We start from the raw sequence: 57,671 nt of genomic DNA, 5'->3' as shown, positions 1-57,671 counted from the left end.
AAACATGTACCCGAAATAGAGATTATAAGGGGTCATGGGCAAGCTAATGTTGATTTTGTACGTGTAGTAGTAGGAAAGGAAGTTCCGCATCCAAATACTGTAGAGCATCATATAGAATGGGTAGAACTTTACGGAGTTACAAAAAAAGGACAAACCATTAATTTTGGTAAAATGAGTTTTGAGCCGGTGCATACAGAACCTGTTGCTTCTTTCCATGTAAACAATATCGATGAATTTAAAGCATTCTGTGCACTAGAATATTGTAATATACACGGTCTGTGGCAGAACTGCATTGAAATGTAAATTTTATCAGGTTTGAACTACAGTATAAAGGTAAAATATAATTTAATAAATTTTTACTAGTAATTAAAATCTTTTTAGTAAATTAAATTTATTTTCATTTAATGTAGATTCAAACCTTTATATTTTGCATTAAATTTAGCCGATAAACCTCTTTTAATTGAATGAAACTATAAATTATCTATTAGTTTCTAATTTTCCCGTTTCCCAAATATAGCAGAGCCTATACGAACTATAGTAGCACCTTCTTCAATAGCTATTGGATAATCATTTGACATTCCCATTGATAGTTCTTTAAGTTCTATATTTCCCTGATTATTCACACTAAGATCATAATAAAGTTTTTTCATTTTACTAAAATATGGACGTGTTTTTTCGGGTGGAAGGTATGGTGGAATGCACATGAGGCCTTCTACAACAACACTGTTAAAAGATTTTATTTTAGGAAACAAGTTATTTATGCTACTTAACTTAAAACCATGTTTTTGGGGTTCGTCACCAATGTTTATCTGAAGATAAATTCGTTGGATTTTATCAATATCATAAGCCCTTTTATTAATCTTCCTTAAAACTTTCAATGAATCAACCGATTGAATGACATCAAATAATTGAACTGCTTTTTTCACTTTGTTACGTTGCAAATGTCCTATTAAATGCACTTCTTCGCATGGTAATATATTTTCCTTTTTTTCTTCGTATTCTTGTACTCTACTTTCACCAATAATACTAGCACCTGCTTGAATAGCTTCATTTATTCTTGGAGATTCAATGGTTTTAGTGACACATACAAGTTTAGTGTTTCCAATCTCATCTTGAACCCTAGTTAGATTCTTGGCAACTGACATGATTTACCTCAACTAATTATTAAAAAATCTAAATCCAATTTAGCATACATCTGATTCAATATTAAATAAATTCATGTTAGTAAAAATAATATGTGGTTAACATATAAGAATAAGTATAATGTTTATTGTCTTATTGCAAAAACTCCACAAATATTTTAAAATAATTAAAAGTAATTGTTTGATAACAATACTTTTTAAAAGTTTAAATATTGCTGACAAACAAACATTTTGAATAATAAAAAATATAAAAAATATAATTAAAAAGATATATGTGTCAGTATCAATTCAATTTAATTCAACTCAACTCTCTCCCCTGTAACCATGTAAACAACACTTTCACAAATGTTACATGCATGGTCACCGATACGCTCAAGGTACCTGATAACAAATAGAAGATTTGAAGCATTGGTTATAAGAGAATTATCTTTACATACAGAACTCATCATTTCAATTAATTCCATCCATACAGAATAAAATAATTTATCTATCTCCTCATCTTTTTTTGCGGTTTGTTTTGCTAATTCTATATCAGAAGTTTCAAACGCTATTATTGAATCCTTTAACATAGAGTAAGCGATATTGCCCATTTTTTCAGTATCTATCAATGGTTTGATATGTTCTTCATCAATACGTTCCGATAAAAGTGCGATATTTACAGCAAGGTCACTCATTCTCTCGAGATCAAGTGATATCTTAAGACAAGATGTAATTAATCTAAGGTCACCAGCCATTGGTTGTTGTAACGCGATCAGTCTTAAAACGGATGTCTCGACCTCCATCTCTTTATTATCAATAACATCATCCATAGCAACTGTAGATTTGGCTAGTTCATAATCTAGATCGATAAATGACCGCATGCCGTTCTGAATAACTTCATTTGACATGTCACCCATTTCGACAATTTTCTTCTTCAACTTTAAAAGTTCATTTTCATATCTCTCTCTTACCATTAAATCACCCAAATCTACCAGTAATATAATCTTCAGTACTTTTAACTCGTGGATTCTCAAAGATCTGTTCAGTATCCCCATACTCCATTATTTTACCATGAAGAAAGTAGGCTGTATAATCTGAGATTCTAGCAGCTTGCTGCATGTTATGTGTAACAATAACAATAGTATAGTCCTTTTTCAAATTCATTATCAATTCTTCGATCTTAGCAGTTGAAATTGGATCTAGAGCACTACAAGGTTCATCGAATAAAATGATTTCAGGATTGACAGCCAACGTTCGTGCAATACATAATCTTTGCTGTTGACCTCCACTTAAATCTAAAGCGGACTTATCTAATCTATCAGAAACTTCATCCCATAATGCTGAAGATTTAAGGGATTCTTCAACTATTCGGTTTAATTCATTCTTATTCTTAATACCATGGATTTTTGGACCATAAGTTATATTCTCTGCTATTGACATTGGAAATGGATTAGGTTTTTGAAAAACCATGCCAACTTTTTTCCTTAATTCAACAACATCAATATCAGGGTCATATATGTTTGTACCATCAACAACAACATCTCCCTCAACTCTACAACTTCTTATAAGATCATTCATCCTATTAAGACATCTAATAAATGTAGACTTACCACATCCTGAAGGACCGATCAAAGATGTGACCTGATTTTTTGGCACATCTATAGAAATTTGCTTAAGAGCGTGGTTAGTACTATACCAAAGATTCAGGTCACTGACTTTTATACCAATATCACGTCCCTGAAACAACCCATTCACCATTATATCATTACCTCTTCAATATTTTTTTAATAATCTCAATATCCTTTCCAAATTAAGTTCATCCTAGTCTCAGTTTTCTCCTGTAATGTCGTCTGATCAATATAGCTATAGTATTAACTCCCAGTACCACAAGCAAAAGAACTAATGCAGTACCATACTGAATATGTCTTGTTCCTTCTATATCAACACCGTCAGTTGCTAGTACATATAGATGATATGGAAGTGCCATAAACCTATCAAATATCGAACTTGGCAATTGAGGTATAAAATATGCGGCACCGGTGAATAAAATTGGAGCAGTTTCACCTGCAACTCTGCCAATACTCAAAATTGATCCAGTTACAATTCCCGGTAATGCAGTAGGTAACACAATTTTCCTTACAGTCTCCCAACGACTAACACCTAATGCAAGTGATGCATGCCGATATTCCATAGGAACTGAAAGTAAAGCTTCCTGACTCGCTCGAACGATTACAGGTAACACCAGTATACCTAATGTCAAAGATGCTGCAATTACTGAAGAGCCAAATCCAAAATATCTCACAAAAAGAGCTAGACCAAACAGACCAAAAACAACTGATGGAGTACCTGCAAGATTATTTATAGCCATTTCAATTGCCCACTTGAATCTACCAGGTTTTGAATATTCATTCAAATATATAGCAGCTAGGACACCCATTGGAAGTGAAGCTAACATTGAGAATACGATTAATAATACTGTACCTACGATAGCAGGGAAGATTCCACCTTCAGTCATCCTACTTCGTGGCATGCTTGTTAGAAATTCCCAGCTAAGTGCAGTATAGCCATTAGATATTATAAAGTATAATATTATCAACACTGAAGCTACTACTGTGAGCATCGAAAGACCGATGAAGGTAAATGCAAGTTTTTCATTGGTACGGGAAGACAAACTCATCAGGATCCCTCCAATTTGAATTTATACCTGTTTTTAATCCTATCTGCAATCAAATTAAGTATAAAAGTTGTTAAGAACAAGACGGAACCCACTGCAAACAGTGCATGGTAATGTTCGCTCCCCATAGACACTTCACCCATCTCAAGTGCAATGGTTGCTGTCATTGTCCTCACAGATTCGATTATACCTTCAGGCATTCCTGGTATTACCGCAGCATTCCCTGTAACCATCATAACTGTCATAGTTTCACCAATAGCGCGGCCAATACCTAGTATAACTGCTGCTGAAATGCCTGATAACGATGCTGGTAATACAACCTTATAGATAGTTTGCCAACGTGTAGCACCCATTGCTAATGATCCTTCCTTCAAAGAAGAAGGTATAGAACTAATTGCATCTTCTGCAATCGAGATAATTGTTGGGAGTGCCATAATAGATAACATTATAGAGCCTGTTAGCGCAACCTGGCCCGTTGGAAGATCCAACCATAATTGGATATATGGTGCAAGTACCACCAATCCAAAAAAACCATAAACTACAGAAGGTATACCTGCAAGTATCTCTACAAAAGGCTTGAGTACCTCAGAAACTCGCGGATCAGCTATCTCCGAGATATATATAGCTGAAGTTATCCCTAACGGAACTGAGATGCATATAGCACCAAAAGTTACTAATAGTGATCCAAGGAACAATGGCACTAATCCATATTGCGGATTATACGATGTCGGATGCCAAGCTTGACCCGTGATAAATGTAGAAAACGAATATGTATCAAAGAGACCTAATCCGTCTCTGAACAAGAACAAGAAAATCAAAATCAATATTAAAACTGTAGCAGTTGCTACAGCAAATAATGTTGATTCAATCATTTTTTCTTTGTGCCATCTTTTAAAAGACATTCTCATCAACCATTCCTTTAATTATTACATTTATATACTGACCTTTAATAGCAGCTAGGCTACTAGGTGCACAAATCCATTCTAACTTTAAAAAAATGAAAATTTGGGTAAAGTCAGTATCATCCAATACCTTATTATTTCAACGTGCTGGGAAATATCCAACATCCATGACAATATCTTGTCCTTCTGTACTAAGCACAAAGTCCAAGAACTCCTTAGTCAAACCTGTTGGTTCCCCATTTGTATAGAAATGTAATGGTCTTGCAAGTGAATAATCACCGGATTGTATGGATTCAGCAGTTGGAGGTACTGGCCCTTGACCTTCATCTAGTGACAAAGCCTTGGTACGATCATCAAGATATGCATATCCAACATATCCAATAGCTCCCCTGTTTTGAGATACTTCCTGTACTATACCACCAGTAGCTCCCATACTAAGTATATGTGATCCATAATCTTCTCCATCTAGAACAGCATCCCTTACGAAAGCATATGTTCCAGAACTACTATCACGTGAAACTGCACTGATAGTTCGATCCTCGCCACCAACTTCATTCCAGTTTCTTATAGTGCCTGTATATATTCCTTTCAATTCCTCAAATGTCAATTCAGAAACTGGATTATCTGGGTGTACTACGAAAGTTATCCCATCCCAAGCAATGGTATGTTCTATTGGTTCAACATTATTTCGACGAGCTGAATCAATCTCTTCTTGTCGCATGTCACGTGAAGATTGTGCAATATCAATCTCATTATCAATCATTGCAGCAATACCCACACCTGATCCACCACCTGAAACACTTACTCTGTGTTCAGGATACTTTACCATAAATTCTTCTGAAAGTGCTTGTGATGCAGGTAGCACTGTAGAAGAACCAGTAATTGTTAATTGTTCACCCGTATCACGGTCCAAGCATCCAACTCCCACCATTGTGATCATCATAACCACTATTGAGAGAAGGAACAATTTTTTCATTTTACTATCCATATACGATCTTATCTCCATTAATAGTCATTTTTCCTATCAATACGAATGTAAAAATGAAAAACTAGACTATATATTTTACCTATATAATATATATACTTCTATATATTATATATAGAATATATACATTAGGTTTTTATTAATAGATTCAAAATGAAATGCAATGTTTTAACTATCCATTTCAATAAATTTGAACAATGTTGACGATATTTTTATAGTTATAGATTTATTGGATCTAAAAATGAGGTATGAAAGATAATATGAGGTTCCAAATATGCAAATGTTGATAATTTCGGATATTCATGGGAATTTGGTTGCTTTAGATACAGTGCTTAGAAAGATTAAAGTTGATAAGATTATCTGTTTAGGAGATCTTGTAGATTATGGACCTATGCCACGTGAATGTATTGAATTGATAAAAGATATGAAAATACCTACAGTTCGAGGAAACCACGATAATGCCGTTGCTAATCGAATTGATTGCGGATGTGGATATGAATATAAGCACTTATCACAGGTTACAAGGGAATTCACATTTCAAGAACTTCAACAACAACACATTAGCTTTTTAAAGAAATTGCCATTATCGTTAACAGAAACAATTGATGGGCATAAATACTATTTTACCCATGGGAGTCCTAATTCAATATACGAGTATATTAGGCCCGAAACTTCTAGTGATAAAATTAAAAACATGCTTGAAGATGTAGAAGCAGATTTTGTATTTATAGGTCATTCACATGTACCTTTCAGAAGAAATATAGATTCTAAGACTATCATTAACGCAGGTTCTGTAGGCCAACCACGGGATGGAGATAGCAGAACTTGTTGTATTCTGTTTGATACTGTTTCATTAAATTTTGAGATAATTAGAATAGAATATGATGTTGAAACTGTTTTCAATCAGATAAGAAACAAAAAAATACCTAATTCAGATGAACTTGTCAGTATTTTAAGAAGAGGGTATTGAAAAATAATAATTCAGTTAATTTCATTTTAACAACGTCAACTTATAGGTATATACCATTGACAGTTGCTCATAAAAGCTTATTTAGAAGAGTTTTATGCCATGGAAATCGATATTACTCCAAATAACAGCTTCCACCACAATGTAAATAGGGCAAACAACACAATAATAGATACATATTCAAAAGGCATTAAAAGTACATCAACAAAACTAAGTGCTATTACTACCACAACTGTAAGTAGCCACAATATTGATATAGATGCTTTTATTGCCCATAAAGAAATCATAAGCTCTCTTAAATACATCGATAGGTTCAAGTTCATCTACAAAAAGTGTATAATATGTTACTACTAAAGCAACACTCACTATAATACCGTAAATTATCATAACAAGAATCCTGTAAATATTAGACCTAAATTCTGCATGATAGCATCAAAGTTCATCATATCACTTATTTGTAAAAGACCAGATATAACTCATATAATGCCTGGCAGATTTATGATGCATACCAATAACATCAAAGTGAAATAATTAAAGCATTTTTCTTCCTTGAATTAATCATTTCCTCATAACTTGCATATCCATTCAATGCAATATCCTTTGCGATTCCAATAACATCATCAACTGCCACAACTTCTGCAAATAAAGTAGACATTAAAATTACTGTGGAAAAGTTAACATGAGAAAAAAACCACCCACAGAATACTTCGGTCTAGAGCTAAATTACACTCAATTTTGACTTCCATATTACTCCATTCAAGCAAAATTTTTCTTTCTAATCAAAAAATAAAGTTTTATAAAGAATTTATTGTATATTGAAAGTTTTATAAAGTTTTAAAATTGGTTTTATTTTTTCTAAGGTTTGTTAAAAAAAAGTATTGTTAAATTTAACCCGTACATTATAGCATTTGTAAACAAATTATTACAAAATAAAGTACAGTAAAAAATTGAGGAATCATATGAGAAAAACAGTTATTATTTCGATACTAATGATAGCTCTATTAATAGCTTTAGTATCTACTACCATTGCTGAACCTGAGAGTGCAATTAACGAAAAGTTATTAAATGAAAGTAATTTAACCTATGTGAATTGTGAGTTAAATGAGCACCGTCAATCATTTTCTCATGAAAATGGCTTTGTAAATAATAAGGGCATAAATATGTTTAAGAACTTCGCTTTTGAGAAAAGAGTAGAAGGGAATAATCTCATTGAGTGTCCATTCGATAATATTAAACAAAATAACTCAGCCATAAATATGAACTTAACTCAAAAGAACGTGGAAAGAAACCGTAGCATAATTGCTTCTAACATGTCTAAGTTGAATGAGGATGGAATTAAGGATTTTGTTAATAATAGAACTAATATGAGTGAAATTGGTTCAAATCAAAGGGGACCACATAAAGAATTTAATGAAACTGGGATGCCTGAAAATGTTAGAAATAGGATTAAGCATTTCTTTGAACATAGAGGTTCTTTCAGAACATAAAATAAAGTATCTGGAATTTTATTCAGTATAGAGGTTTTTTATTAATGAGGCATAACATAAAAACTATAATTTTAGTACTAACTTTTTTTATTATTTTGTTGGTTACCATAGGTTCTGTAAATTCACCACATAGCAATCTAGTTACATTAAATGGTTCAAATGATAATAGTACATATACACAAAGAAATAATATAAACATCGATAAACCTGCTGAAAAAATTTCATCTGAAGCTAAAATCATAACTACCAGAAACTCTAGAATGCAATTTGATAAAATGGATAATATGAGTGAGAGACAGGTATCACACCGAGACGATCAACTTGAAAACATGAGCTTCATACGAGATGATATGAGGAGCAAAATGCAAACTTTCCGAGAAACACCACCTGGACATGAACGGAGAAATATGGCCATCCAGTTTAGAATGAGTTATGAGGAATCAAATTTAGCTTTCCATGAAATGAATGAGATGGTTAAGAGTAAGCAAGTATCTCCACATTCAGATATCTTTATTGAATCATCAAGAGCGCATTTGAACAGCACAATAGATTACATGATAATTCAACTTGAAGATGCTAAGCATAATGCATATGAGATGGAGAACATGGAAGCTTATATTGAAGTGATAGATCACTATATTGACCTACTAGAGTCTCAAAGAAATAGAGTAGGGAATATAGATAATATTAATCAGTTGATAAATTCTTCTCAAGATGTTCGAAACATATGGCATGATGCTAATGAACAAGCTATACATATCTCACTCAAGCTCTCAAGTCAGCGTATAGAACAATATTTAAATCGTAGCAACAAAAATGTAAACGTAATAGAGAAGAAAATTCATCACTTCTCAGATGATGGAAAGGATGTTCATGAATTAGAACTTTTATATGATGATTACCTGGAAATCTTAGAAATAATTGAAACTGAACATCAATTTGCACTTGAAAAAATAGATCATACAAATAACGATTCTAATTCATTAAAGGAAGCTAACAAATATTTCCAGAGTACGAAAGACCATCTTGCCATGTCAAACTCCATTTTAAAAGAGATATCCATATTACTTGCAGAAATGAGAAGAGAAGATATTAATTCAAGTGATAAGAAATAACCAAGAAAATAAATAAATTTTAGGTATTTTAGATGATTTTTCATTGAGCTAATTTAACGGTCAAATAGCATTTCAATGGATGAAAAATACAAAAAAAGTAACTATCAAGGTAATAGATTATCATAAATATCAAAAACTAACATTTATTTGAGGCTAAAATAAGTGATACCATAACTATTTGATATTCTATTTTAGTTATTAATCATCTAATTTCTCACTTTGCATCAAAGCCACCGGAAATAAACCTATAGATTTCCAATTCATTACTATCCATTTTTTTTTGCTTTGTAGCTTTTTTCTTGCAGCTAAATTTCCCCTTATCTAATTTATTACTGCAATTTTTTTCTCTGTTATGCATTTTTATATTTCCTACAAGTTGTTCTAATATATTGAGTTAATTCCTCAAGATCTTTTTATTTCATACTTAGTTCACTAATACATATTTTTTAGAATAATATATAGTTTTCCTATATATTATATATATTTTAAACATGGTTGTTTTTAATAGAATTTTTACAACTATTTTTATGTAGAATTAAAATAAAATAAAATTAGCACAGCAGACTTAAAATTATAGAATAAGCTATTGAAAGTTTTAATAAGCCAGTATAAAAAAATGATAACATGGCAAGTGACTTATTTTTCCTTAAAATGTCACTTCTTAAAAAATGTTCAATATTTAGTTTTCCAACAAAGTTTTACGCATCTGTATTAGTTCTTCATCATAAGGATTTACCTCAATAGCTTTATCGAAATAATAAAGAGCTTTTTCTTCATTACCTAAGTAATGATGTGAATATGCAAGGTGATGATAATCTAAATATGATGGGTCAGGAGTTAGTTCGATTGCATTTTCAAACGATATTAATGCATCATCATAATAACCACGTTCATATTGAGAGTAACCTAAGTAAGCCCATATTACAGGATCATTTGCCTCATTTTCCAATACATTATTAAATAACCTCTGAGCGTTTTCATAATCGCCAGTACCATAAACTGAATACGCATAATACTTTTTTACTTCAATGTCACGTGTACCTAATTCAATAGCCCTTTTATAATCTGATGCTGCATTTGAATACATTTGCAAAAGATAATAAGATGAAGCTCGATATACCCATATATTTGAAGATCTTCCAGGATCAATTTCTAATGCTTTACTGTACATGCTTATTGCATCTTCATAATTCCCAATTTGATAAAATGAGTTCCCACGTTCAACATAGTAATCGAAATCACTCTGTTCATCTGAAGCCCCATTGTCACCAATACAACCAATAGTTACTATAACCAAAAAGATTAAAAGCAAGTATCTAAGAATTGTGATTTTCATTTCACTTAACCTCAATTTGCTTAAATCATTTATAATCGCATATAATACATAAACATATCGATAATTTTTCCTAGGTTGAATTATGTAAATGTTTCGCTCTACAAAAAATCAGTGGTCAGCTTTTTTTTCCAAATTTTGATTACTTTTTATTTTATCAAAGTAATGAATGGAAATATTTAGTTTCAATGACCCAACACTATACATGCTTAATTTTATATAACAATATAATACTAAAATTGTAAATTAAATAATTAAAATAATGAATGAGAATGAAATTCTTATAGATTCTCATACTATCTAATATTGTCTAGACTCTACGCCTGAATCCTGCGCAAATCGCAACTAAAGAAAGAAGCACTACAATGGTAGCGATTTCTCTGTTCTTAGAATGGTGCCATTAGCACTTATTCATAATAAGGGTATTCAGGAGAGGTGGAGTGTTGCTCTGGAATATCAATGCACTAGACTGCATTACCTTCAGCTATTTGATGGATCATGTATCATCTCTCAATATTGTACTGCAAGTTCACTAATAATGAAACGGAAACTTGAAACTAGAAAAGCTTTTGGTTAGATTTGACAATGTGTTGCCTTTCCATAATTTCCCTATATTCTACAGCTATATCTTCAAGAATTACTCAGATACTGAAAGAGCACTTTGATATAAGAAATAAAATAAGGATCAACATAAGTCTGGAACAAAAGTTCATTAATGAAAGGTAACCCTAGTAACTTACTTTAATCCAGCAAGTGTATATAGTAGTAAAGCTAAATCTAAACTATATTATTTTTTAGAGTTTCGCAACATTTTAACATTATGAAATGATTGCACGTGAATTTAAGTTGCTTTGGTGGTTGTAATGGTAACAAATAAATTGATAGCTTTAATTGGATTACTCATTATATTGAGCGCTTTTGTAAGTGGGTGTAGCGAGGATACTGAACTCGAAGAGGTAGAAGAAATACTATCTGAAAGTGATTTAGATTTCAAAAATAATGATGAAGAGTTTCTGGTTACTGGGCAAGGACACCTGGTAAGAATGGAAGGATATAATGTAATGAGACCTTCGGAGATCACAATTAATCGTGGAGATACAATTTCTTGGAGAAGTTATTATAGATTAGATACATATACACTTATAAGTAACGATGGTTTATTCGATGATCAAGAACTAAAGTTTGGCGATGTATATAGATACATGTTTACAGATTTTGGAACATATACTTTCAGTGTAGAAAATTACCCTGAGATGATACTAACAGTATCAATAACCTGATATTGCAACATATATTTGTTTTAATCATCTAATATTAACCCATAGAAGAAATATATTTTGATTGATACATTAAATCAATCCTATTTATATTTTTCAAGTTTTTAATTAGTTACAACTTCCAGAAATTTATACTTGATTACCTCTATTTATAATAACTTTAAAAATTTTGTACTTTGAAAGAAAGCTCTTTATCTACCTCCTTCAATTAGACAGTAATACATATTTGAAAGGTTATTATTCTTATATACTTCACAGTCAGGACAAACACATCCTTTCTCATCAACTATACAGTTACTTTTCCCAAATGCACAAAAGACCCCTTCTAAATGTTCAGTCTCTGACAAATCCCCTTTAGTTACACCTTTAAGTAATTCTGCGGTATTCGACGGCATTGATTTAACTTTACAGGCAAATGTATAGCTAGGACATTTCTTCATACAAATACATTTCATTAGATTTTCTTTATTCTTTTCTACTTTTTCCAATTTGCTCACCTTCTATCAACATAGAGTTTACTTTTATAATAATTTCATGTTTGCTGAAATATATTGAGTGAATACTATTTATTTATTTATTTGTTTTTTTACTCCTTAATAACCTAAGTGTGCTATTGTACGGTATTTTTTTAATCATAAAAAAAAAGAATTTGAAAGTTCAACTTATTTTTTGATTTTACTATGATTTAAACGATTTTGAACCTAGCTATATTATTTATGCATCCAGGTTTGAATAAATGTTTTCTTTCGCTTTACTTCAAGCAAAATCAGCGTTTACTGTCACATTCTTGATTGATTTGATGCATAAAAATCCTTCTCTTTCAGGTACAAATTTATCATGAAGTATTTTAAAAGTTTCTTCTTCATCAATCTCAGTTAACTTTGTCTGGAGTGTACTTTCAGCATCAAAAAGAACGTAATTTTTTGGTAGCTTCTTGTTCCTTTCACTCGAGCTCTGTATCAATTTTACTTCTACTATTTCTCTTTTATTGCAAAATGTTCTTTCTGGAGTTTAAGAGAAAATAAAGATGACTCACACTACTTGTTTTTTGAATTTAAGGCAATATATTTGTCTTTTAAAATAGTCAGTTCAGTTAGCTTGTGATAGAAAGTATCTATTTAAGTCCTGAAGCTTCTGAGTTTTATCAAACTATAACTACTTTCTAATGTTCTATATTAGTTAACAATAGCTACAATTATTAAAAAGTTAGAGATATTATTTATATAAACAATACTAGTGTTTTTTAATATTTATTTAAATTTTTAACAAATAATACAAATATCAAAATCTTTTAAATTACCAATCTTGATAAACCTAATTCAATTAGTACATAAAAACTTATTTGAATAATATAGAAGATAAAAGTAATAATTATATTTTCCTAAAGTCTAACTCTCTATAGGCCTATACACTTGCTACACGCAAAGATATATCCAAATTAGACTTACAAACTGCCTTAGATTCAAAGTAACATAATAAGAATTTATACTAATAATTTAATTAGCCGTCGGAGGGATTCGAACCCTCGACCTGCTGATTACGAATCAGCCGCTATACCGGACTAAGCCACAACGGCGAATATGGGTAGATTTTTGGGTAGAATGGAAAATAGGCATTTCCTGATTTTAAACTTTATCATTATTTACACGAAACTCTATGCAGATATTATACTGGTGTGGTGCATATGATCTAACTATACGTTCTTCTTTGATGATACATTCCTTACCTAGTCTCTCACAACTTTCATTTATTTGTTTAATCGAGGCTCCAAATAAATTATTTTCGGGATTAATAGTATAATAATATATTATACCACCAGCTTTAACCATACTTATAGCTGAATCTAAGAATTCATAAGCACTATGAGGTAAGTTCATTATGATATGATCCGCAAATCCATTATATTTACTACTTAAATATCGTGCATCAGCCTCTATTGCATCGATATTTTCCACTTTATTCAGTTTAATGTTTTTTTTCAAATAGCTTATAGCATTTGGATTTTTATCAATTGCAACTATCTTCTCAGCAAGACCACTCTTAGCAATAAGTATACTGTAGGGACCCACTCCAGCAAACATATCAATCACCTTATCACCCTTACAAACATTTGAAGCAACTCTTTGCCTTTCAGTAGCTAATCTTGGCGTAAAATAAGTTTTCTCAAGGTCAAGAGTGAACTTGCATCCGTTTTCTTTATGAACTGTTTCCGTAGTACATTCTCCTTTAACGAATTCATATTTCTTTACTCTAAACTCTCCCTGAACTGGACTTTTACTTGCAACAACAGTTTTCAATTTAGGATATGCTTTTAACAGTGCATTTGCAACCTCTTTTTTTTGATCTATTTCAGAGTCAATGATAGCAACATTCCCAATAAGTTCATGTTGTGGATTGAAACCTAATATACCTTCAAGTGTAGGAGGTTTTTCAATAGGATCAAATTCTTTTTTTACGACCTCAATCTGATTAGATAATTGTAATTCTTTTAAAAGCTGAAGTGGCACTAATCTTACTATTGGTAAAAAAATAAAGTTTGTAGAGGAAAATATTTTAAAATCACCGTCAAGTAATTCATTATCAAGTAAAATCCTGCGTACTTTTTCTGCTTCTTTTGTAGGTACCTTGATACAATATCGTTCCATACTATTAATAACACCTCATATATCCTTAATAAATTTGGGCAACCCTTTCTAATTTAATTGACTATGAACCAAGCACCAAAAATCACTAAAAAGGTACCACATGCAATAATTATATATTTATACATTAAAAATGACATTAAAGTTTTTCCACGGCTAAACCCAAGTGATACAGCACTATACCACCCAATATCAGCTAACCAATGACCTATTATGAACAAGAACATAGCAACAATACCTACCTCAAGACCATAAAACATTAGGGCAGTACCGGCAGTAATCCACCATATCCAGAAATAGGGGTTCGATGCAGATGTTAGTATACCTGCAATGTATGGATTTATAGCAGTATTGGAAGCTGAGCCATCTTTATTGTATACTTTACCTTTAATTTCATATCCATTTTTTGCAGTAAGCACGCCAAACAAGATTAAGACTATACCGCCAATAACCGATATTGACTTGGGAATTGAACCTTCAAGTACTGAGAATACACCTGCTAAAATCAAAACTATTACTAACATTTCCAAGCCAGCATGCCCCATAACAATCTTAGGCCCGGCTTTCCATCCAGTCCTCATAGAGGAGTCTATAGTAGCAAATAACATTGGGCCAGGTACGAGTGGCACCAGAGAGCCCTACAGAAAACCCTATAAAAAGTAAATGCATTATTTCTAACATAATTGGAACCCACAAAGTCCTATTCTGGACTTATATGATACCAAAAAAATTAACAGAATATGAATGCTTCTTGAAAAAGTTGAGATCAGAATTTATTACAGAATGATCTCAATATCAAGCTCTTCTGCAAGCTCTTTGTACCTGTTACGTATCGTTACTTCAGTAACACCAGCAACATCAGCAACTTCTCGTTGTGTTCTTCTATCGCCGCATAATATTGAAGCTATATAAATGGCAGCTGCAGCAACTCCTGTAGGTCCACGACCACTTGTAAGTTCTTTTTCCGAGGCTTGTCTTAATATTTCTACACTCTTGGATTGAACTTCTCCTTTAAGCTGTAGTCCTGAACAAAATCTTGGTACATAATCTATTGGTGATGTAGGCATTAATTTAAGTGATAGTTCCCTTGAAATGAATCGATAAGTTCTACCAATCTCTTTCCTGCTAACCCTTGAAACCTCACCAATCTCATCAAGCGTCCTTGGCACACTACATTGTCTACATGCAGCATACAATGCGGCTGCAGCAACCCCCTCAATACTCCTACCACGTATCAGGTTTTTGTCTACAGCTTTCCTGTATACTACTGCTGCAGTTTCCCTTACAGTCCGCGGTAAACCTAGGGCAGAAGCCATCCTATCAAGTTCTGATAGTGCAAAAGCTAAGTTTCTTTCAGTTGCATTGCTTACACGTATGCGTCTTTGCCATTTTCTCAACCTATACAATTGAGCTCTGTTCTTTGATGAAATTGATTTTCCATATGAATCTCGATTTCTCCAATCTATCATTGTGGAAAGACCTTTGTCATGTATAGTATAGGTCATTGGTGCACCTACTCTTGACCGTTTCATCCTCTGGTCGTGATCAAATGCACGCCATTCTGGTCCTTCATCTACAAACTCTGCATCTACTACCAACCCACAGTCAGCACATACGAGTTCTGCCCTTTCATAATCATGCTCCAAACTCCTGCTTTCACATTCAGGGCATATTACTTCAGGTTTCTCAGTATCATCAGTTTTCTCTTTTTCTTTACGTGCTTTAATCATTGCACGCATTTTTTCTCTTTCCGAGGTTTCAGAATACCGAGTTCTCTCAACTTCTACCATTTGATATCTCCTGTTATGTCACTTTAGTAAACTTTAACTTGATGTGATTTTATTATGCAAATATGATGCCAATCATAATATTTGAATAAGAGCGACCACAAAAATTAAAAAGGAAATATTACATAACCTTTTAATTACTATAATGCTCTCATTGGACGTAGACTTTTTCACCGATAAGTGATTGAAGATAACCATAATCATGTGATTTACGTGGTTTGATTGAATAATATGGTTTAGTAACTGATCCAAATATATTATTAATCTTCCCAACACGGTCAACGGATTTATCTATTACATACGAATTAATTCTAGGAATTTCTTTTAGGCCATAAGGACTTGCTTTCTGATCTCCCCGAACTATTATGTTCTTTTGACCGGTTATATGCATTACTTTACCAAGTCTTTTCATATTACTCGTCTACACACAATATATAAATACAATTGTTCAGTAGTTAACTAACAAATTCATAATATAAATACATTTCGCAATCAATTTAAAATAACGTTTTTTTCCTATACACATTCTGGAAAGGTTTTTCCAAAAATAAACATGCTTAAAATATTAGATTCTAGCATTTTTCAAAAAATATCCTTAAGTTAATCAGCAATCCTATCAATTAATGCAATTGTCATAACACTATCATAGATAAAAACCATAAACTTTAATATTAAAGGTACCTTTTGAAATTCATTATTAACCATCATTGAATTCAATATGCTATATATAGTAAAAAATAGAGGCATCTGCTCCATGGAGGATAACTGGTGGCTGAAGACAAACTCGTATACTTTTTCGGAAATAATGAAACTGACGGTAATGGACAAATGACAAATTTGTTGGGTGGTAAAGGCGCAAACCTTGCAGAAATGGCTAATTTGGGAGTACCTGTACCCCCTGGATTCACGATTTCAACTGATGTTTGTATATATTATCTAAAGAATAATAAATACCCTGATGGCCTGATTGAGCAAGTTAATAATTCTATTAAAAAACTTGAACAAGTTAGTAGCAAGAAATTTGGTGACTCGGATAACCCACTACTTTTATCTGTAAGATCTGGAGCTAAAGCTTCAATGCCAGGTATGATGGATACTGTATTAAACTTAGGTCTCAATGACGAGTCTGTTAAAGGTCTTGCAAAAAAAACCGATAATCCTAGATTTGCTTATGATAGTTATCGTAGATTTTTATCAATGTTTGCAGATGTAGTTCTTGGAATAAGTTACAATAAGTTTGAAGATACGCTTGAGAAAAAGAAGTGTGAACTTGGAGTTAAACTAGATACTGAGCTTAGTGTAGATGATTTAAAAGATATTGTCGAGAAGTTTAAATCTATTATTAAAAAATGTACAGGTAAGCCTTTTACACAGGATCCAAAAGAGCATCTTCAAATGGCCATTGACGCTGTGTTCAGCTCATGGAACAATCAACGAGCTATTAAGTATAGAAATTTGCATGGAATACCTCATAGTTGGGGAACTGCTGTAAATATTCAGACAATGGTTTACGGGAATATGGGTGAAACTTCTGGTACTGGTGTGGCTTTTACAAGAGACCCGGGGACTGGTGAAAAAAATTGTTTTGGGGAGTATCTCATAAATGCACAGGGTGAAGATGTTGTTGCTGGAATAAGAACACCTGAATCCATTGAAACTTTAGAAAAATCAATGCCTGATGTTTACGAACAGTTAGTAGATATTTTTAACAAGCTTGAAGAGCACTTTAAGGATATGCAGGATATCGAGTTTACTATAGAAGAAGGTAAACTTTATATTTTACAGACAAGGACTGGAAAAAGATCAGCTGCTTCTGCAATCAGGATTGCTGTAGATATGGTCGATGAAGGCTTAATCGATAAAAGAACAGCTGTAATGAGGTTGGAACCGAAACAAGTTGATCAAATGTTACATCCAATGATAAAACCTGATTCAATATGTAAGGTAATAGCTACAGGACTTGCCGCCTCCCCAGGTGCAGCTGTAGGTAAAGTAGTTTTTTCAGCAGACCATGCTGAAGATATGGAGAAGAAAGGTGAAAATACAATAATGGTACGCACAGAAACTTCACCTGAAGATATTGGTGGAATGCATGCAGCTGAAGGTATTCTAACAGTAAGAGGTGGTATGACATCACATGCAGCAGTTGTTGCAAGAGGTATGGGAAAACCATGTGTTGCTGGATGTTCTGATATTGTGATTGATGCCTCAAGTTCTTTTTTCATGGTTGATGATATTAAAGTGAAAGAAGGTGACTATATCTCAATTGATGGAACTACAGGCAGGGTTATTTTGGGACAAGTTGAAGTTGAAGCACCCGGTGTAAGTGAATATCTTGAAGTTCTTCTCAAATGGGCTGACGAGATTCGTGATATAAATATAAGAACAAATGCAGATACGCCAAGTGATGCTACTACTGCCAGAGAATTTGGTGCTGAAGGTATTGGATTGTGTAGAACTGAACATATGTTCTTTGGTGATGACAGAATACCTGTAGTCCGCGAAATGATTATGGCAGAAGATGAAAATGAAAGGAGAACTGCATTAGCTAAACTTCAGCCTATGCAAAAGGATGACTTTATTGGTATTTTCAAGGCTATGAAAAACTATCCAGTAACAATTCGATTACTAGATCCACCATTACACGAGTTTTTACCAAGATTAGAAGAACTCGAATCAAAACTTGTTAAACTCGAGTGCGATAAAGACAAAAAAAGGAAAGAAATAAAGAAAGTAAGGAAGTTAATCGAGCGTGTAGAGGCTGTAAAGGAGATTAATCCTATGCTAGGTCATAGAGGTTGCAGACTTGGGATCACATTTCCTGAAATATATGAAATGCAAGTTAAAGCAATCATCGAAGCAGCATGTGAACTTGAATGTGATGGTACTAAAGTCATACCAGAAATCATGATCCCACTTGTGTCAGATGCAAAAGAATTAGCTATTGTAAAGGAAGAAATCTCTGAAGTTGCCGAAAGGGTTATGAAAGAGCATGGTATGGATGTTGAATATTTGATAGGAACTATGATAGAATTACCTCGTGCTGCACTTACTGCAGACAAAATTTCAAAACATGCTGATTTCTTCTCATTTGGTACTAATGATTTGACTCAGACAACTTTTGGTTTTAGTCGAGATGATGCAGGCAAATATCTGCCTTTATACATTGAAAAACAGATACTCGATATAGATCCTTTTGTTTCCTTAGATCAAGAAGGTGTTGGAGAACTAATAAAAATTGGTATTCAAAAAGGTAGAATGGGTAACATAAACCTCAAAGTAGGCATTTGTGGTGAACATGGTGGTGAACCAACTTCAATCAAATTTGGATATGCCTGCGGACTAGATTATGTTAGTTGTTCACCTTTTAGAGTACCAATTGCCCGATTGGCAGCTGCACAAGCAAAGATTGAATCGGAATAAATGGTTAGTAGGTGAAAATAAAAACCTTTATTTTCAACCACTTCTTTTTATTCTTGTTACAAAAATTAATATCGATTACTAAATTGTATTGCTTATAAATTTAAAAATTTAAAATATGCTACACTTCACTCTAAATTACAATTTACAACTAACTACAAAGTAAAGTAGCCACACACATTAGTTTATTAGTTTATATAAATAAATACATAAATACATTCGTTCTTCGTACTACTTTATCAATATCAAAATTGAACTTACAGTTTTCCAATATAATGTTACAGTAACTTTATATCGTCCATATCAATAAGTTCTATATTAGCTTCATCAAGTACTTTGATTGCATTTGTAATGTTATCTACGCGTAATATCAAAAACGCTTTATCAGTTCTAGTTACAAAAGCATAAGCATAATCTATATTTATACTATGTTCGCCTAATACATCCGCTATTTTAGCAAGACTTCCAGGTACATCTTCCATTTCTACACCAAGCACATCCGTCTCAGAGACAGTAAAACCTGCATCATGAAGTACTTTATGAGCATTACTAGGATTATCTACGACCATTCTAATAATTCCAAAATCTCCAGCCTCAGCTATAGTGAATGCACGAATATTGACATCAGCAGACTTGAGTTTTTCAGCAGTTTTGGCAAGTCTTCCTGGTCTATTCTCTGAAAAAAGAGATATCTGTTTTATTGTTTTATCCATATTTGATCACCTTTGATAATTTTATAGATATAGTTCTATAGTTTCCTCTTATCTATAACTTTCTTCGATTTGCCAACAGTACGTGGAAGCGAACCATGTTCTACAAGTTCTACTTTAACACTGAGATTCAATACACTCTTTAATGCAGATGCAACTTTTTTTTCTAATGATATCATGTCATTGATTTTATCACTAAATACTTCGTCAGTGACTTCTATTTGAACATTCATGGAATCCATTTCATTTACTCGGTCAACAATTATCATAAAGTGTTCTCCAACTTCAGGGATGTTCATAAGTACTGATTCAACTTGGCCAGGGAATACATTTATACCTCTTACCACAAGCATATCATCTACTCGACCAAGAATTCTCATTATACGTGGATGTGTACGACCACATTGGCATGGTTCAGTATTAAGAACTGTAGTGTCACCAATCTTATATCTTATCAAAGGTAACGCTTCTTTTGATAATGTAGTTATTACAAGTTCACCTCGTTCGCCTTCAGGTACAGGCTCACCAGTATCTGTATCAATAACTTCAACTAAAAATTGATCAGCCCATATATGAATACCATCTTGATATAGGCATTCAGTAAAAAGAGGTCCACTTAATTCAGAAGTTCCAAATACATCATAAGCCTTTATACCAGTAGAGTCTTCAATTCTTTTTCTCATCTCTTCAGACCAAGGTTCTGCACCTAAGATTCCAACTCTTAGGTTAGTATCCTTTTGGAAATTAATGGTTTCTTTTTTTGCAACCTCGTTGAGGAATAAAAAATATGAAGGGGTGCATGCAATCGATGTAGTACCTAAGTCTTGCATTAGTTCAAGTTGTCTTTCAGTGTTTCCTGCACTTGTGGGAAGAACACTCGACCCAATCTCCTCTGCCCCGTAATGCAAACCAAGGCCACCAGTAAACAATCCATATCCATAGCTCACTTGGAGAACATCACCCCGACCTAGTCCTATAGAAGTTAACGCTCTTGCAAGTGATTTAGTCCATTCATTCACATCATTTGCAGTATATCCAACAACTGTGGGTTTGCCTGTAGTTCCCGAAGAAACATGAAAACGTACCAAGCTTTCATTTGGAACACAAAACATACCAGTTGGATAAGTATCTCTAAGGTCCTGCTTATAAGTAAAGGGTAGTTTTGTCACATCATCAAGAGTCTTTATATCTTCAGGTTTTACACCAGCATTATCAAATTTAGTCCGATAGAAAGGTGAATGTTGATATACGTACTTTATAATATTTTTCAACTTTTGTTCTTGCATCACCCTTAGTTCATCTGCTGGTAACCTCTCTACCTGTGGATTCCAATACTCTATCATTTTACTCACCTTTCAAATCAAACACATTTAAAATATTTTAATTACAAGTTTGACGGATTTTCTTGATGTTTAAGGATGTCGATTACATGCATCTTGCATTCATTTAAAATTTCGTTCATATCAGAATTAACATCTATTCCTGCTGCACCTGCATGGCCACCACCAGTCCCATCATAATTAGCACTGATGTTTTCCATAATCTGGCCAAGATTTACACCTGCATTGACAGCTTCTCTTTTAGCGCGGCCGCTTATTCTTGTAGTAGAATTGCTATGAGACGTACCAACAAATGATACATCTGCGCCAATATTAATTAGCATCGAAGCCGCTGAACCACCAAATGAACTTACATATGAAGTTGATATAAGCCAGTCACCTGTACGTTCGGTGTCGGCTCTTGCTGCAGCTTTTAACATAGCTATCCTAATTGAAATGTCTTGTGGGGTGCTAGCCATTAAATCAATAACTTCTGCATAATCTACACCACTTAATTTAATAATCTCGGATACACAACTGAATGTCTCCGAATTAGCATGTTTAAAGTGTCCTGTGTCAGTAACAATGCCTGTTAGTAATCCAAGAGCTACTCTGGGCATAACAGGTGCCTCCATGCACTTTAAAACACTAAATACAATTTCAGCTGTTGATGATGCATGTTTATGTAGATAGAACTCCGCATTCTCTGTTAAAGCTGTTGTAGCATGGTGATCAATCACGCCATATTTCATTAGTTTAAGACCATTTAATTGAGATATTGTAGATGTATCTACAACTAATATAAACTCATATTCATCAAAGTTAGGTGATTCTACAACCTCAATATCAAGTTTTTCAATCAATAAGGAAGCTACGCGGTTACAGCCGTCAACAAGGCCAACAGTACCCCCTATAGCTTCTGAAAGTGCAAATGCACTACTTACTGCATCTGGATCAGCATTACGGTGGCATAAATATAATATGTCACGATAATTCAATAACCGGTTGTAAAAGTCAATTTCATCTACTCGCATTGACACCTCTAGTCCTTAAAGGAAAAAAGTCTCAATCATAAGATAAATCAAACACAAGTTTATTGTGCTTGATGACCTTGACCCTGCTGCTGTCCCATTGACTGTTTTATTTGCTCTTGCAGTTGTGTGAACCTTTTAGAAACACGTTCCTCTTGCCTTGTTATAGATTGAATTCTTAAAGAAAGAGATTCGATCTTTTCATTTAATTTATCTATAGTTTCATCTTTATTAGCTTGTATCTGAAGTCCACCTATTGCCCTATATATAACAGAATCATCTGATAGTTCTTTGAGTTCTTCTAATGCATTCTCTGACTCTTTCTTCAAAGACTCTGTTTGCATTTTCTGCATTGCTAACGACTGTGCTTGTTGTTGAACTTGTTGAAGTTGTGCTATTTGGTTTTGTACTTGTGGGGGATATTCGTTATTCATGTTTTCACCTGCGAATTGAATTGAGTTAAAATGATTTTAATCTTTCTGTTATTGTGTGAGTCGAATTATTAATGGATTTGATCGAATGAATTGAATACCTCATATGATATTTTTATTAGACGTAACCAGGTATTTAGAGCCGCCCTCATTGAAATTATATCGTTGGACCTTATTTTAAGTTCTAATTTTGTCCCGTTTGCTAATATTTCTACACTTGATCTTTCAGAAACAAGTGTTTCAAGTTCAGGTTCCAATGTTCTATAAATATTATTTGCCGTAGATGAATTATTCGTTTCAAAGGTTGTTTTGGATTCGAGAATCATTCTGATAATTCACCATCCATTACACGATAGCTTATAATCTCAAAATTGAATATAATCGATTTATTATCAAAAAAGAGTAACTTTTTTTCAGTAACTTTGAGTATCTTATAACTATGAATAATGTTTTTGTTATTATCAGCTTCCTCTTTTTTGTGAAGGGCTGTAAATACAGATAACTTTTGAGCTAATTCGGTTTTACCTACAATTACGGGATCCATCATCTTAGATGTTGAGTACTTGGTTCTAGGCAAGTCCAATAATTTAAAATATATTGATAGCCGGCTAGCATCTGTTTTGTAATAGAGTACAAGGCTACCAGGATTTCCATGCCTATCTCCAATACTAAGAACAATGTTGTCACTAGCAACATCAATAAGGTCTTCAATCCCAGCTTTACCCCTATTTATATATTCTGTGTTAAAAAAATAGGCTAGGTATTTACAAAGAGTCCGTGACCTTTTTGAGGGTTTTCGTGAAGAAGTAATTATCATACTTCTTCCTTACTCTGCCTTTATCCTCTTAATACTGGTTGGCCTGTCTTTGACTAAGATTCTATGTCCACAATAAGGACATCTTATCCCAGTATATTCATAATCAATTTCAACGGCCCTTTTACATCTGGTACACTTATAACCCATAAATTTATTCTACCTCTTCCATTGCTTTCTTAAGAGTACGTTGAACCGTCTTGCCAACAGGTGTCACTGGTGCATAAGTTCCACCTGTAAATGAATGTCCACATTTTTTGCATTCCCAGACACCAGTGCCTTTTCGTTCTACATTAGGCTTAGCGCAGACACTGCATGTGTAGGGTTTACGCATTTTTTCTTCTATATTTGCAACAAGTTTTCGATCTCGTCTACCATAACGTGTCCCAAATCTTCCAGCTGATTTGGTTACATGACCTTTACTAGAATACTTTCTTGCCATTAGATTATCTCTCCTTATAAAATATATCGATATTCAAATAATTCGCATTTAATATGCTTTTTGGTCCAAACTTATTTTACTTTAAATTAACTGATCAAAATCTAAGTATATTAAATGTCTAACAAATGTTTCTCTCTTATTTCAGAAGCTCGTTTTACTGCAATTTCAGAGGCTTCAAGCACTTGATCTATAGTTAAGCCACCATTACCACTTTTCTGCATACCACAAATACTACCATCTTGGTTGGAAATGATCGTTATTTTAGTGTTACATATAGTTTCCTCATCAAGACTTGGATCCACCATCAGCTGTCCTTCAATATCCACCAAGCTAATCGCAACTGGCAATTCTCTAACAGGTACAGGGATTTCATCATTATCTTCCCCGATTGCAGGTATTTTCGTTGTCAAAAGTGCTGATATAGCTCCAATAGAAGCTGCATCCAATATATTCCCATCATCGTTTAGGACATGGATATCAACAAATACCATCCATACTTCTTCACCTTCTTTTATACATAATTTCTTAAGGTCTATTGAACCAGATTCTCTTATACCCCTATCAACAACTCTTGACATTTCAACAGCATTTTCATTAGGTGGACCTGGCTCAAAGATTGGTGAAGCTATAGGATTAAGTTCCATGCTGGTTATTATAACACCCTCGTCAGGTGAGTCTGGGAAAGGTGTTCCTTTCTGAAGTTTAATACCAGCAATTAACTGAGTTTGACCAACTTGAACTTTTGCAGAACCTTCAGCTTTATCAATAACATTAGTCTCTATTTGAATATCACGTACCTCATCAAAGCTACGTTTGTCCTCACGCTCCCCTTTAAGCATCAGATTATAGATATAATCTTTTTTGAGTCTAGCCATTACTTCACTGCTCATCAGAATCATCCTCCTTCTCATCACTTAGGTTGCTAATTCCTTTTTTATCAGGGTCTTCTTCGACTTCAATGACTTCTACTGCTTCTTCAAGTTCCTCGTCCACATCCAAATAATCTTCATCTAATTCAACGTCTTCACCTTCACTGTCATCAAGTTCAACTTGAATTTGAGCAAGACCTTCATCATCTTCGTCATCAATGTCGTCAACATCAAGAACAGGGTCTTTTCCAAATTTTGTGTATAATGCTTTCTTTTGAATCTCAAAAATTTCAGTACACCCCTTCTTCAGCATTTCAAGTGATTCTTTGAGCTCATCTGGTGTAAGATTTCCATCCATTTGTAGAAGAGTTACTTCCCCATCTTGTGTCATTGCAACTGGTAAATCTGCATCACCAAAATTGTCTTCTTCTTTGTTCAAGTCAAGCACGAGTTTACCGTCTACTTTCCCTACCGCGCAAGCAGAAACCAAACATTGCATTGGAATTCCAGCATCTGCAAGGGCAAGTGAAGCTGCATTAATGGCAGCTGTCCTAGTTCCAGCATCTGCCTGAAGTACCTCTGTAAAAACGTCAATTACTGTATTTGGATAATATTTAGTAAGAACTACAGGCTCAAATGCTTCTGCACTTACCTTTGAAATTTCAACACTCCTTCTGCTAGGTCCCGGTCTTACCCGTTCCTCAACTGAAAAAGAAGCCATATTATATCTATACCTAATCAAAGCAGCATCAGGAATCTGTTTTCTACGGGGGTGAAGTGTTCTTGGCCCATAAACTGCCGCTAAAATCTTATTTTTACCCCATTCTAGATAACATGATCCGTCAGCTCTGGAGAGTACACCTATTTCAATCTTCATTGGCCTTATTTCATCAAAGCGCCTGCCATCAAGTCGTAGGCCATCATCATCGATGAACTTATCCGGTTTATCACTCATAATTATTCTCCAAGTAAATTCACAAAAGTGTTCATTTTTTTAGATTTATTGCTTATGTATTAGTCTTCAGATGAGTCCAATAGTGCGTCTACTTTTCTATGTATATCTTCAGGAATCTCATCGTCTTCCTGGAACTCAATCTCATCTTGAGAAGATACATAAGTCTCAATATCTATCACGTTTTTTTCATTAGTTAAAAAGTCATATATTTTATCCGTTAGACCGTGTATATGTGACTCTTTCACAATAAGTCGTATTGCATCAGTCAATTGATCCATTTTTTCTTCTGAACCACTTATCCATATCCTACCATTCTGACCAACAAATATCTCGCATTTAGTTTCTTTTTTAAGCATGGATACCATTGATCCACCATGTCCAATAATCCGAGGTACTTTAGAAGGTGGAAACTCTAAAACACGACCCTGTTTTACACGTTTAAGACCACGTTCACGTAATGTGAGTTCAATCTTCATTGATTGATCAACGTCTTTTACTCTTAATATAGCTGAATCTCCTACATCAATATATTCTGACATTTTAGAAGATTCAACACGTTTAGGGAACTCTGATACATGCAGCATACCTGTATATGGAGACCGAATATCAAAAAGCCAGTTAGAAGATGTCACGTCTGTAACTGTGCCTATAATGTAATCTTTTTTACTAGGCACATATTTTCCAGAAAAAGGTATTACATCCACTTTATTCTTAACATTCAACACTCCATAAACTGAAGCATACACATTTCCATCCTTAACATATGTTCCATAACCGGCGTTTTGTTCATTCTCTGAAATTAGTTCACCAGGTATGACTATTTTTCTATCCATTATAATAGCCTCTTATAATAGTTTAGTTTCAGCATCCCCTTTAGTCAGTTTATTAACAAGCCCATAAAAATCGTTTTGGATTCCGGCTGGAATCTTAATCACAGCTACCCAAGAACCATCGTTCTGCCACTCGTCCTTCACAAGTTGTCCAAATTTAGCTATCTCACCATAAGATTTGGCTGCATATTCCGGTGGAATTCTTACAGCAACTTCAACTTCTTCAAATTTAATAGGTATAATTGGACGAATTGCCTTCATCACTATGTTAACTTGTTCATCAACACTCTTGAAAAGATCAATATGGATTTTTGCTTCCTCCATTGCCTTTTCAATACGAGAAGGTGGATGGGGGGTTTTTGTTTGAGGATTAATAGCATTTTGAGCGATTGTGGTTATTACCTGCTTAGTTTTATCCTCAAGCATTTTTTTCCTTTGTTCTTTAGTTAATTGGAGTTCCCCGTGCTCTATTATATTCCTTGAAATCTCAATTACATCTTCAGTACCAAATATTTCAGCAAGATCGGATTCTGAAGAATGATCCCCTTTTGCAGCATCTTCAAAAACTGATTCTACTGCAAGAATCTCTTCAATATTAACATCTTCACCTTTTTTTACAGATAAAGCACCTTCTGGATCCACTAGCACTTCAAAGTGCTTTCCACCTTTTTTAAGTCTTGCAGTCACAGCTTCATCTAAAGATACCATTTTAAAACACCTTTATCCAATTTAATTACAATATTTACTCTGAAGATTCCTCTGAACTTTCTTCATTCTCGGATTCAGAATCATTTTCAGATTCGATTTCTTCATCTTTCTTGTTTCTTTCTATTGCAATATCAACATAGCCTTTTACTTCATCTGAAGACAGTTTTCTAAACTTTTTGGATTCAACATCAACAATGCCTATTTCAACAGTTGATGCATCAAGCTTACCTTCAGAAGATTTATATACGGCTTCCATACCAAGATCAATTGCTGACCCTTGTTCCATATCATCAGAGTATTTTGCTTCAAAAATTTCCATGAATGAGTTGCGACCAGCTCCTATAGCTGTTGCTTTATATTCCAAGAGTGCACCACTTGGATCTGTTTCAAATAATCTTGGTCTCTCATCATCAACACCTGCTATCAAAAGCGCAGTACCATACGGTCTGACACCACCAAATTGAGTATATGTCTGCTTATGATCACAAAGTCTCTTAGATAAAACCTCTACACCAATTGGTTCATCATATGAAACTACGTTTATTTGGGATTCAATCCTTGCTTTATCCACAAGTGCACGTGCATCGGCTACAAGTCCCGATGTTGCAACTCCTATGTGTTCATCTATCTGGAATATTTTTTCTATTGATTCAGCCTCAATAAGCTTGCTTGTAATTCTTTTATCCACTAATAATACAACACCTTTGTTATATTTTATACCAGCTGCTGTTGTGCCTCTTTTTACAGCTTCTCTGGCATATTCTACCTGAAAGATTCTACCATCAGGACTAAAAACAGTAATTGCTCTATCATATCCCATTTGTGGTGCCATTTGCATGCGTTTATCATCTCCTATAAATCTTAATCATCTATGAACTACAACTGATTGTATGTATAATATACATAATACTATTTTATATATGACCATAATCAAAGTTCATTAAATTTAAATGTATTCACTTTATCCACATATTTTTGTGTTGCGTTAGATATAGTGCCTGAAACTCCTAAGACATTAATGGCAACAGGTTCATTTTGAACTCTATTGACCGTAGCAAGTATTGCGCGTGATATACCAGCTTTTTTATGTCGACATCTGATTATTCCTATTGGAAAGTTATACTGTAATAGCCTAATTTCACATTCACTTGATCCTACATCCCCGACTAGTGAACTGGCTGCTGAAAATATCTCATGTATAAGATCTTCTCTTGAAACAGTGTTATGTGAAACTACTTCAAATGCAATATATCTTTTCTTTTTTCTTAATGTAGGTGGAAGAATCTTCACGTAAAGCACCTTATTTTATCATTCAATTATTTTCACACCTTCAAATACAGCACCATTATTAATGCAATTTTTATCGAGTATCTCACCAGGAATGGTTGAGATTGAATCGTTTGCTTCCCTTTCATTCATACCGAACAATTGAGAAATTGCAATCATTTCTCTTGGAGCTCTCATATGGAAAATAGATCTAGAGTTACTTGCCACAATTGTTGCCACACCATACTTACGTGCAAGCATTAAGTTAGTTTTAAAATGAGAAAAGGCATAAACTCTTCGCCCACCTCTACTTTTTAAGATCAAATCCATATTAAATTCTATAGCCACATTATTACGTACTGCTTCTTTTGCTAATACGTGATTTAAGCCACTATTTTTTTCAGTTAAAGGATGCATAAGACAATCAACATAAGGATTTTCAACCGCTAACCTATTTATTTTTTCATTCCCACCATGGACTGATAAAAAATCAGCTGCTTTTCTGTACTTCCCAATCAATCCATTCAATTTCGAGGGAGATTGTGTTTTTACTTCTATTCCTCTATAAACTTCTATTCCTTTAACATCAGTGGGGATATCGGAAGGCGATAACTCTGAATCTGAATGTAATGTGATAATTATACGTTGATAGCCCAAATGCTTAGCAAAATTAATCATTCTAGCTACCGTATCTTTTCCTTCTGGTAGTGGGTGTACATTACAGTCACAAAACTTAGACTTCACCACACATATCCTCCAGGAACTCTCTAGCAAACTCCCAATTTTTAGGGAATGTTGTGATCTTTATTTTTACAATTATCGCATCTGAAGATGAAGATGGTTTAGCTTGACCGGTGAATGCAGCTTGCTTATCAAACCTCAAGTGCAACGTTTGGCCTTCATCTAATCTGTACTTGATTTCATTCCTTAGTTCTTCAAGATATTTTGTTTCAAGATTGTGCCTTAAGAAGGGAATGAAATTTTTACACTTGCTTCTTTTTTTAACATTCACTGAACATATGCTAATAGGGTTACCAAAATGTCCTTCTGCTTTAGTGGTTTCAATGATACCTTTCTTATCATCTATTCCCATCCCATCCAAAAAAAAATTGAGGGCTTGTTTGACCCTCTCTTCAACTTCAGTTGAATGTACGTTAGCTCGAAGAGTTATGTACTGAATCACTGGACTCGACATGTGTTAGACCTTAAGCTTGGCCTGGTTTTTTCAGTACCTTTGCCGCGGGTTCTTATCCCTCTGCCCTTTTTACCAGCGCTAGTCTTACCACGGTATGCCCTACCTTTATTTTTATTGTTGCATAGCCAGTTCAAAGACTTATCACTTTTAATTACAGGGTGAGAAGGATCTACTAAAATGACTTCATACCATTTAGATTTTCCATCTTCAGCTACCCAATATGAATTAAGCACTTCCATATTTGGATATTTTCTGCTAGCACGTTCTTCTGCAATTCTTTGGATACTCTTCCTACCAGTGATACTGTTGACCCCCATACGTTGAGAACGTCTACCACCAACAAATCTAGATTTTCTTCTACCACCACGTCGTACCTTTGTACGTGCCATTACAATACCTTGCTTAGCTTTATATCCAAGAGATCTTGCACGATCAATTCTGGTGGGTCTTTCAATCCTGACAACTGAACCTTCTTTTCTCCATTTTTGCAAGCGTTCCCATCTAAGATCTTTTACATAGCTATTCTCGGGGTTTTTCCACGCATCTCTTATGTATCCATAAAATGATTTTGACAAAATTATTCACCTGTTCCATTTTTAGTTTCATGGTTCAATCTTTTCTTTAAAGATCACATTCCAACGGGATTTTATCCCGATAATGAAACACGAGGTATCTAATTACCTGATAGGATTTAAGTTTTTGTATAGATTGTAAAGTAAAAAATAATATTTCATTACATATGAGATTGTCTATATTTGCCAAATAGCTCACATTAATTGCTCTTTTAGTAAAATACATATAATGAGCTAACATATATACAACTGTGTTTCTTTAACTATAATCATAGCTACAATTTAGGCTAACCTATAGTTGTCAGCATAAGTATTATAGTTAATTTAGCTTAGTGCACTAAAGTACTAAGGAAGCGATAAAAATGGAATATACTGTTTTTAGATTAAAGGCAATAAGTAAAAAATTTTACTACCTAAATAATACTTGCCTGCATATATTTCGTTGAGGTGAACAAAAATGTCAAAATTCCATAAAAGAGAAGCTGAGCGCAAAGGAATTAAAAAAGATGAAAATTTTGAAGAAAAATTAATACATGAAAACCTTGATGATTTGATTGATGGGGAAGGGCTCAGTGATTATGAAGAAGAAGGTGGTGAAGATTTCGATTGAGTAAAAGATTAACTCTAAAACTAATGATGGGGGATGAAACTAAAAAGCATTTGGATGTTCATGAAGATTGTACATATGAACAGCTTTTAAATGATCTTGAGATTAATCCAGAGACTGTTCTAGTCCTACATGAAGGACAAGCAGTAGCACTTGATGCTAACGTTGACTCTGGTAATGTTTCTATACTTAAAATTGTTTCAGGTGGATAAAACTATTTACCTGATCTTTTTTTTAAAAAAAATATATATGGTTTGTTTAATTATTATTCTAAGCATTTATCATTCTCAAGAAACCAGTTGTTAGGAACCTCTCTAGTTTCTCCCTGTTGGTCTGTATAATAAGCAGTATAATTACAGCCTGGATTTCCACTATCAAACACGAACTTATACTCAACTACAAAATACGTCCAGAACAGAACAAATTCACTTCTGGCATCTCTAATAGTTACTTCGATAGAATCATTTTCCTTATAAACAGAAAACACGGGAAAATCAATTTGCTGACCAGGTGTTGTTGAATATAAGTCATATGAAGCTTTAACGTATGACATCATTGCATCGGAACTTGATGAAGTTCCTTTATTTGCTATTTTAGGAACATGAACACTTTGCTCAATGCCTGACCAGTATGATATCTCCATAACCTTATAGTGGCTTTCATTATACGAATAAGCTGTCAAAAATTTGCCAAAAGCTATCGGATAAGTATCTTGATAGACTAGTTCAGTGTTTTCTTGTGCAGCTACGTCTGATACCAGTAGCAGTTTAGTAAAGGGTGTTATAGCACACCATACAAGAAGTACAATAAACAAAACTTGATAAATCTGTTTCTCGTTAGCTTTAAAAGTGAGTGTTAACCTATTGAGCTTGCTTCTGTAATTAATCTCTTTTAATCTACCAAATCTATAATCTAAAAGAAGTATAGCTACTGGAATTAGAGAGATAATAGTAACTATTGGATCAAAGAAATCAATTGAGCCTAACGTTGAAGCTTCCTCAACAAAAGGGTACATAGGTCTCATCTTCCATGAAGTTGCATAATCCAAAAAAAAGTGGCTTAACAAAACAAAAAACCCTGCTATAGTAAATTTGTTGTTTTTTTTCCAAAGCCACAAAATTACTGTAACTATTAAAATAAAAAGAAGTGAATGAAAAAATTCACGATGCACCATAATATAAAACAGTTGTGTTCTAACTTCATAGGAAAACATATCTTCGATTGCAAAAAAAAGGAAATTTGGAATGAAATCTAAATCTGGAAGCACTGCTAATAGTCCAAGACATATCCTTTCCCAGCCTTTGAATCCTAAGACTGCTGCTATTAAAAAGCCTACACCAAAATGTGAAAGAGAGTTTACCATTTTTTTTCAGCTACATAATTAGTTTCACTGTTGCACGTAGCAAATATTAGGTGTTAAAATATGAATTTTTTAATCATACCTAGCCATATTTCCTAACATGAGCTACTATTATACAAACAAATTTATATCTATTTGTACTAGTTAAAGATTCTGTATAGTTCTAAAAAGTATAAAAAATGTACTCCTTCAAAAACCATGAAAGAAAAAATAAAGAATATCGAAATAAATGAAGGTGAAGCAGGGTCTTTTTACTCGTACCTATCAAACGGATGTAAGTTATGCCAGCAAGGTGCAAAGATGGTTTTATTTGTTACAGGTAGTTGTACAAATAATTGTTTTTACTGCCCCATTTCAGATGAACGCATTGATAAAAAAACAGTATATGCTAACGAAGAATCAGTAGTTTCTGACATTGATGTACTTTCACAGGCAAGGAAAATGAGCGCATTAGGTACAGGAATTACTGGTGGAGAACCTTTAATGGTTTTAGAAAAAACAATTTACTATATCAAGCTCTTAAAAAAAAATCTTGGTGAAAAACATCATATTCATCTATATACTTCATATTCACCTACAAAAGATATCTTAAAAAGATTACTTATAGCTGGTCTAGACGAAATAAGATTTCATCCACCCCTGTCAATGTGGAAATATCTCAATTCTACTAAATATATAACTTCAATCTTAGCAGCAAAAGAACTTGGTCTCGAGACAGGTATAGAAGTACCATCTATTGAAGGTATCGAACATTTAATAGAAAATATCAATGATTTTGACATTTTTTTAAACCTAAATGAACTGGAGTTCTCTGATACAAATTCAAATAAAATGATTGATTTAAATTATAGATTAAAAGATGATATATCAAATGCTGCAATGTTTTCACGTGAGTATGCTCTAAAAGTTGCTTCTTCTATGCCTAAGTTCCATTTTTGCTCATCTAGATATAAAGATGCAATACAACTTAGGAGAAGATTGATACGAATAGCTAAAAATACAGCTAGGCCTTTTGATGAAATTACTAATGATGGTACTATAGTATATGGAATTATCAAAGCTGACCATATAAAGGATGTTGTCACAATCCTTACAACAGAAGATGTTCCAACCGATATGTTTGAAATGGGTGAAAGTTCTATTACTATTGCATGGTGGATATTAGATGATATTTCAAATGTACTAACATCAAATGGATTTGAGTGTACTATTATCGAAAAATACCCTTTAACTAACGGTCTTGTGGTAGCATCAATTCCGCTATAAAAATTTAGTTCCACAACGCAGGCTAAAAATTAATTGAACTCAATTAGTCAAATTCAAATATTAAAACTTATAAATGAGAAGAATATAAGGGTATCGGTTGATTTCTAATTTTTCGACTTGTCATCAATTAAATAGGTTTATAAGTCAAAAACTAGATATAACTCGACAACAGTCATAGAGGTGTTGGTGCTGGAAACAATAGAAGACCGGGTTCGGGCAAGGTTAATCAAATATCTTGGTCGAGATGATACCGGAATACGCAAAGAAGTGCTCAAACTGTTCTTATTGGGTAGTTTTTTTACAACAAATGATGTCTTTGAAGAACTTCAAAAGCGTGGATATAGTGTAAGTTATAGGGGAGTTTCAGCAATGGTTGGGTTAATGAATACCAGATTAGGTATATTAAGTATTAATGTAACAGGTGACCATAATGTTTATTCCTTAAAGACGGAATATAGAGACATTGTGGACTCAGTATTACAAAACTATTAATATAATTGGTAACTAGGCTTCATGCTAAAAATGAAGTAATATTTTCTTGTAGAGTTTAGCTGATGTGAGTATATGATGAAAAAAATTATCAAATCCATCTATGGTGCGTATGAGAAGATACTATTTCAAGAAGTTTCAAAAGGTCCACTCCCAGAACATGTTGCTATTATTATGGATGGGAACCGAAGATTTGCTAATAGGTACAACAAAGATACATATTTTGGACATTCAAAAGGTGCCCAAGTTACTGAAAATATAATAAACTGGTCATGGGACATTGGTATATCCGAGCTAACAGTTTACGCTTTTTCAATGGAAAACTTTAATAGATCTAATTCTGAAATTTTCAGCCTTTTTGAGCTGATGGCTGAAAAATTTGATGAGATGAGAACAGATCATAAAGTCCATGATAGGGAAGTTCGTGTTAGGATTGTTGGAAATAAGGACTTATTACCAGATTTTTTGCAGAATTCCATTTATAATCTTGAAGAATGTACTATGAATTATACAAAATGTACTCTAAACATAGCTTTAGCATATGGTGGGCGACAAGATCTTGTACAAGCTACAAAAGAATTAGGTACAAAGCTAATTCAAGGTACATTAAATCTCGATAATGTTGATGAAGAAGAAGTATCAAGTCATTTATACCCTTCACATGATCTTGCAGTCCCAAATGTAGACCTTGTTATCCGATCAGGTGGAAATGAAAGAATATCTAACTTTTTGCCATGGCAAACTAATGGTAATGAATGTGCTGCTCATTTTTGTGCACCTTTCTGGCCAGAGTTTAGGAAAATTGATTATTTAAGGTCAATAAGAGTATATCAAGATAGAATTATTGAAGTAAAAAAAAACAATGTTCTGAGAACTACCCAGCTTTTATCAATGTCAAGAAAAAAAAAGCATACAAATATTCAAGTTAAAAAACATCAATTAAAGGATATAGATAAAGTCGATTATCACCAATAACTTTTTTCTACCAGCATGATAAAGAAAACTTAATTAACTTCTTCTATTTTATATCATTATTGTTAAAATGGCCACTTTTTTAGATATTCAGCCAAAATGTAATTATGATACTATTTATCCAGGTAGATCTGAAAGCACAAATATTAGTGGTTCTACATGTTGTGTTATTTATAATGATATATTGGATGAATGGCTTTTTTTCACTCCCGGGAATAAAAATATACATTTACTAAAATTAATTATTCCTGAAATTTATTTTAACCATTATTTTTCTTCAGATTTGTCAAATTTATACTGCTTTTTAAAAAGAGATTATGCAGTTGGTTTTAATATTCGTCACTTTGAAAGTATTTTAACCCCAATAAGACATGGTGATATAGCAAATCCATTTTATACTATTGACATTAACGAATATATTGAAAAGTATGCAGGGAAATCACTTTCTTTAAACAATATAGCACAGTATACCCTACAGAATAACAACATTACTGAACATCATAGCTCGCCTAATCTACAGTGGAACATTAACCGTTCATATAGACATATTGATGTGAATAGAGTTGAAACATGGAATCTAGATATATTATCTATTTACAATATGTTAAATTGTTGCAAGATGAATGTTGAAGTCTTACATGGCATATATACCTATGGAGTAGAAAATGGTTACATTCGCTACTTTGATGATATAAGTAATAATGTTATTGAAATAGAGGTAGATTGGTAAATTGCGCTATTTCCATAGCTAAAAATGCTAGGCTTGTATAAATTATAGTTACACCCAACAACATCTTAATAGAGAAAAAGAAAATATCTTTCACTGAGTTTAGCTTTTTTTTTAAAATTTGTTTAGGCATGTTTGGACATGTGGTAATTAAATGACATTAAGTTCCTTTTGAAAACATGGATTCTTAATACATTCAACTATTGCAGCAATAGCTAATATGAACTTGCTTTAAACTTTTTTAGCAACTAATAGAAGACATACAATTTTTATTATATAATCTCAAATTTCACTCCATGTTCAGATATTTTACGTGAACTATACCCCTGAGCTAAAGACTCAGTTACTTCCTTCGACCAACTCCTTAAGTAATCTGATATCACAGCTAATACCTAACTGGAAAGTCAAAGAACTATGGGGCCCTTTTACAAATACCTTTATCCCAAGGGCGTCCAGTTTAAATCCCTTTTGGCTTGGTTCTCGACATCGATTAATTATATACAAACCCACACTCATTTGTAATATATTTGATGTATACTAAAGGCATAGAGTTTTTACGCCCCACATTATAAATATTTAATTCATTTATGGTTACAGCGGTTCTTATTTGCTTGTATTGTTGCTGCAACAAAATTGGAAGAGTTTTTAGTTTGTAAGATTGTTATTGTCAAAAGTCTAGCTAATGCCTCCAATTATATTGATATGACTTTTACATACATAACAAGGTTTTAAGTTAGCTTTATTTCACTCGATCAGCTCATAACTTCATTTTTTATGAACCATTCATGCAAATTGAAGTTCATAGTTCATAGTTCATAGTTCATAATTTTCTAACTTTTGGGCTGTTATTTTTAACATTTTTCTTATAGGTATATTCTGAGGACATCTTGGTTCACATTCACCACACTTATTGCAATTTGAAGCTTTTCTTTTAGATCCAAGATGGTTGATATATTGTTTCCTAGCGGTTTGAATGTCACCATATATCGATATATTATTCAAATACTTAAAGTTAAGAGGTATGTAGACGCCAGCAGGACAAGGTAAGCAATACCTACATCCAGTACAGTTCACAGCCAGTTTAGACCTATACATATCCCCAACAGTTGAAATGACTCTTTTTTCATTTTCAGATAAAATATTAGTAAATCCAGTTTTAGCTGAGTTAATGTTTTCTTGTAGTTGTTCCATCGTATTCATTCCACTTAGAACTAAACTGATATCATTTCTGTCCCAAAGATAATGAAGACACCAATATGCAGGTGATCTTTTGCTATCAATCTGCTTCCACTGAGAAAGTATATCTGATGGAACCATATTAACCAAACTACCACCTCTCATAGGTTCCATGATAGCTATACCAAGACCTTTACTTGCAGCATATTCTAAACCCAACCTACCAGCCTGGTAGTATTCATCCATTATATTATATTGTATTTGACAAAAATCCCATGCGTATGAATCTACTATTTGTTTGAATGTATCAACATCATCATGAAATGAAAAACCTATATGAAGGATTTTGCCTTTCTTCTTTGAATTTTCTAAAAAATCAAGTAAGCCAATACCAGATAACTTAGACCAAAAGTCTTTATTCAAGCTATGAACAAGATAAAAATCTATATAGTCTGTGTTAAGTCTTTCCAACTGAATGTCTAGATACATATCCATATCTTCTCTAGAGTCAATATTCCAAACAGGTAGTTTAGTAGCAATCTTAACTTTTTCTCTTAAATCACCTTTTAACGCATGGCCAAGAAAGATTTCACTTTGACCATTATGATAAGGGTAAGCAGTATCAAAATAATTGATTCCTGCATCTATTGCATGGTATATCATAGGTAATGCCATATCATAATCAATCTTGCTAGGATCATCTTTTATCACAGGTAAACGCATGCAACCAAACCCAAGGATTGAGACCAGTTCATTCGTCTGTCCTATTTTTCTGTAAAGCATATTTTAAAGTTAGAGAGGAATTTTATTTATTATTTATTACGATACTTTTTTATTTATCTAATGTTAAATATGAATTTGTTACATATACTTTGTAGTCAATGTTTTTTTCTGAGGAATTTTATATGGACAATGAACAAAAAGTAATTAAAGCTATGAAAAATGCAGGTAAGCCTTTGAAAACAAATGAAGTCGCTGAACTAACAGCAATTGATAAAAAAGAAGTTAGCAAAATAATATCCAAGCTAAAAAAAGATGGTACTGTTGTATCTCCTAAAAGATGTTATTATGAACCTGCTAACTGAATAATTTTTATACTATTTAGTTAAAACAAAAATCAAACTATATACATTCTACATGGCTCACTTAAAATAATATAATTTGCTTTATAGTGATGCCAATATTGCTATAAAAATTACCAAGTTCCTTAAACTAGTAAAAGTTGTTAAAAACAAAAAACTTTAATTGCCAGGACTTGAGTCCAAAGCAATTAATATATCTAAAATTTATAAAAAAAGAAAGTTGTTAAAATTATACAACTTCTCCAAAACCGAATTTTCTCATAACTCGGCTAACCTTGATATTGACATTGTCACCAACTTCGGTGTTAGGTACAAAGATTACAAAACCTTGTACTCGAGCAATTCCATCGCCCTCATTTGCAATATCTTCAATCGTTACATCATATGTTTTTCCAGCTTCTACTGGAGCCGTTTGTGTCATGTTTCCAAACAAAAAAATACACGTCCTAATTTATATTCTATTATGCTTTAGGATTTTAACCAGAATCGTAATTAAAAACTGCAAAATAATATTCCAAAAATGCTGTATATATTACTAAAAAGTATTCGTCCATTAAGCAAGTACTCCTACATAGATAGTCTTAGTATATAAACTTGTCTGATAAAGTGCTTGTGAAAAACAGGAAACTATCAAAATAGATATTCCTTTATTTCTTCTACCAGAAAAGGAGAAGCAAAGAGATATACTATAAATAATATTATAAAAAATGAGCAAGGAACTAATAATGTAAAATACCATCTATTATCTTTAATTGAACTTTTAAAGTACAACTCAAGTTAAACTTCAAATAAAAAGTGAGTATTGAGGGTAACAAATAATACAATCAAACTCATAATACAACTTGTGTTTTTATGGGACTAAAATATGTACCTACAACATGCCCTTATTGCGGTACTGGTTGTAGTTTTAACCTTGTGACCATAGATAATAAAGTCGTAGATATTGCCCCGTACCAACGTTCATTAGTAAATGAAGGAAAGTTGTGCCCTAAAGGGATGTATGCTTATCAGTTTGTTAACCATAAAGATAGACTTAAAGTTCCTTTGATAAAGAGAAACGGTAAATTCATCGAATGTACATGGGAATATGCATTATCTACCATATCAAAACGTTTTGCTCAATACATACCTGACGAAATATCTATACTTGCCTCTGCCAGTGCCACAAATGAAGATAATTATACGTTGATGAAATTTGCTCGTGGTGTTATTAAAACAAACAACATAGATCATTGTGCTAGACTTTGTCACTCATCTACAGTTACAGGTCTTGGAAGCACTCTAGGTTCTGGTGCAATGACAAACTCTATAAGCGATATAGCAACCTCTAAATGTATATTTATAATAGGCAGCAATACTTTTGAACAACATCCGCTTATAGCACGAAAAGTTGTACAAGCACAAAAAAATGGTGCCAAAATAATCAACATAGATCCACGAAAAACGGCTACCTCGCTTCAATCTGATTTATATTTACAAATAAAATGTGGAACTGATGTTGCATTACTCAATGCTATAATGCAAGAAATAATAACAAATAAATGGCACAATACTGATTTTATTTCCAAAAGGTGTTATGGGTACAGTGAACTGAAAAATGAGGTCTTAAAGCCTGAATATTCACTCGAAAGTGCTTCTACTACCACAGGAGTCCCTATAGATAAAATAAAGTTAGCTGCTAAGTATTACGCCACTAGTCGTGCTTCTACTATACTTTATGCAATGGGAATTACACAACATACAGTAGGTGTAGACAATGTAAAAGCTTTAGCAGACCTTGCTATGTTAACTGGAAATATTGGTAAACCGGGTACTGGTGTGTGTCCCCTACGAGGACAAAATAATGTTCAAGGTGCATGTGATGTGGGTTGTTTGCCTGATGTTTTTCCTGGATACCAACCTGTGGAAGATAGTGATTCTCATTTAAAGTTCAAAGATAAGTGGGGATTTCCTGATGAAATATGTGACCCTATAAAAGGTCTAGAGATTACAGTACTAATGAAACAACTAGCTGAAGGGGTCAGTAAGTGCAAGTTAATGTATATCATGGGAGAAAACCCGATGATCTCAGACGCAAACATTGGGCATGTAAAGCATGTTCTTTCAAACCTAGATTTTCTTATTGTACAAGATATTTTCATGACGGAAACTGCAAAAATTGCAGACATTGTCTTGCCTGCTGCATGCTTTGCCGAAAAAAATGGTACTCAAACATCTACCGAACGAAGAGTTCAGCGAGTAAGAAAAGCCCAGGAACCACCTGATAAGGCTAAACCCGATTGGAAAATAATTACAGAACTTGCAGGAAAAATGGGTTACAAAGAGCAATTCCCATACAAGGATCCTTCCGAAATTTTCAACGAGCTAACCCATTTGATTAATTTGTATTCTGGCATGTCATATTCTCGTGTTAGTAAGCCTGATGGGGTACAGTGGCCTTGTCCTTCATTAACTCATCCAGGAACTCCAATATTGCACACATCAACATTTAATAACATGCCTAATAATCGCAGCCAGATGTTTCCTATATCTTACAAAACCCCAGCCGAAAAACCAACAAAAGAATATCCCCATCTACTAACAACAGGCAGATGTCTATTTCAATGGCATACAGGAACAATGTCTCGTAAATCTCCATCACTAGAAACTGAAGTTCCTTTCGCTTGGATAGAGATTAATGACAAAGATGCAGATGAACTAAAAATAACAAATAATCAAGTTGTCAAGGTTAAAAGTAGGCGTGGAGAAATAAATATTACCGCAAAAATAACTTCTAATATCATGAAGGGTATTGTCTTTATCCCATTTCATTTTAAAGAAGCTGCTGCCAACATCCTTACGAACAATGCTCTTGACCCTGAATCTAAAATACCAGAGTACAAAGTATGTGCAGTGAAAATAGAGCCATTAGGAACGAGTTAAAATGATATTTACTGGTACAAAGATATATGCATGGTCTAGAGAAGATACATTAAAACAAAGTGGGGAATATGGAGGTGCAGTTACTACCTTGTTAAAGTATGCATTAGAAAATTCATTTGTTGATGGAGTATTAAATGTACATCAAGGAATGGATATTTATGATGCTACAGTTGAATTAATTGAGAGCCCGGAAAAAATATGTAGCTCATCAGGTTCGCTCCATTGTGGTACACTTTTAATCTCCAAAGTGGTAAAAGAAGTACTAGATAAAACTAATCATAAAAAATTAGCAGTTGTTGTTAAAGGGTGTGACCTTATGAGTCTAATTGAAATGGAAAAAAGGGGTGTTATTGATTTAAATAAGACTCTACTCATAGGGTTAAACTGTGGGGGTACAATCACACCAAAAACAGCAATAGATATGATTGAAAATAAGTTTGGTATTGAGCACTCTTCGGTTGTGAATGAAAAGATTAGTAAAGGACATTTTTTAGTTTTTACAAAAAATGGTGAGACACATTCATTACCCATTGATGAACTGGAAGATGAAGGATATGGTAGAAGAACCAATTGTAGAAGGTGTAGCTATAAAATACCCCGCAGTGCTGATCTAGCATGTGGAAATTGGGGAGTTATAGGCGAAATGGCAGGTAAGTCTACATTTATAGAAGTTTGTTCACATTTAGGAGCTACTTTAGTAAGTAATGCAATCAGAGATGATGTGATAGAAACTGCAGATGTTCCAAAAAAGGGAATTGAGATTAGAGAGAAAATTGAACAGAGTATGATCAGTTTAAGTAGCAAGTGGAGAAATGAAAATCTTGCTACCCTGTCATCGAATACTTGGGGAATAATTGAAAAAGAAACTAATAGATGCATTAAATGTTATGCATGTATTGATAGATGTCCAGTTTGCTTTAAAATAAAAGAGGAAATTAAAGAGAATACTACCATGGTTCCTAATGGTGAAGTTCCACCTAATCCAATGTTCCATATCAAAAGGTTTTCACATATCTCTGATTCATGTGTTAATTGTGGTCAATGTGAAGAACTGTGTCCAATGGATATCCCATTGTCTTTGTTTTCTCATTCAATAAGAATCGAGTTAGATGCTACATATAATCCAAAGCTTGGGAAACCGCCTTATAAAAATTAAGGAGGAAGAAATAATGCGTACTTATAATACAATATACTATTCTAACAAAAAAGTCTCATTTTATTTATATTCTAACACATTTTAGTTAAATCCTAAGTTTGCCAGTTTAAACTATTTTTGGTAAAATTTTACTAATTTTTGTCAGAAAATGAATTTGACAGTTCAGTTAATTTTGTTGATTTTACTATGATTTTAGCCATTTTGGCTCTAAAATCACAGTATTTATTGCATCAAAGTTGGAATAAATGTACTCTTTCACCTTCTTTTTAGTGAAATCTACGGTAACTGTCAAATTCAATAAGCTTTTTTTTATGAATTTTGTTGATGTAGATTTGAGTTCCTTGAACTCAAACCGCATCAACGAGATAAATAACTGTGCAATGAAACCAATTACCACAGCTCCATAAATGCTAGCATCCGACCATACTCTTAATGGTTTTATTTCGATCTCGTTCTTGAGCGAATGAATTATTTTTTCCACTGAATCTTTTTTGCGGTAGATTTCAAGAGCATCTTTTGCTGTCAAATTCGTGCTTGATCTCAAGCAGAAAAATCCCTCTCTTCCAGTGATCAGTTTATCCTGCAACATCTTTAAAGCTTCATTTTCATCGATCTCAGCCAATTTTGTCTGCAGTGAATATTCAACATCAATAAGAACATTATTTATCCTGAACTTCTTTGGCAGTTTCTTGTTCTTATCAATTGAACTTTGAATCTGTCTTGCTTCTTCTATTTGTCTTTTGATCTTCCTTGCTTTTGATGCAAGTTGCTCTTTTTGGAGCTTAGGAGAAAAGTAGAGATAATTTACACCACTTGGTTTTTGAATCTTAAGACAATAGATTTGTTCTTTCGAGCTAATCAGCTCAATTGGCTGGTTCCAGAAAGTTGCTATGATCTTATCATCACTTTTATTAAGCTGCTTTCCGCTCAAATATTCGAAATGGTCAGCTAAGACCATTTGAGTATTAGTAAGGCTGTTAGCTCCCCTATCAAATACAACAAGAGAACCTTTTTCCAGGCGCTTTCGCACCTGGTCATATGTTATCTTAAAATGTGTTTGATCAGCTACATTACCTTTTTCAGTAGTGATACCTATTGGAACATTGATGGGTTCTGCAATCTCAGTTATTCCCAAAGTTATCTGTTTCTTATCAGGCCTATGGTCTCTACTATACCCATAATCAGCTAAGGGAGCTTTGTTACCATGTAAAACAATGCTCGTCCAATCCAAATTTATATTAGTATGTTCAAAATCATACGTTAAGAATATCCTATCTTGAATATCAGAAATGATCTCTAGTCGATTGTTTCCTATAGTTTCAAGAACTCTGTACAGAGTTCTTTCACTGAAACTATCAAGCCTAAATATATCCAATACTTCATCACGATTAATCCATTGATGTGCTCTACTTATACTGAAATTATCTGTAAGCTTGTAACTTAACAAAGCTTTTATCAATTTATTAATGTCAATACCGTTTTTCTTATGTTTCCCAAAAACTGTATCGAAATCTAATGTTTCATAGAAATATTCCACAGCTAGGCTGGTTCCAATCGGAAATGATATATTCTCATTTGGTGTAATTTTATTTGTTCTTAGTTTTTTTTGTTTTTTCATCGAATAATAAAAAGCTAAGAACATTTTTATTAATTGTGACTGGCAAACTTAGGTTAAATTCTCATGGCTTAATTTTGAATTTTTACTTTTATATCCTACTGTTGTTGTATAAACTAAATTAGGATGAACTTGTTCTTTAAAACTTAAACTAATTATTAGTATTTGATTAAGCTATAATTTAAAAACATTTAAAGTAATTAATGCCTTAGTTATGTGCTATTATTATAATTTTTTTTGCTTTCATTTAAGTTGCAATAGAGGATTACCAAAACCTACAACTGTAACTATTGTTTCAATCGGAGGATGTGCCCAATAGTCAGGAGCTATTGATTGCTTTGATACATTTATGGTAGTTTCGTCCTTATTAATACCACAGCGTTTTTCATAGTCAAGTATTATCTGCTTACCCAATTCAATAGCGTGATCTACAGCTTCGCCATAGTTTTCAAAGCGTTTTCTACCTTTAGATGAGAATACAAGAAAATCTTTATCTGGGTTGGCCAGTGAAGCAACTTTTATTAAAATATCGACCTTTGTTACACTTTTCCCAACAAGTGCCCCCACAGCATTACCAACGTTTGCATTGTGTGGAACGCTAATTTTTGCATCAATTTTTGTTTTTAAGTCATCTATATAAGCCGATACAGGAGCACCAAGCAATATTACAGGAATATCAATTTTAAACTTTATCGGGTATTCACCACTTAACACTCTATCAATTGGTTTACTTGAAATAGTCGGTATTATGAAAGATACCAAGTCATGTGCCATATTATGAGTAAATAAATCCTTTACATATTTACAAAATTCATATTTACCCATACTCATATATTTACCAAGATAAAATGCACCAGTTTCTGCAGCTTCTTTGTCCCATTGTGTATATTCTCCAAGTACATGGAGTGCATCGGTGGGTGTGAATCCAATGGGTTGTAATAAACGTTTATTTATTAATGAGTCAAGTATGATATTCAAGTCCCTTATATTTTTATAATTATTTATATCAACTATTTCACTAATTGAAACTGGATTGTTGTCAATCAAATTTAATATCTCTTCTTCTTTATTTTTTAGACCTGTAGATTTATATCCAGTTCTAACGAGAAATTTAGTCTGCTGGATATTTTCAGTGAGTTTTTTACGCAAAATAAGTCTATTGTTTTTAAGTTTTTTAAAAAATTCGGGATACAGAAATGAGGCTAAACAAAGTGGAATTACTCTCCTTGGACCAATATTTACAGTTTTTTCACTTAGCCAAACATGGCTATCTCCACCAAGTGCAGAAGTTTCCATCTTTATAGCTTTTACACGTGTGTTCCAACCACCCACTTTACAACCTTCAGAGCTCACCTTCGGAATTCCATTCTCAATTGATGAAACATCTGTACTTGTACCTCCAACATCTATCACTGCGCATGTTTCTTCTTTTGCAAGGTAAGAGGCACCAAGAATACTTGCTGCAGGTCCTGAAAAAATAGTTTCTATAGGTTTTTCCAATGCATCTTCTATATTGTAAACTGATCCATCACATTTGAGCATTAGCATCCGTGAATTTATACCACGCCTTTTAATATCTGAAATAACACCATTTACAAATTGATGAGTTATAGGTATCAATTGAGCATTAAGACATGCGGTTACAGCCCTTTCATAAACACCCAACTCATGTGAGAGTTCATGACCACAAACAACAGGTATGTCTGTGATAGCATGAATAACCTCTTTTACCTCAAGTTCATGTTCAGGATTCCTAGTACCAAAGTATGATGATACCGCATAGGCTGATGCCCAATGTTTAGTCTCTTGAACGTACCGCTTTATAGTGTTAACATCCAGAGGATACTCTTCTTCACCGTTAGTATCATGGCCACCAGATACAAAAATATAATCTTCTGCTGGATACTTTCTATCTTTTGGATGATCTCCTACCAAGATTAATCCTACAGGCCTACCTGTGTTTTCAAGTAGTGCATTTGTTGAAAGAGTAGTGGAAACGGATACCAAGTTAACATCTTTCAAGTAATTTTGGTCTAATTGGTCTAAAACTTCCTTTACGCCTTGTTTAATATCGGGATACGTTGTTGAGGCCTTTTGAGCATCAACAACCTTACCATCTGATCCTCTCATAATAACAGCGTCAGTGTAAGTTCCTCCAGCATCAATACCTAGTCCATAATGCACTATAATCACCATTTATAATAAATCAAGATCATTATTAGATTTATTACTAATCAAGTAGCAGATTCAAACTGGAACTTGTCCTTATTCCTTTTCATTATTTTGACAAGCGATAACATCACAGGGACCTCTACAAGAACACCCACAACTGTAGCAAGTGTTGCACCTGAAGCTGCTCCAAACAAGATCAAGGTTGTAGCAACGGCAAGCTCAAAGAAATTACTTGGTGCAATAAAGGAAGAAGGTGCTGCTTCATTGAAAGGTATTTTAAGTTTTTTGGCGCCAAAATAACTAATAGTAAAGATAAAATATGTCTGAATTATAATCGGTATTGCAATTAATGCAATGTGGAGTGGATAATTCAATATCATTTCACCTTGAAGGGTGAAAATCAATATTAAAGTTACAAGAAGACCTACAGGTGTAACCCATTCGATCTTTTTCAATAATTTATTTTCAAACCAAACTATACCTTTTTTATGTATTGTATAGTAACGAGTTATGATTGCAAGAACAAGTGGCAATGCTACATAAAAGAGTACGGAATAAAATATTGTTCTCACTGGTATAGGGAAGTCTGTGGTCTGTCCAACAAGGAATGCGCCCAACGGCGCAAACAAAAGTAGAATTATCAGGTTATTAACTGATACTTGAACAAGTGCATAATTAATATTAGAATTTGCCAAATGTGTCCAAACAAGCACCATAGCAGTACATGGTGCTAGTCCCAGTATTATAAGCCCTGCAATATACTCTGATTGGAGATCAACAGGTATGATACCACCAAATATAATATGTATAAATAACCAGGCAAATGCGGTCATAGTAAACGGTTTTATTCCCCAGTTAATTAAAACTGTCAAATAAAGAGGTTTTTTATTATCTTTTACTTTCAATATTTCTTCAAAACTTATTTTGAGCATGATGGGATACATCATGATCAATAACACAATTGCAATTGGTATTGAAACGTTGGCTAGCTCATATTGACCAAGTGTCCCTGCAAATGAAGGGAAAAAATAACCTATTCCTGTACCTAGTACAATACAAATAGCAACCCAAATAGATAGATATTTACTAAAAAAATCAAGATCTTTTTCATCTTTCATTGCAGTCACCTATTCCCTGTTGGTATGAGTAAAACCGGTTTTAAAGTAATTCTAAGTAAATTTTCAGCTGTGCTACCAAGCAAAATATCTTTAAATGAGTTATTCCCATGCGTTGCAGCAGCAATTAGTGTAACATTCTTTTCTTCTGCAAGCCTATTGATAGCTTCAGAAGGCTTTCCTCCAATAACATGATACTCAACTGATGTATGTGTTTCAAACCTCTGACCCAACTCATGTAATGATTTAAGTGCAGCTTCTTTTTTGTTATCAAGATCTTCAGGATTTCTTGCACCTTCAATAACGTGAACTAAAACTAGTTCATAAATAATATCCTTAAGGTGTTCTAATTCAGAAAGTCCCCTCTTTGAACTTTCAGAATAATCTGTAGGAAAAAGTACACGATTAAACTTTGTAGAACATGATTTGAGATAGAGTTCATCTTCATCTTGATACTTATTATATTTCTCAATCAACACCATTTTGTTAGAAGTCCGAGATATATATTCAGTTGTTCTACCCATAAGACGCCCTTTAATGTACCCACTTGTTGTAGCCCCCATTATGACACAGTCCACGTTTTCTTCTTCAGCAACATTGGCAATTGTCTTCTTTACATCTCCATAAAGCACATGAGTAACTGATTCAATACTCATTTCATCAAGTAGTAACTTATATTCCTCAATCTTTTCCTTAGCATTTCTTTCAAACATGGGAGCAAGGCCTTGTGCCTTATAAATATCAACAACATGTAATAATACCACTTTTTCAAGACCAGTATTTTTCAATTCTCCAATACAGGCCAGTACATCCGAGCTTTCACTGTAGAAATCTACTGGAACTAGTACCTTTTTAATCATTTCAAGCCACCATCTTTTTAACTATTAGATTATGGAAAATCATTCGAGTTTCTTTATAATATATATCCAAAATTTTTACTCCATTAAACACATTTATTTGATTTTAATTTGACAAAAATAAAAGGTAATATAGTATTCATTGCAACAATTCTGAGCCTCATATTGAACCTTCCATTTGAAAATGTAATTGAGTAGCTACATTTACTAGGACATTACATGAATATAAATAGGAATGATTAATATCAATATATATTGATATAAAAAAATATATATGCATTTCATCCCATTTTTGAATCATGAAATGTTGTCCTAAGGATAATGACATAGAAGAAGAATGGAAGCTGAATTTAGAACATAATGTCAAATTAAACGAAAAAGAAATTGACACGACTTGCAAATTCTTCAAAGTATTGAGTAACCCTACAAGGCTCAAAATAGCTTACCATCTTTTAAATCAAGATTATTGTGTCAAAGCATTAGTTTATGCCCTTGACCAAAAGCAAAATCTAATATCGCATCACCTTTCAGTTATGAAAGTAAACGGTGTTGTAGAAACTTTCAAGAAATCAAACTATACATACTATCACCTAAATCCAGAAATTAGAAAATTATTAGATCATCATAAGCGTGTTTAATTATATTAAAACTATACATCTCAATATTTTAACTAATTAGTAAACTAATATACTTGCTTACCTCATCATGTTAATAAGAATAGCACAAAATAGCTTAGATGAATGATGAAAAAATTATAGTTATTAGTAAATAGAGAGTGGTTTTGAACTACGCTTGCTTAAGTATTTTACAATAGTATTATATTAATAAACCTTAAGCCTTGATATAGTTGACAATATATAGGAAATAGAATAAAAATGAACTAAGCTTACAACGAAATTATTTAGTTCCCCAACAACTGTTAAGTATAAGTAAGTGAGGGTTGTAAAAAATCCTAAGTAAGAAGATTGATTCAAGCTTTTCATTTTATAATCACATTACTACTTGCTTTAATCAGCTAACCTTTTTCGTAGTAAATTGGTGTTTTGAGTATCTTCGTGATAACCTAGCCAGTTAAGATACGTTCTATACTTTTTATCAGCAACGTCGATAACTAATTCCCAATAACCTTTGTTCCTTAAGTAATTCCTATACTCTTTATAAAGAGGTATTGTTCCCTTAATATCCTTATTATTCAAACATATATAGTCAATTTTTATTTGTATTTTACCTTCTGAAGAAATCTCATATATACAGACACCTACAGGCATATAGTTTGTAAGAGTGAATAAAGCATAACAATTAGAAAAATCCATCTCCTTGAAATTAGGATAAATTTTTTGAATTTGTTTTTCGTGTTGCTTGAGAAAACGTTCAACATACCTTGATCCTTTCACAGGGATTTCAAGCATATCAAATGAACTATCAATATACCTCATGTACATTAAGTGATAAACATTCAATAAACCTACTATGCCATTTACAACAGCTAAAGGAGTGGCCCCAATTAACATCCCATATGCAACATAAGTAGTTGCACCAAATAAGTTGAACAATCTCAACTTGAAGGTATTACTCATCATAAACGAGACTACCCATAATGCAGATCCAACATACCCTATTATTTCAACTATCTCCCATTCCATAGCCAACACTCCTTGATGCTATAACTCTATTTAGAAACGAAAGAATTTCTTGAAGGAAGGACCGTATCAAGAACATTCTATATGTTATCTAAAACCTTAAATTTTATGGTTATTTTTATCAAACCTTAATTTGCTGTTGTTGTTAACCTCTTGTCAAGACAATATGTACTGCAATTAAAAACGATGTTCAACTAACAATAAGATGACACATTGGTACGATTAAAAATGTTTATGACTTAATATTAAATACTATAAAATCATGTCTTGAAATCTTAAATGCGTTTTTGCATTTAACCACTTTTTTCATGTATTGCATGTAGTTAATAATTCTTCTTTAGGTCAAAAAATAATTATATATAATTTTCGGCATTTAACAAAAGAATTTTAGGTTTAAGGTTCTGCAGAGATTTGTTTTTTTAGAAATATTTATGCAAATTAGCAATAACTAGATATACTAAATTTGACTAATTAAGTCATCATTATCTTATATAAAGATTTTGTAACATAGTTATATACTTCATATAATTTTTTTTTGCTCTATTAAAATAACAAAGGCAATAGGCCTCATTTCATTTTATAAAAGTCTAGTACATAATTTAGTATGTTACATTACCTTTATATATATGATTTTAGCTGTAGTTACCCTTTTATACTATTAATAAGAATATATCGCTAAGGAGGTATTAAAAACATCTCCATGAGTAGATTGAATCGAGATTCAAGGATCTCAACCTATATAAGAAACAAACGAAAGGGAGTATTGGCATGATAGAAGTAAAACCCAGTGATATTCTGGTAAGATACAACGTAAAGTTGGAAAAGGAAATGGCACCCGAAGAGGCAGCAGAAGAACTTTATCCAACAGAAGAGCCAGTTCGCTCAATTGCAAAGTCTATCTTCGAAGGAGAAGAGGACGATGTCATTGAACATCTAGAGAAAGCTATTGGAGCAGGTAAGGACCCACTTGACCTGATAACTGATCTGATGGCTGGTATGGATGTAGTAAGTAAATTGTATGACGATGGTGTCATTTTCCTACCAAACGTAATGATGTCAGCAGATGCAATGCTTGAAGGGATCGATTACTGTAAGTCAAAATCAACAAAGACACATGAATCAAAAGGAAAGATTGTGTGCCATGTGGCTGAAGGAGATGTACATGATATTGGTAAGAACATCGTAGCTGCACTATTAAGAGCAGGTGGATACGATGTAGTAGACCTTGGTCGTGATGTACCTGTAGAAGAGGTTGTAGAGGCAGTCAAGAAAGAAAAACCACTTATGGTCACAGGTACTGCTTTGATGACAACAACAATGTTCGCATTCAAGCAAATAAATGACAGGTTGGTAGAAAGTGGTATCAAGGTACCATTCCAGTGTGGTGGAGGAGCTGTTAACCAGGACTTCGTTGAACAGTATGAGCTCGGAGTTTATGGTGAAGAAGCAGCAGATGCCGTGAAGATGGCTGATACCATCAGAAAGAAAGGTAGCAAGATAGATGGACTAAGGGATCAGTTCCATCAACACTAATCTAAGAGGTGATATTAATGACAGTAAAAAGATTTACTTCAATGGCATATGGCAGCGCTGACGAAATGATCTTCGGTAATGCTAAAAAGCCGGTCAAGGCTGGACTGGGATTAGAGATCGGTGCAGGATACACTACACCTGAGGTCAATTATGCACCACGTCCAGAAGCAGGCCAGAGCAAAGATAAACTAGTTAGGGAATATGAGAAGATCACAACTGACATCATGGCAAGAATGGTGCAGGTAGGATTCCCTGCTGTAGTACTGGAAACTGAACACGTCCAGGAAATGACAAACAACCCTAAATGGGGTGGAGAGATCGCACATGCACAGAAGACCATCATGGAAGAGTACCATGAGGAATATGGTATCAAATGTGCATTAAGACACACACCTGGTGATATACGTGAAGATAGAGATTACCTTGAACTAAGAGGTGGTAAATACTCGACACTCATGGAAGCATTCGATGAGGTTGCATCCAATGGTGCTGACCTGTTATCAATTGAATCGATGGGTGGTAAAGAAGTATTCGATCACGCGATCCTAAGGAACGATATGCAAGGTGTACTCTATGGTATCGGATGTCTTGGTGCAATGGATATGGAATATATCTGGCAGGATATCGCAAAGGTTGCTAAGAAGAACAATGTAGTACCTGCAGGTGATACTGACTGTGCACAGGCCAACACAGCAATGTTCATTGCTGGTGGACTCTTAGACAAGAACCTAGCACACACATTAGCAATAATTGCACGCTCAATTGCAGCATCAAGGTCATTGGTTGCATATGAATCAGGTGCTAAGGGACCAGGTAAAGACTGTGCATATGAGAACACTATTGTAAAATCAATTGCAGGTGTCCCAATATCACAGGAAGGTAAGACTTCAACCGATGCACACTCTGACGTACTCGGTAACCTGGTAATGCAATGTTGTGACCTCTGGTCAAATGAATCTGTAGAATACCATGGTGAGTTCGGTGGTACTTCAGTACAATGTTGGGCTGAAACACTGGGCTATGACTGCTCGTTGATGAACGTTGCACTCAAGTCAGGTAATGAGAAATTGCTAAGGGATATGTTCGTAGCATCTGACAGGTACAGAGACCCGCAAGGTTACGTACTTGCCTACGATAACGCATATAGAATAGGAGAGGCCATTGCAAAAGATGGAGATAACCTATACTTACGTGCAAAGAACGCTGCACTCAAATGCTGTGAGATATTGGACGAAGGTAAGAAAGGTCACCTAGAACTCACTAGGTTTGAAACAAATGCATTAAGTAAAGCTAAAGCCGACCTTGAGGCACTACCTGACGATATCGACCAGTTCATGAGCGATTCCATGACAAAGTACAAGAACGAAGTTAAAGTATTCAGGCCAGAATCGAACTATGGACTGTGAATATAAAAAATTAAATTTTGTCGGATGAACTTACAAATAGTTCATTCTTTATTTATTTTTTTTATGTTTTTTTTCAATTTTTAAAACTTGTTTATTCTAATAATTTAGCTTTTAACTTCACTAAGCTTTCAAGTTTGCTATAGAGCATATAACAAGTTGACCATTATTTTCGTTTAAATTTATTAGTGATTTTGTAGGTCATGAGAAAATATTTGTTTAATGCAAATCATTTACACTAAGCAAAATAATAAAAATTTGTAGAGATTTTTTAATCTCTACATTAAATGTCTAAGGATATAAATTTAAAGTTCAGTAATTCTCTGCTTTAATTTCAAAATGAGCTTGTGGATGAGCACATGCTGGACATTCTTCAGGTGCCTCTGGTCCTTCATGAATATATCCACAGTTTCTACATCTCCATGTGGCCTTGGTATTTTTCTTGAAAACAATTCCATCTTCAATGTTTTTAGCAAGAGCACGGAACCTATCTTCATGCCCAATTTCTGCCTTAGCTATATTCCTAAAAACTTCAGCAATCTCTAAGAAACCTTCCTTATCTGCAACTTCAGCAAAATCTGGATACATTTCTGAATGCTCGTGGTTTTCACCATCTGCTGCTGCTAAAAGATTACTTTTAGTGTCAGATATGATTCCTGCAGGATATGAATCATTGATAGTTGCCTCTCCACCTTCTAAAAACTTGAAAAGGCGTTTTGCATGTTCCTTTTCATTTTTTGCTGTATCTTGAAAGATAGCTGATATTTGTTCATACCCTTCTTTCTTCGCAACTGAAGCAAAATAATCATATCTATTTCTTGCCTGTGATTCGCCAGCAAATGCTGTTAGTAAGTTAATTTCGGTCTTAGTTCCTTTAATTGATGTCATATTTTAATGCCTCCATAATATTGTTTTTTTATGTCCTATTACTATTTAATAGCTCCCAAATTTACCTCCACCCTCCAACCCAAAAAATTAATCAATGATACTTCTTTCTGTAAGTTTAAAAAATATTAGCCAAAAAGAAGACATTGATTAGTATAAAACTATAAAACAACTCTCTTTTTGGTCAAGCCAACATATCTTTTCTCAAGATTGCTTTTTAAAGCACATGAACCAATCAAGACAATATGTGTCTGGCTCCTGTTTTTCAACTCGCTCTTTAGCCACACCGCATGATCCAGGTGGTGGTACAATTACATCTTCTCCTGGTTGCCAATTGGCAGGAGTAGCCACACCTTCAGAATCCGATTTTTGCATCGCTATAAGTAACCTTTTTACTTCATCCATATTTCTTCCATTTGATAATGGATAGTAGAGTACTGCACGAACCTTTGCATGTGGATCTATAACAAAAACTGCACGTACCGCCTGTGTGTCAGAAGCTCCCGGCTGCACCATTCCAAATTTCTTAGCTACAGACATTTTAAGATCCTCTATCACAGGGAACATAATCTCAACATCTTTCATGCCTTTATACTCTATTTTTTCTTTTATAGTTCGAAGCCATGCAATATGAGCATATAGGCTATCTATTGATAATCCAATTAATTCACAATTAAGGTCTTTAAACTCATCCTGCATACTTGCAAACGTCATAAATTCTGTTGTACACACCGGCGTGAAATCTGCTGGATGACTAAATAAAACTACCCATTTATCTTTATAGTCTTCTGGGAAGTTAATTTCCCCCATCGTTGTTTTTGCTTTAAAGGCTGGTGCATTTTCACCTATTAAAGGCATTGTTACTCTCTCTTCTTGCTCATCCATTTTGTTTCCTCCTACACTTGTTGCAATAACCATAGAAATTGGTATCAGTTGACTCTATCTTAAATCCATCAATTTTTGAGGCTACATTTAAAGAATACTCTGTAAGCTCTTCAGATTCATAATCCTTTATATCTCCACATTCTAGACAAATAATATGGTGATGTGTAACTAGATTAGCTTCAAAACGAGATACGCCTTTAGTGTTCACCTCTTTAATCAGCTCTTTTTCAGCAAGGAACCTAAGATTGTTGTAAACAGTAGCTTTGCTAATCCTACTAAGTTTACATTTTACACCTTCATATACATCATCTACTGTAGGATGTCCATTAAACTCTCTTAAGAACTTAAGAATTTCCATCCTTTGGTTTGTATATTTGATTGTTTTTGCGCTCGTATTTAATCCATCCATGATGGTTGATTACTATTCAATTCCAACAGTTTTAGCAACATATCTAATTAATAATTATTATTATTTAAGGTTTATTATTATAAAATAGTTTTTTTTATTTGATATTCACTTTTATATTCTTTTAATCTTATCTTAGTTCTAAAGGTAATTATTATTATCTAAATAGATTATTTTAAGCCTTTTAAAAACATATGATGAAACTCGAAAATGAGTACAGTCCTATAAAAGTCTACTAAAAAAAACTGATTATTAAAGAATAACTAAAAGATGCACCAAATAATGTATTGATTACAATTCCATTCTAAGCCTGGAACAATCAAATTATGCACAATTATAGGTCAACATGAGGTAATGCTATGAGGAAAACAAGTAATGACCACTTTTTGTTTTTGTTAGGATGTAAAATAATGGAAGATGAAATTGTCCATGTACTAGCCAATGATAGGGATGTAGAAAAAATTGTGATCATAGATAATGGAGAAATTACAGATTTTGTTGAAAAAATAAAGAATGTTGGCATTGTGCCTGAAATACTTCCAAAAGAAACTTTTTGGTCAAGACATGAACAGAATTCTTATGGTACAAATCAATTTAATGTAGTTGTTTTAATCCAACCAAAGAATCTTCATTCTTCTCCAAAGAAACTAAAGGACACTACATACAAAACAATTAAAGAACAAGAAGCTTATGTTGATAGCATCCTTTTGTTCTATGGTTCTTGCGGAAAAGCATTTAATGACCTAGACAATACATTTTATGGCCTTGATGTTAATGTTCACATTTTAGGCGAACGTAAAATGAGTTACACAAAACAAGTTACAGATTGCATCTCAGCTGTGGTTGGTGGAGATGAAAAATATAATTTACTTTTAAAACAATATCTAGATGCCTTATTCTTTACACCAATGTTGTCATCAAACTGGGATATATTGTTTGGAGATATTGAAAAAAAATATTAAAAGTTATATGAAAAAGAAAAAGTTTTTCAAAATGATGGGAGTAAAAACTTTGATTAAAATTGATACAGGTATCAACTATGAAACTGAATTTGATCTAAAGATTAACAAGTTTGCAGCAAAGTTCGATTTTAAAGTAACAGAAATTAGTGGGACTAGCGCAATAATTGAGCAATGTTACGCTAATGTGAAAGATAAAATTCTAATTCTAGAAGATAAGTAAATACATTCGTGTAATATATCAATTAAAAGTATTAATATAACCTTAAAAAGCTAATAATATCCTAGATAAACTGTATTATATAGCTATCTACTAAACTATTTCTTTTGCTACAAAATTTCCCTTGTAAGCAACAAAATAAAAAGAAGGAATAAGAAAATTTATTCCATTGAAATTGCTTCTACTGGGCATTCATCTACACAATCGCCACAATCATTGCAGGTATCTGCATCAATGACTGCAAGCTCGTCATCATTCATTGAAATTGCTTCTACTGGACAAACATCCACGCACAATTCACAACCAGTACATTCTTCTGCATCAACTATTGCTACCATATTTTTAATTTCTCCTATAAATTTTTTTTGTAACCAATATACTTGATCTAATCTAATTCAAGCATTTTATTATTATACAAATTTATCTTAAAGATATCGCTACTTTTGTATATAATATGCTTGATTAATCCAAATAACAAGTACAAAGATTTGTATACAAAAAATAACTTTTAATTAATATACTTATCTATAACTTCAATTTTTACTGTTCTTTTTTAAAGTGATAAGTATCTCATAAGCATCGTGATAAAATAGTTTATATGAAAATGTGCAAGAATAATCCATTCAAACTCATGTAAAATTTTGTTCATATCGATATTTATTTTTATAGCCTTATCACAACCTATTGCTTTTGTCGTGGTTAAGAGGCTGTCAAAAACTTTGGTGTTAAACTTTATTGGATATGTTCCCTTCCCAATATCCTCTTTTAACACTTAAATAATTCAATATCCCATTCGGTGTTTTAAATATCCTTTTCAACGAATCAGGTAACGTTTGTCGATAATAATTCTCAATAGGGTTTGTTGTTTTTGAAATCATTTCATCCACCATAAACAGAGTCAACCTTTCGAAGTCTTTTATAATTTTATCTATTGATTTGTGAAGTAAATGTGGAATTTCTTCCATATTACTGATTATCTCTTGAAGTCTATTGATTGCGATATTTAGATCATATGTTCTAAATACTTCTTTGATCTTTGTAAATGCTAAACACAACCTGATCTTTTCCCTAGGGCTAATAAATTTTGATTTTAGTTTTTTGTACACATCTTTCCCAACAAGCTTGTACAAATGAAATATGCAAAATTGATGCTTGATTTTTAGTTCATCCATAATCGATTTATATTTTCTTCGGTGGTCGGTTGAAATGGCATGAAGAGGCTTAGAAGCTACAGCATTTTTAATAAAACCCTTAACAGTATCATATTCAAGATCTGGCACAATTTTCTCTTCTACTGGTTTATTCAGTACAGAGTCTATCAAACTGAGCCTATAAAACCGATTTCCATTCAGTTTTATGTATTGTTCATCAT

Annotated in this window: 65 protein-coding genes, 1 tRNA gene and 1 pseudogene (1 of these 67 running past the window's edge); 21 read left to right on the top strand and 46 right to left on the bottom strand. The window is 33.3% G+C overall.

Going from position 1 to position 57,671, the window contains the following annotated elements:
- Window positions 1-303: the 3' portion of a desulfoferrodoxin family protein gene (locus tag J2T59_RS05785; RefSeq protein WP_259134844.1), read on the top strand. The gene continues 48 nt to the left of window position 1, outside the view; 303 of the gene's 351 nt are visible here — the last part of the coding sequence; the start codon falls outside the window, past its left edge; its stop codon occupies window positions 301-303.
- A gap of 188 nt (window positions 304-491) precedes the next feature.
- Here the strand turns inward: J2T59_RS05785 and J2T59_RS05780 are convergent, their stop codons facing one another.
- The 6 genes from J2T59_RS05780 to J2T59_RS05755 form a co-directional block, all read right to left on the bottom strand.
- Entirely contained in the window at window positions 492-1,145 is a 654-nt protein-coding gene (locus tag J2T59_RS05780; protein ID WP_259134842.1) for a YggS family pyridoxal phosphate-dependent enzyme, read from the bottom strand.
- Between the two features lie 290 nt (window positions 1,146-1,435).
- A complete protein-coding gene (phoU, locus tag J2T59_RS05775) occupies window positions 1,436-2,095 on the bottom strand; it encodes a phosphate signaling complex protein PhoU (RefSeq protein ID WP_259134840.1) in 660 nt (219 codons plus the stop codon).
- Between the two features lie 4 nt (window positions 2,096-2,099).
- Window positions 2,100-2,879 (bottom strand): phosphate ABC transporter ATP-binding protein PstB, encoded by a 780-nt coding sequence (gene pstB, locus J2T59_RS05770; RefSeq protein WP_259134838.1) that lies wholly within the window; start codon window positions 2,877-2,879, stop codon window positions 2,100-2,102.
- A 58-nt stretch (window positions 2,880-2,937) separates the two neighbouring features.
- Window positions 2,938-3,798 (bottom strand): phosphate ABC transporter permease PstA, encoded by an 861-nt coding sequence (pstA, locus tag J2T59_RS05765; protein ID WP_259134836.1) that lies wholly within the window; start codon window positions 3,796-3,798, stop codon window positions 2,938-2,940.
- A complete protein-coding gene (gene pstC / locus J2T59_RS05760) occupies window positions 3,798-4,697 on the bottom strand; it encodes a phosphate ABC transporter permease subunit PstC (RefSeq protein ID WP_259134833.1) in 900 nt (299 codons plus the stop codon). Before pstC ends, pstA begins: the two co-directional genes overlap by 1 nt.
- A gap of 139 nt (window positions 4,698-4,836) precedes the next feature.
- Window positions 4,837-5,685 (bottom strand): phosphate ABC transporter substrate-binding protein, encoded by an 849-nt coding sequence (locus J2T59_RS05755; RefSeq protein WP_259134831.1) that lies wholly within the window; start codon window positions 5,683-5,685, stop codon window positions 4,837-4,839.
- A 271-nt stretch (window positions 5,686-5,956) separates the two neighbouring features.
- On the opposite strand from J2T59_RS05755, the gene J2T59_RS05750 reads away from it, so the two are divergent.
- Window positions 5,957-6,652 carry a metallophosphoesterase family protein gene (locus J2T59_RS05750; protein WP_259134830.1) on the top strand — a complete coding sequence of 232 codons (696 nt, stop codon included), beginning with the start codon at window positions 5,957-5,959 and terminating at the stop codon, window positions 6,650-6,652.
- Between the two features lie 99 nt (window positions 6,653-6,751).
- Window positions 6,752-7,003 carry a hypothetical protein gene (locus J2T59_RS05745; RefSeq protein WP_259134829.1) on the top strand — a complete coding sequence of 84 codons (252 nt, stop codon included), beginning with the start codon at window positions 6,752-6,754 and terminating at the stop codon, window positions 7,001-7,003.
- A 163-nt stretch (window positions 7,004-7,166) separates the two neighbouring features.
- Here J2T59_RS05745 and J2T59_RS05740 read toward each other — a convergent pair whose 3' ends face one another.
- The gene (locus J2T59_RS05740; protein ID WP_259134828.1) at window positions 7,167-7,304 is read right to left on the bottom strand and encodes a hypothetical protein; all 138 of its coding nucleotides are present in this window, start codon (window positions 7,302-7,304) and stop codon (window positions 7,167-7,169) included.
- 304 nt (window positions 7,305-7,608) lie between these two features.
- Here J2T59_RS05740 and J2T59_RS05735 point away from each other — a divergent pair, with 304 nt between their 5' ends.
- Complete coding sequence (locus J2T59_RS05735; protein WP_259134827.1) at window positions 7,609-8,136, top strand: hypothetical protein; 528 nt, start codon at window positions 7,609-7,611, stop codon at window positions 8,134-8,136.
- Window positions 8,137-8,180: 44 nt separating this feature from the next.
- Window positions 8,181-9,251: a hypothetical protein gene (locus J2T59_RS05730; RefSeq protein WP_259134826.1), complete on the top strand. Its 1,071-nt coding sequence runs from the start codon at window positions 8,181-8,183 to the stop codon at window positions 9,249-9,251.
- A 679-nt stretch (window positions 9,252-9,930) separates the two neighbouring features.
- Here J2T59_RS05730 and J2T59_RS05725 read toward each other — a convergent pair.
- Window positions 9,931-10,587 carry a tetratricopeptide repeat protein gene (locus J2T59_RS05725; protein ID WP_259134824.1) on the bottom strand — a complete coding sequence of 219 codons (657 nt, stop codon included), beginning with the start codon at window positions 10,585-10,587 and terminating at the stop codon, window positions 9,931-9,933.
- An 860-nt stretch (window positions 10,588-11,447) separates the two neighbouring features.
- On the opposite strand from J2T59_RS05725, the gene J2T59_RS05720 reads away from it, so the two are divergent.
- A complete protein-coding gene (locus J2T59_RS05720; protein ID WP_259134823.1) occupies window positions 11,448-11,864 on the top strand; it encodes a cupredoxin domain-containing protein in 417 nt (138 codons plus the stop codon).
- Between the two features lie 188 nt (window positions 11,865-12,052).
- On the opposite strand, the gene J2T59_RS05715 is transcribed toward J2T59_RS05720, so the two are convergent.
- The 7 genes from J2T59_RS05715 to J2T59_RS05685 form a co-directional block, all read right to left on the bottom strand.
- Window positions 12,053-12,358, bottom strand: coding sequence for a DUF2769 domain-containing protein (locus J2T59_RS05715; RefSeq protein WP_259134821.1), 306 nt, complete (start codon window positions 12,356-12,358; stop codon window positions 12,053-12,055).
- A gap of 259 nt (window positions 12,359-12,617) precedes the next feature.
- Window positions 12,618-12,824 (bottom strand): hypothetical protein, encoded by a 207-nt coding sequence (locus tag J2T59_RS05710; RefSeq protein WP_259134820.1) that lies wholly within the window; start codon window positions 12,822-12,824, stop codon window positions 12,618-12,620.
- Between the two features lie 539 nt (window positions 12,825-13,363).
- A tRNA-Thr gene (locus J2T59_RS05705) sits at window positions 13,364-13,437 on the bottom strand.
- Window positions 13,438-13,486: 49 nt separating this feature from the next.
- On the bottom strand, window positions 13,487-14,506 hold the full coding sequence (locus J2T59_RS05700) for a class I SAM-dependent methyltransferase (protein ID WP_259134818.1): 1,020 nt from the start codon (window positions 14,504-14,506) through the stop codon (window positions 13,487-13,489).
- A gap of 53 nt (window positions 14,507-14,559) precedes the next feature.
- Complete coding sequence (locus J2T59_RS05695; RefSeq protein ID WP_259134816.1) at window positions 14,560-15,132, bottom strand: LysE family transporter; 573 nt, start codon at window positions 15,130-15,132, stop codon at window positions 14,560-14,562.
- A gap of 147 nt (window positions 15,133-15,279) precedes the next feature.
- Window positions 15,280-16,293 (bottom strand): transcription initiation factor IIB, encoded by a 1,014-nt coding sequence (locus J2T59_RS05690; protein WP_259134814.1) that lies wholly within the window; start codon window positions 16,291-16,293, stop codon window positions 15,280-15,282.
- A gap of 148 nt (window positions 16,294-16,441) precedes the next feature.
- Complete coding sequence (locus J2T59_RS05685; protein WP_259134812.1) at window positions 16,442-16,702, bottom strand: H/ACA ribonucleoprotein complex subunit GAR1; 261 nt, start codon at window positions 16,700-16,702, stop codon at window positions 16,442-16,444.
- A gap of 356 nt (window positions 16,703-17,058) precedes the next feature.
- Between J2T59_RS05685 and ppdK the strand changes: the two genes are divergently transcribed.
- Window positions 17,059-19,713 carry a pyruvate, phosphate dikinase gene (ppdK, locus tag J2T59_RS05680; protein WP_259134810.1) on the top strand — a complete coding sequence of 885 codons (2,655 nt, stop codon included), beginning with the start codon at window positions 17,059-17,061 and terminating at the stop codon, window positions 19,711-19,713.
- 275 nt (window positions 19,714-19,988) lie between these two features.
- On the opposite strand, the gene J2T59_RS05675 is transcribed toward ppdK, so the two are convergent.
- The 17 genes from J2T59_RS05675 to J2T59_RS05595 all read right to left on the bottom strand — a co-directional run bounded on the left by J2T59_RS05675 (window position 19,989) and on the right by J2T59_RS05595 (window position 30,855).
- The gene (locus J2T59_RS05675; protein ID WP_259134808.1) at window positions 19,989-20,423 is read right to left on the bottom strand and encodes an ACT domain-containing protein; all 435 of its coding nucleotides are present in this window, start codon (window positions 20,421-20,423) and stop codon (window positions 19,989-19,991) included.
- Between the two features lie 35 nt (window positions 20,424-20,458).
- A complete protein-coding gene (locus J2T59_RS05670) occupies window positions 20,459-21,763 on the bottom strand; it encodes a phenylacetate--CoA ligase family protein (RefSeq protein ID WP_259134806.1) in 1,305 nt (434 codons plus the stop codon).
- Window positions 21,764-21,804: 41 nt separating this feature from the next.
- The gene (locus J2T59_RS05665) at window positions 21,805-22,773 is read right to left on the bottom strand and encodes a DHH family phosphoesterase (protein WP_259134804.1); all 969 of its coding nucleotides are present in this window, start codon (window positions 22,771-22,773) and stop codon (window positions 21,805-21,807) included.
- A 59-nt stretch (window positions 22,774-22,832) separates the two neighbouring features.
- Window positions 22,833-23,204, bottom strand: a complete 372-nt coding sequence (locus tag J2T59_RS05660; protein ID WP_259134801.1) for a prefoldin subunit beta — start codon at window positions 23,202-23,204, stop codon at window positions 22,833-22,835.
- A 68-nt stretch (window positions 23,205-23,272) separates the two neighbouring features.
- A complete protein-coding gene (locus tag J2T59_RS05655; RefSeq protein WP_259134799.1) occupies window positions 23,273-23,527 on the bottom strand; it encodes a KEOPS complex subunit Pcc1 in 255 nt (84 codons plus the stop codon).
- A complete protein-coding gene (locus tag J2T59_RS05650) occupies window positions 23,524-24,018 on the bottom strand; it encodes a Brix domain-containing protein (RefSeq protein WP_259134797.1) in 495 nt (164 codons plus the stop codon). The genes J2T59_RS05655 and J2T59_RS05650 overlap by 4 nt, the downstream gene beginning before the upstream one ends.
- Window positions 24,019-24,027: 9 nt before the next feature.
- Window positions 24,028-24,165: a DNA-directed RNA polymerase subunit P gene (locus J2T59_RS05645; RefSeq protein ID WP_259134795.1), complete on the bottom strand. Its 138-nt coding sequence runs from the start codon at window positions 24,163-24,165 to the stop codon at window positions 24,028-24,030.
- 4 nt (window positions 24,166-24,169) lie between these two features.
- Window positions 24,170-24,457, bottom strand: coding sequence for a 50S ribosomal protein L37ae (locus tag J2T59_RS05640; RefSeq protein ID WP_259134792.1), 288 nt, complete (start codon window positions 24,455-24,457; stop codon window positions 24,170-24,172).
- A gap of 110 nt (window positions 24,458-24,567) precedes the next feature.
- The gene (rrp42, locus tag J2T59_RS05635) at window positions 24,568-25,353 is read right to left on the bottom strand and encodes an exosome complex protein Rrp42 (protein ID WP_259134896.1); all 786 of its coding nucleotides are present in this window, start codon (window positions 25,351-25,353) and stop codon (window positions 24,568-24,570) included.
- The gene (rrp41, locus tag J2T59_RS05630) at window positions 25,337-26,281 is read right to left on the bottom strand and encodes an exosome complex exonuclease Rrp41 (protein WP_259134790.1); all 945 of its coding nucleotides are present in this window, start codon (window positions 26,279-26,281) and stop codon (window positions 25,337-25,339) included. Before rrp41 ends, rrp42 begins: the two co-directional genes overlap by 17 nt.
- 59 nt (window positions 26,282-26,340) lie before the next feature.
- On the bottom strand, window positions 26,341-27,114 hold the full coding sequence (gene rrp4, locus J2T59_RS05625) for an exosome complex RNA-binding protein Rrp4 (protein WP_259134788.1): 774 nt from the start codon (window positions 27,112-27,114) through the stop codon (window positions 26,341-26,343).
- Between the two features lie 12 nt (window positions 27,115-27,126).
- Window positions 27,127-27,819: a ribosome assembly factor SBDS gene (locus J2T59_RS05620; protein ID WP_259134786.1), complete on the bottom strand. Its 693-nt coding sequence runs from the start codon at window positions 27,817-27,819 to the stop codon at window positions 27,127-27,129.
- 34 nt (window positions 27,820-27,853) lie between these two features.
- The gene (psmA, locus tag J2T59_RS05615; protein ID WP_259134784.1) at window positions 27,854-28,657 is read right to left on the bottom strand and encodes an archaeal proteasome endopeptidase complex subunit alpha; all 804 of its coding nucleotides are present in this window, start codon (window positions 28,655-28,657) and stop codon (window positions 27,854-27,856) included.
- Window positions 28,658-28,749: 92 nt separating this feature from the next.
- Window positions 28,750-29,109, bottom strand: coding sequence for an Rpp14/Pop5 family protein (locus J2T59_RS05610; RefSeq protein WP_259134783.1), 360 nt, complete (start codon window positions 29,107-29,109; stop codon window positions 28,750-28,752).
- An 18-nt stretch (window positions 29,110-29,127) separates the two neighbouring features.
- Entirely contained in the window at window positions 29,128-29,829 is a 702-nt protein-coding gene (gene rnp3 / locus J2T59_RS05605; RefSeq protein ID WP_259134781.1) for a ribonuclease P protein component 3, read from the bottom strand.
- The gene (locus J2T59_RS05600) at window positions 29,819-30,280 is read right to left on the bottom strand and encodes an RNA-binding domain-containing protein (protein WP_259134779.1); all 462 of its coding nucleotides are present in this window, start codon (window positions 30,278-30,280) and stop codon (window positions 29,819-29,821) included. The genes rnp3 and J2T59_RS05600 overlap by 11 nt, the downstream gene beginning before the upstream one ends.
- The gene (locus J2T59_RS05595; protein WP_259134777.1) at window positions 30,265-30,855 is read right to left on the bottom strand and encodes a 50S ribosomal protein L15e; all 591 of its coding nucleotides are present in this window, start codon (window positions 30,853-30,855) and stop codon (window positions 30,265-30,267) included. The genes J2T59_RS05600 and J2T59_RS05595 overlap by 16 nt, the downstream gene beginning before the upstream one ends.
- A gap of 454 nt (window positions 30,856-31,309) precedes the next feature.
- On the opposite strand from J2T59_RS05595, the gene J2T59_RS05590 reads away from it, so the two are divergent.
- Both J2T59_RS05590 and J2T59_RS05585 read left to right on the top strand, forming a co-directional pair.
- A complete protein-coding gene (locus tag J2T59_RS05590; RefSeq protein ID WP_259134775.1) occupies window positions 31,310-31,462 on the top strand; it encodes a hypothetical protein in 153 nt (50 codons plus the stop codon).
- Window positions 31,459-31,671 (top strand): hypothetical protein, encoded by a 213-nt coding sequence (locus J2T59_RS05585; RefSeq protein ID WP_259134773.1) that lies wholly within the window; start codon window positions 31,459-31,461, stop codon window positions 31,669-31,671. The genes J2T59_RS05590 and J2T59_RS05585 overlap by 4 nt, the downstream gene beginning before the upstream one ends.
- A 53-nt stretch (window positions 31,672-31,724) precedes the next feature.
- Here the strand turns inward: J2T59_RS05585 and J2T59_RS05580 are convergent, their stop codons facing one another.
- The gene (locus tag J2T59_RS05580) at window positions 31,725-32,822 is read right to left on the bottom strand and encodes a metal-dependent hydrolase (RefSeq protein ID WP_259134771.1); all 1,098 of its coding nucleotides are present in this window, start codon (window positions 32,820-32,822) and stop codon (window positions 31,725-31,727) included.
- Between the two features lie 195 nt (window positions 32,823-33,017).
- Here J2T59_RS05580 and J2T59_RS05575 point away from each other — a divergent pair, with 195 nt between their 5' ends.
- The 4 genes from J2T59_RS05575 (at window position 33,018) to J2T59_RS05560 (ending at window position 36,276) form a co-directional block, all read left to right on the top strand.
- Window positions 33,018-34,085, top strand: coding sequence for a radical SAM protein (locus J2T59_RS05575; RefSeq protein ID WP_259134769.1), 1,068 nt, complete (start codon window positions 33,018-33,020; stop codon window positions 34,083-34,085).
- A gap of 180 nt (window positions 34,086-34,265) precedes the next feature.
- Window positions 34,266-34,577 carry a DUF2551 domain-containing protein gene (locus tag J2T59_RS05570; RefSeq protein ID WP_259134767.1) on the top strand — a complete coding sequence of 104 codons (312 nt, stop codon included), beginning with the start codon at window positions 34,266-34,268 and terminating at the stop codon, window positions 34,575-34,577.
- A 72-nt stretch (window positions 34,578-34,649) separates the two neighbouring features.
- Entirely contained in the window at window positions 34,650-35,549 is a 900-nt protein-coding gene (gene uppS / locus J2T59_RS05565; RefSeq protein ID WP_259134766.1) for a polyprenyl diphosphate synthase, read from the top strand.
- A 67-nt stretch (window positions 35,550-35,616) separates the two neighbouring features.
- Window positions 35,617-36,276, top strand: coding sequence for a hypothetical protein (locus J2T59_RS05560; protein WP_259134765.1), 660 nt, complete (start codon window positions 35,617-35,619; stop codon window positions 36,274-36,276).
- Between the two features lie 336 nt (window positions 36,277-36,612).
- Here the strand turns inward: J2T59_RS05560 and J2T59_RS05555 are convergent, their stop codons facing one another.
- Together J2T59_RS05555 and J2T59_RS05550 are read right to left on the bottom strand one after the other, a co-directional pair.
- Window positions 36,613-36,789, bottom strand: coding sequence for a hypothetical protein (locus tag J2T59_RS05555; RefSeq protein ID WP_259134764.1), 177 nt, complete (start codon window positions 36,787-36,789; stop codon window positions 36,613-36,615).
- A gap of 297 nt (window positions 36,790-37,086) precedes the next feature.
- Window positions 37,087-38,232 (bottom strand): aldo/keto reductase, encoded by a 1,146-nt coding sequence (locus tag J2T59_RS05550; RefSeq protein ID WP_259134763.1) that lies wholly within the window; start codon window positions 38,230-38,232, stop codon window positions 37,087-37,089.
- A gap of 122 nt (window positions 38,233-38,354) precedes the next feature.
- Between J2T59_RS05550 and J2T59_RS05545 the strand changes: the two genes are divergently transcribed.
- Window positions 38,355-38,534, top strand: a complete 180-nt coding sequence (locus J2T59_RS05545) for a helix-turn-helix domain-containing protein (protein ID WP_259134762.1) — start codon at window positions 38,355-38,357, stop codon at window positions 38,532-38,534.
- A gap of 226 nt (window positions 38,535-38,760) precedes the next feature.
- On the opposite strand, the gene J2T59_RS05540 is transcribed toward J2T59_RS05545, so the two are convergent.
- The gene (locus tag J2T59_RS05540; protein WP_259134761.1) at window positions 38,761-38,952 is read right to left on the bottom strand and encodes a TRAM domain-containing RNA chaperone; all 192 of its coding nucleotides are present in this window, start codon (window positions 38,950-38,952) and stop codon (window positions 38,761-38,763) included.
- Window positions 38,953-39,383: 431 nt separating this feature from the next.
- On the opposite strand from J2T59_RS05540, the gene fdhF reads away from it, so the two are divergent.
- The gene (fdhF, locus tag J2T59_RS05535; RefSeq protein ID WP_259134760.1) at window positions 39,384-41,453 is read left to right on the top strand and encodes a formate dehydrogenase subunit alpha; all 2,070 of its coding nucleotides are present in this window, start codon (window positions 39,384-39,386) and stop codon (window positions 41,451-41,453) included.
- Between the two features lies 1 nt (window position 41,454).
- Window positions 41,455-42,609, top strand: coding sequence for a Coenzyme F420 hydrogenase/dehydrogenase, beta subunit C-terminal domain (locus J2T59_RS05530; RefSeq protein ID WP_259134758.1), 1,155 nt, complete (start codon window positions 41,455-41,457; stop codon window positions 42,607-42,609).
- A 184-nt stretch (window positions 42,610-42,793) separates the two neighbouring features.
- On the opposite strand, the gene J2T59_RS05525 is transcribed toward J2T59_RS05530, so the two are convergent.
- The 4 genes from J2T59_RS05525 to J2T59_RS05510 all read right to left on the bottom strand — a co-directional run bounded on the left by J2T59_RS05525 (window position 42,794) and on the right by J2T59_RS05510 (window position 48,371).
- The gene (locus tag J2T59_RS05525) at window positions 42,794-44,227 is read right to left on the bottom strand and encodes an IS1634 family transposase (protein WP_259134756.1); all 1,434 of its coding nucleotides are present in this window, start codon (window positions 44,225-44,227) and stop codon (window positions 42,794-42,796) included.
- 240 nt (window positions 44,228-44,467) lie between these two features.
- Window positions 44,468-46,408 carry a hydantoinase/oxoprolinase family protein gene (locus J2T59_RS05520; protein WP_259134755.1) on the bottom strand — a complete coding sequence of 647 codons (1,941 nt, stop codon included), beginning with the start codon at window positions 46,406-46,408 and terminating at the stop codon, window positions 44,468-44,470.
- 50 nt (window positions 46,409-46,458) lie between these two features.
- Window positions 46,459-47,514: an ACR3 family arsenite efflux transporter gene (gene arsB, locus J2T59_RS05515; RefSeq protein ID WP_259134754.1), complete on the bottom strand. Its 1,056-nt coding sequence runs from the start codon at window positions 47,512-47,514 to the stop codon at window positions 46,459-46,461.
- A 5-nt stretch (window positions 47,515-47,519) separates the two neighbouring features.
- On the bottom strand, window positions 47,520-48,371 hold the full coding sequence (locus J2T59_RS05510) for a universal stress protein (protein ID WP_259134753.1): 852 nt from the start codon (window positions 48,369-48,371) through the stop codon (window positions 47,520-47,522).
- Window positions 48,372-48,667: 296 nt separating this feature from the next.
- Here J2T59_RS05510 and J2T59_RS05505 point away from each other — a divergent pair, with 296 nt between their 5' ends.
- Window positions 48,668-49,006, top strand: coding sequence for an ArsR/SmtB family transcription factor (locus tag J2T59_RS05505; RefSeq protein WP_259134752.1), 339 nt, complete (start codon window positions 48,668-48,670; stop codon window positions 49,004-49,006).
- A gap of 369 nt (window positions 49,007-49,375) precedes the next feature.
- On the opposite strand, the gene J2T59_RS05500 is transcribed toward J2T59_RS05505, so the two are convergent.
- Window positions 49,376-50,011: a hypothetical protein gene (locus J2T59_RS05500; protein ID WP_259134751.1), complete on the bottom strand. Its 636-nt coding sequence runs from the start codon at window positions 50,009-50,011 to the stop codon at window positions 49,376-49,378.
- Between the two features lie 765 nt (window positions 50,012-50,776).
- On the opposite strand from J2T59_RS05500, the gene mtaC reads away from it, so the two are divergent.
- Together mtaC and mtaB are read left to right on the top strand one after the other, a co-directional pair.
- Window positions 50,777-51,541 (top strand): methanol--corrinoid protein MtaC, encoded by a 765-nt coding sequence (gene mtaC, locus J2T59_RS05495; RefSeq protein ID WP_259134750.1) that lies wholly within the window; start codon window positions 50,777-50,779, stop codon window positions 51,539-51,541.
- Window positions 51,542-51,558: 17 nt separating this feature from the next.
- Window positions 51,559-52,947, top strand: coding sequence for a methanol--corrinoid protein co-methyltransferase MtaB (mtaB, locus tag J2T59_RS05490; RefSeq protein WP_259134749.1), 1,389 nt, complete (start codon window positions 51,559-51,561; stop codon window positions 52,945-52,947).
- 309 nt (window positions 52,948-53,256) lie between these two features.
- On the opposite strand, the gene rbr is transcribed toward mtaB, so the two are convergent.
- The 3 genes from rbr to J2T59_RS05475 all read right to left on the bottom strand — a co-directional run bounded on the left by rbr (window position 53,257) and on the right by J2T59_RS05475 (window position 55,123).
- Window positions 53,257-53,832 carry a rubrerythrin gene (rbr, locus tag J2T59_RS05485; protein WP_259134748.1) on the bottom strand — a complete coding sequence of 192 codons (576 nt, stop codon included), beginning with the start codon at window positions 53,830-53,832 and terminating at the stop codon, window positions 53,257-53,259.
- 201 nt (window positions 53,833-54,033) lie between these two features.
- The gene (locus tag J2T59_RS05480; RefSeq protein ID WP_259134747.1) at window positions 54,034-54,714 is read right to left on the bottom strand and encodes a peroxiredoxin; all 681 of its coding nucleotides are present in this window, start codon (window positions 54,712-54,714) and stop codon (window positions 54,034-54,036) included.
- Window positions 54,707-55,123, bottom strand: coding sequence for a Fur family transcriptional regulator (locus J2T59_RS05475; RefSeq protein ID WP_259134745.1), 417 nt, complete (start codon window positions 55,121-55,123; stop codon window positions 54,707-54,709). Before J2T59_RS05475 ends, J2T59_RS05480 begins: the two co-directional genes overlap by 8 nt.
- A 356-nt stretch (window positions 55,124-55,479) precedes the next feature.
- Between J2T59_RS05475 and J2T59_RS05470 the strand changes: the two genes are divergently transcribed.
- Together J2T59_RS05470 and J2T59_RS05465 are read left to right on the top strand one after the other, a co-directional pair.
- Entirely contained in the window at window positions 55,480-56,082 is a 603-nt protein-coding gene (locus J2T59_RS05470) for a DUF1638 domain-containing protein (RefSeq protein ID WP_259134743.1), read from the top strand.
- The gene (locus J2T59_RS05465; RefSeq protein ID WP_310572663.1) at window positions 56,009-56,302 is read left to right on the top strand and encodes a DUF1638 domain-containing protein; all 294 of its coding nucleotides are present in this window, start codon (window positions 56,009-56,011) and stop codon (window positions 56,300-56,302) included. Before J2T59_RS05470 ends, J2T59_RS05465 begins: the two co-directional genes overlap by 74 nt.
- A 158-nt stretch (window positions 56,303-56,460) precedes the next feature.
- Here the strand turns inward: J2T59_RS05465 and J2T59_RS05460 are convergent, their stop codons facing one another.
- On the bottom strand, window positions 56,461-56,637 hold the full coding sequence (locus J2T59_RS05460; protein ID WP_259134741.1) for a 4Fe-4S binding protein: 177 nt from the start codon (window positions 56,635-56,637) through the stop codon (window positions 56,461-56,463).
- 456 nt (window positions 56,638-57,093) lie between these two features.
- Window positions 57,094-57,671, bottom strand: a pseudogene (locus tag J2T59_RS05455) (ISNCY-like element ISMbu2 family transposase); the annotation flags it as partial.

It is taken from the genome of Methanosalsum natronophilum (assembly GCF_024808815.1).
Lineage (GTDB): Archaea > Halobacteriota > Methanosarcinia > Methanosarcinales > Methanosarcinaceae > Methanosalsum > Methanosalsum natronophilum.
Note: the sequence above shows the minus strand (reverse complement) of the source record. Positions and strands in the feature narration are given on the sequence as shown.

Coding starts and splice junctions, on each gene's coding strand:
- J2T59_RS05645 (WP_259134795.1), bottom strand. CDS start 24,165: ATGGGTTATAAGTGTACCAGATGTAAAAGGGCCGTTGAAATTGATTAT.
- J2T59_RS05510 (WP_259134753.1), bottom strand. CDS start 48,371: ATGATTAAAAAGGTACTAGTTCCAGTAGATTTCTACAGTGAAAGCTCG.
- J2T59_RS05560 (WP_259134765.1), top strand. CDS start 35,617: ATGGCCACTTTTTTAGATATTCAGCCAAAATGTAATTATGATACTATT.
- J2T59_RS05685 (WP_259134812.1), bottom strand. CDS start 16,702: ATGAAAAGACTTGGTAAAGTAATGCATATAACCGGTCAAAAGAACATA.
- arsB (WP_259134754.1), bottom strand. CDS start 47,514: ATGAAAGATGAAAAAGATCTTGATTTTTTTAGTAAATATCTATCTATT.
- J2T59_RS05780 (WP_259134842.1), bottom strand. CDS start 1,145: ATGTCAGTTGCCAAGAATCTAACTAGGGTTCAAGATGAGATTGGAAAC.
- pstB (WP_259134838.1), bottom strand. CDS start 2,879: ATGGTGAATGGGTTGTTTCAGGGACGTGATATTGGTATAAAAGTCAGT.
- J2T59_RS05540 (WP_259134761.1), bottom strand. CDS start 38,952: ATGACACAAACGGCTCCAGTAGAAGCTGGAAAAACATATGATGTAACG.
- J2T59_RS05550 (WP_259134763.1), bottom strand. CDS start 38,232: ATGCTTTACAGAAAAATAGGACAGACGAATGAACTGGTCTCAATCCTT.
- J2T59_RS05650 (WP_259134797.1), bottom strand. CDS start 24,018: ATGATAATTACTTCTTCACGAAAACCCTCAAAAAGGTCACGGACTCTT.
- J2T59_RS05750 (WP_259134830.1), top strand. CDS start 5,957: ATGCAAATGTTGATAATTTCGGATATTCATGGGAATTTGGTTGCTTTA.
- J2T59_RS05600 (WP_259134779.1), bottom strand. CDS start 30,280: ATGTCGAGTCCAGTGATTCAGTACATAACTCTTCGAGCTAACGTACAT.
- J2T59_RS05480 (WP_259134747.1), bottom strand. CDS start 54,714: ATGGATGAGCAAGAAGAGAGAGTAACAATGCCTTTAATAGGTGAAAAT.
- psmA (WP_259134784.1), bottom strand. CDS start 28,657: ATGCAAATGGCACCACAAATGGGATATGATAGAGCAATTACTGTTTTT.
- J2T59_RS05525 (WP_259134756.1), bottom strand. CDS start 44,227: ATGAAAAAACAAAAAAAACTAAGAACAAATAAAATTACACCAAATGAG.
- J2T59_RS05675 (WP_259134808.1), bottom strand. CDS start 20,423: ATGGATAAAACAATAAAACAGATATCTCTTTTTTCAGAGAATAGACCA.
- J2T59_RS05580 (WP_259134771.1), bottom strand. CDS start 32,822: ATGGTAAACTCTCTTTCACATTTTGGTGTAGGCTTTTTAATAGCAGCA.
- J2T59_RS05575 (WP_259134769.1), top strand. CDS start 33,018: ATGAAAGAAAAAATAAAGAATATCGAAATAAATGAAGGTGAAGCAGGG.
- J2T59_RS05555 (WP_259134764.1), bottom strand. CDS start 36,789: ATGAGTGTGGGTTTGTATATAATTAATCGATGTCGAGAACCAAGCCAA.
- mtaB (WP_259134749.1), top strand. CDS start 51,559: ATGACAGTAAAAAGATTTACTTCAATGGCATATGGCAGCGCTGACGAA.
- pstA (WP_259134836.1), bottom strand. CDS start 3,798: ATGAGTTTGTCTTCCCGTACCAATGAAAAACTTGCATTTACCTTCATC.
- phoU (WP_259134840.1), bottom strand. CDS start 2,095: ATGGTAAGAGAGAGATATGAAAATGAACTTTTAAAGTTGAAGAAGAAA.
- J2T59_RS05670 (WP_259134806.1), bottom strand. CDS start 21,763: ATGATAGAGTATTGGAATCCACAGGTAGAGAGGTTACCAGCAGATGAA.
- pstC (WP_259134833.1), bottom strand. CDS start 4,697: ATGTCTTTTAAAAGATGGCACAAAGAAAAAATGATTGAATCAACATTA.
- J2T59_RS05720 (WP_259134823.1), top strand. CDS start 11,448: ATGGTAACAAATAAATTGATAGCTTTAATTGGATTACTCATTATATTG.
- J2T59_RS05475 (WP_259134745.1), bottom strand. CDS start 55,123: ATGGATGGATTAAATACGAGCGCAAAAACAATCAAATATACAAACCAA.
- J2T59_RS05545 (WP_259134762.1), top strand. CDS start 38,355: ATGGACAATGAACAAAAAGTAATTAAAGCTATGAAAAATGCAGGTAAG.
- J2T59_RS05730 (WP_259134826.1), top strand. CDS start 8,181: ATGAGGCATAACATAAAAACTATAATTTTAGTACTAACTTTTTTTATT.
- J2T59_RS05665 (WP_259134804.1), bottom strand. CDS start 22,773: ATGCGAGTAGATGAAATTGACTTTTACAACCGGTTATTGAATTATCGT.
- J2T59_RS05740 (WP_259134828.1), bottom strand. CDS start 7,304: ATGTCTACTTTATTTGCAGAAGTTGTGGCAGTTGATGATGTTATTGGA.
- rrp41 (WP_259134790.1), bottom strand. CDS start 26,281: ATGAGTGATAAACCGGATAAGTTCATCGATGATGATGGCCTACGACTT.
- J2T59_RS05460 (WP_259134741.1), bottom strand. CDS start 56,637: ATGGTAGCAATAGTTGATGCAGAAGAATGTACTGGTTGTGAATTGTGC.
- rbr (WP_259134748.1), bottom strand. CDS start 53,832: ATGACATCAATTAAAGGAACTAAGACCGAAATTAACTTACTAACAGCA.
- fdhF (WP_259134760.1), top strand. CDS start 39,384: ATGGGACTAAAATATGTACCTACAACATGCCCTTATTGCGGTACTGGT.
- J2T59_RS05620 (WP_259134786.1), bottom strand. CDS start 27,819: ATGGTATCTTTAGATGAAGCTGTGACTGCAAGACTTAAAAAAGGTGGA.
- mtaC (WP_259134750.1), top strand. CDS start 50,777: ATGATAGAAGTAAAACCCAGTGATATTCTGGTAAGATACAACGTAAAG.
- J2T59_RS05640 (WP_259134792.1), bottom strand. CDS start 24,457: ATGGCAAGAAAGTATTCTAGTAAAGGTCATGTAACCAAATCAGCTGGA.
- uppS (WP_259134766.1), top strand. CDS start 34,650: ATGATGAAAAAAATTATCAAATCCATCTATGGTGCGTATGAGAAGATA.
- J2T59_RS05655 (WP_259134799.1), bottom strand. CDS start 23,527: ATGATTCTCGAATCCAAAACAACCTTTGAAACGAATAATTCATCTACG.
- J2T59_RS05700 (WP_259134818.1), bottom strand. CDS start 14,506: ATGGAACGATATTGTATCAAGGTACCTACAAAAGAAGCAGAAAAAGTA.
- J2T59_RS05530 (WP_259134758.1), top strand. CDS start 41,455: ATGATATTTACTGGTACAAAGATATATGCATGGTCTAGAGAAGATACA.
- J2T59_RS05590 (WP_259134775.1), top strand. CDS start 31,310: ATGTCAAAATTCCATAAAAGAGAAGCTGAGCGCAAAGGAATTAAAAAA.
- J2T59_RS05470 (WP_259134743.1), top strand. CDS start 55,480: ATGAGGAAAACAAGTAATGACCACTTTTTGTTTTTGTTAGGATGTAAA.
- rrp4 (WP_259134788.1), bottom strand. CDS start 27,114: ATGGATAGAAAAATAGTCATACCTGGTGAACTAATTTCAGAGAATGAA.
- J2T59_RS05755 (WP_259134831.1), bottom strand. CDS start 5,685: ATGGATAGTAAAATGAAAAAATTGTTCCTTCTCTCAATAGTGGTTATG.
- J2T59_RS05745 (WP_259134829.1), top strand. CDS start 6,752: ATGGAAATCGATATTACTCCAAATAACAGCTTCCACCACAATGTAAAT.
- J2T59_RS05500 (WP_259134751.1), bottom strand. CDS start 50,011: ATGGAATGGGAGATAGTTGAAATAATAGGGTATGTTGGATCTGCATTA.
- J2T59_RS05725 (WP_259134824.1), bottom strand. CDS start 10,587: ATGAAAATCACAATTCTTAGATACTTGCTTTTAATCTTTTTGGTTATA.
- J2T59_RS05690 (WP_259134814.1), bottom strand. CDS start 16,293: ATGGTAGAAGTTGAGAGAACTCGGTATTCTGAAACCTCGGAAAGAGAA.
- J2T59_RS05735 (WP_259134827.1), top strand. CDS start 7,609: ATGAGAAAAACAGTTATTATTTCGATACTAATGATAGCTCTATTAATA.
- J2T59_RS05660 (WP_259134801.1), bottom strand. CDS start 23,204: ATGAATAACGAATATCCCCCACAAGTACAAAACCAAATAGCACAACTT.
- J2T59_RS05465 (WP_310572663.1), top strand. CDS start 56,009: ATGCCTTATTCTTTACACCAATGTTGTCATCAAACTGGGATATATTGT.
- J2T59_RS05505 (WP_259134752.1), top strand. CDS start 48,668: ATGAAATGTTGTCCTAAGGATAATGACATAGAAGAAGAATGGAAGCTG.